General features: G+C 67.3%; 54 protein-coding genes, 4 tRNA genes, 3 pseudogenes and 1 other annotated feature (1 of these 62 only partly in view). Of the genes and pseudogenes, 37 read left to right on the top strand and 24 right to left on the bottom strand.

Going from position 1 to position 55633, the window contains the following annotated elements; all coding sequences use genetic code 11:
* The first annotated feature begins 407 nt into the window (after positions 1 to 407).
* From KS03_RS26510 to KS03_RS26445, 14 genes are all read left to right on the top strand, one after another.
* Positions 408 to 605 carry a Flp family type IVb pilin gene (locus tag KS03_RS26510; protein ID WP_015875977.1) on the top strand — a complete coding sequence of 66 codons (198 nt, stop codon included), beginning with the start codon at positions 408 to 410 and terminating at the stop codon, positions 603 to 605.
* A gap of 83 nt (positions 606 to 688) precedes the next feature.
* Positions 689 to 1189: an A24 family peptidase gene (locus tag KS03_RS26505; protein WP_015875976.1), complete on the top strand. Its 501-nt coding sequence runs from the start codon at positions 689 to 691 to the stop codon at positions 1187 to 1189.
* Positions 1186 to 1656: a TadE/TadG family type IV pilus assembly protein gene (locus KS03_RS26500; RefSeq protein ID WP_015875975.1), complete on the top strand. Its 471-nt coding sequence runs from the start codon at positions 1186 to 1188 to the stop codon at positions 1654 to 1656. Before KS03_RS26505 ends, KS03_RS26500 begins: the two co-directional genes overlap by 4 nt.
* A 172-nt stretch (positions 1657 to 1828) precedes the next feature.
* Entirely contained in the window at positions 1829 to 2755 is a 927-nt protein-coding gene (cpaB, locus tag KS03_RS26495; RefSeq protein WP_015875974.1) for a Flp pilus assembly protein CpaB, read from the top strand.
* A gap of 71 nt (positions 2756 to 2826) precedes the next feature.
* The gene (locus KS03_RS26490; RefSeq protein ID WP_015875973.1) at positions 2827 to 4257 is read left to right on the top strand and encodes a type II and III secretion system protein family protein; all 1431 of its coding nucleotides are present in this window, start codon (positions 2827 to 2829) and stop codon (positions 4255 to 4257) included.
* A 75-nt stretch (positions 4258 to 4332) separates the two neighbouring features.
* Entirely contained in the window at positions 4333 to 5580 is a 1248-nt protein-coding gene (locus KS03_RS26485) for a fimbrial protein (protein WP_015875972.1), read from the top strand.
* Positions 5581 to 5583: 3 nt separating this feature from the next.
* Entirely contained in the window at positions 5584 to 6930 is a 1347-nt protein-coding gene (locus KS03_RS26480) for a TadA family conjugal transfer-associated ATPase (protein ID WP_015875971.1), read from the top strand.
* Positions 6923 to 7939 carry a type II secretion system F family protein gene (locus KS03_RS26475; RefSeq protein WP_015875970.1) on the top strand — a complete coding sequence of 339 codons (1017 nt, stop codon included), beginning with the start codon at positions 6923 to 6925 and terminating at the stop codon, positions 7937 to 7939. The genes KS03_RS26480 and KS03_RS26475 overlap by 8 nt, the downstream gene beginning before the upstream one ends.
* Before the next feature lie 9 nt (positions 7940 to 7948).
* The gene (locus KS03_RS26470; RefSeq protein WP_015875969.1) at positions 7949 to 8941 is read left to right on the top strand and encodes a type II secretion system F family protein; all 993 of its coding nucleotides are present in this window, start codon (positions 7949 to 7951) and stop codon (positions 8939 to 8941) included.
* 34 nt (positions 8942 to 8975) lie between these two features.
* Entirely contained in the window at positions 8976 to 9830 is an 855-nt protein-coding gene (locus tag KS03_RS26465) for a tetratricopeptide repeat protein (RefSeq protein ID WP_015875968.1), read from the top strand.
* Between the two features lie 20 nt (positions 9831 to 9850).
* The gene (locus KS03_RS29035; protein WP_015875967.1) at positions 9851 to 10357 is read left to right on the top strand and encodes a DUF3613 domain-containing protein; all 507 of its coding nucleotides are present in this window, start codon (positions 9851 to 9853) and stop codon (positions 10355 to 10357) included.
* A gap of 14 nt (positions 10358 to 10371) precedes the next feature.
* The gene (locus tag KS03_RS26455; protein ID WP_015875966.1) at positions 10372 to 12234 is read left to right on the top strand and encodes a TadG family pilus assembly protein; all 1863 of its coding nucleotides are present in this window, start codon (positions 10372 to 10374) and stop codon (positions 12232 to 12234) included.
* Positions 12235 to 12253: 19 nt separating this feature from the next.
* Positions 12254 to 13645 (top strand): sigma 54-interacting transcriptional regulator, encoded by a 1392-nt coding sequence (locus KS03_RS26450; RefSeq protein WP_015875965.1) that lies wholly within the window; start codon positions 12254 to 12256, stop codon positions 13643 to 13645.
* A gap of 53 nt (positions 13646 to 13698) precedes the next feature.
* Positions 13699 to 14418, top strand: a complete 720-nt coding sequence (locus KS03_RS26445) for a DUF2968 domain-containing protein (protein WP_015875964.1) — start codon at positions 13699 to 13701, stop codon at positions 14416 to 14418.
* Positions 14419 to 14586: 168 nt separating this feature from the next.
* Here KS03_RS26445 and hfq read toward each other — a convergent pair whose 3' ends face one another.
* The 5 genes from hfq to KS03_RS26420 all read right to left on the bottom strand — a co-directional run bounded on the left by hfq (position 14587) and on the right by KS03_RS26420 (position 20602).
* On the bottom strand, positions 14587 to 15141 hold the full coding sequence (hfq, locus tag KS03_RS26440) for an RNA chaperone Hfq (RefSeq protein WP_015875963.1): 555 nt from the start codon (positions 15139 to 15141) through the stop codon (positions 14587 to 14589).
* Between the two features lie 326 nt (positions 15142 to 15467).
* Complete coding sequence (locus KS03_RS26435) at positions 15468 to 16400, bottom strand: DUF1571 domain-containing protein (protein WP_230674394.1); 933 nt, start codon at positions 16398 to 16400, stop codon at positions 15468 to 15470.
* Between the two features lie 32 nt (positions 16401 to 16432).
* Positions 16433 to 18187, bottom strand: coding sequence for an AMP-binding protein (locus KS03_RS26430; RefSeq protein ID WP_015875961.1), 1755 nt, complete (start codon positions 18185 to 18187; stop codon positions 16433 to 16435).
* A gap of 181 nt (positions 18188 to 18368) precedes the next feature.
* Complete coding sequence (locus KS03_RS26425; protein ID WP_015875960.1) at positions 18369 to 19166, bottom strand: TetR/AcrR family transcriptional regulator; 798 nt, start codon at positions 19164 to 19166, stop codon at positions 18369 to 18371.
* Positions 19167 to 19375: 209 nt separating this feature from the next.
* Complete coding sequence (locus tag KS03_RS26420; RefSeq protein WP_015875959.1) at positions 19376 to 20602, bottom strand: MFS transporter; 1227 nt, start codon at positions 20600 to 20602, stop codon at positions 19376 to 19378.
* 358 nt (positions 20603 to 20960) lie between these two features.
* On the opposite strand from KS03_RS26420, the gene KS03_RS26415 reads away from it, so the two are divergent.
* Entirely contained in the window at positions 20961 to 21587 is a 627-nt protein-coding gene (locus tag KS03_RS26415; RefSeq protein WP_015875958.1) for a ParB-like protein, read from the top strand.
* Position 21588: 1 nt separating this feature from the next.
* Complete coding sequence (locus KS03_RS26410) at positions 21589 to 23310, top strand: SulP family inorganic anion transporter (protein ID WP_015875957.1); 1722 nt, start codon at positions 21589 to 21591, stop codon at positions 23308 to 23310.
* A gap of 114 nt (positions 23311 to 23424) precedes the next feature.
* Here the strand turns inward: KS03_RS26410 and KS03_RS26405 are convergent.
* Positions 23425 to 23511: transfer RNA gene (locus KS03_RS26405), tRNA-Leu, on the bottom strand.
* 152 nt (positions 23512 to 23663) lie between these two features.
* Positions 23664 to 23750 (bottom strand) — tRNA-Leu (locus KS03_RS26400).
* 398 nt (positions 23751 to 24148) lie between these two features.
* Here KS03_RS26400 and KS03_RS26395 point away from each other — a divergent pair.
* Positions 24149 to 25204 carry an NAD(P)H-dependent flavin oxidoreductase gene (locus KS03_RS26395; protein ID WP_015875956.1) on the top strand — a complete coding sequence of 352 codons (1056 nt, stop codon included), beginning with the start codon at positions 24149 to 24151 and terminating at the stop codon, positions 25202 to 25204.
* A gap of 134 nt (positions 25205 to 25338) precedes the next feature.
* Here KS03_RS26395 and KS03_RS26390 read toward each other — a convergent pair.
* Positions 25339 to 25425 (bottom strand) — tRNA-Leu (locus KS03_RS26390).
* 215 nt (positions 25426 to 25640) lie between these two features.
* Here KS03_RS26390 and rnr point away from each other — a divergent pair.
* The 6 genes from rnr (at position 25641) to KS03_RS26360 (ending at position 33110) form a co-directional block, all read left to right on the top strand.
* Positions 25641 to 28106 carry a ribonuclease R gene (gene rnr / locus KS03_RS26385; RefSeq protein WP_015875955.1) on the top strand — a complete coding sequence of 822 codons (2466 nt, stop codon included), beginning with the start codon at positions 25641 to 25643 and terminating at the stop codon, positions 28104 to 28106.
* A gap of 155 nt (positions 28107 to 28261) precedes the next feature.
* Positions 28262 to 29014 carry a 23S rRNA (guanosine(2251)-2'-O)-methyltransferase RlmB gene (rlmB, locus tag KS03_RS26380; RefSeq protein WP_015875954.1) on the top strand — a complete coding sequence of 251 codons (753 nt, stop codon included), beginning with the start codon at positions 28262 to 28264 and terminating at the stop codon, positions 29012 to 29014.
* Between the two features lie 61 nt (positions 29015 to 29075).
* Positions 29076 to 29999, top strand: coding sequence for an N-acetylmuramoyl-L-alanine amidase (locus tag KS03_RS26375; protein WP_015875953.1), 924 nt, complete (start codon positions 29076 to 29078; stop codon positions 29997 to 29999).
* Positions 30000 to 30215: 216 nt separating this feature from the next.
* Entirely contained in the window at positions 30216 to 30911 is a 696-nt protein-coding gene (gene rpiA, locus KS03_RS26370) for a ribose-5-phosphate isomerase RpiA (RefSeq protein ID WP_015875952.1), read from the top strand.
* Positions 30912 to 31246: 335 nt separating this feature from the next.
* Positions 31247 to 31984 carry a FadR/GntR family transcriptional regulator gene (locus KS03_RS26365; protein WP_015875951.1) on the top strand — a complete coding sequence of 246 codons (738 nt, stop codon included), beginning with the start codon at positions 31247 to 31249 and terminating at the stop codon, positions 31982 to 31984.
* Positions 31985 to 32108: 124 nt separating this feature from the next.
* The gene (locus KS03_RS26360; protein WP_015875950.1) at positions 32109 to 33110 is read left to right on the top strand and encodes a Gfo/Idh/MocA family protein; all 1002 of its coding nucleotides are present in this window, start codon (positions 32109 to 32111) and stop codon (positions 33108 to 33110) included.
* A gap of 99 nt (positions 33111 to 33209) precedes the next feature.
* Here KS03_RS26360 and KS03_RS26355 read toward each other — a convergent pair whose 3' ends face one another.
* From KS03_RS26355 to KS03_RS26330, 6 genes are all read right to left on the bottom strand, one after another.
* Positions 33210 to 33869, bottom strand: a complete 660-nt coding sequence (locus KS03_RS26355) for an amino acid ABC transporter permease (protein WP_015875949.1) — start codon at positions 33867 to 33869, stop codon at positions 33210 to 33212.
* A 114-nt stretch (positions 33870 to 33983) separates the two neighbouring features.
* Positions 33984 to 34778, bottom strand: coding sequence for a cystine ABC transporter substrate-binding protein (locus tag KS03_RS26350; RefSeq protein ID WP_015875948.1), 795 nt, complete (start codon positions 34776 to 34778; stop codon positions 33984 to 33986).
* Positions 34779 to 34885: 107 nt separating this feature from the next.
* Complete coding sequence (locus tag KS03_RS26345; protein WP_015875947.1) at positions 34886 to 35914, bottom strand: quinone-dependent dihydroorotate dehydrogenase; 1029 nt, start codon at positions 35912 to 35914, stop codon at positions 34886 to 34888.
* 75 nt (positions 35915 to 35989) lie between these two features.
* The gene (locus KS03_RS26340) at positions 35990 to 36829 is read right to left on the bottom strand and encodes an arginyltransferase (RefSeq protein WP_015875946.1); all 840 of its coding nucleotides are present in this window, start codon (positions 36827 to 36829) and stop codon (positions 35990 to 35992) included.
* A 425-nt stretch (positions 36830 to 37254) separates the two neighbouring features.
* Positions 37255 to 37998: a leucyl/phenylalanyl-tRNA--protein transferase gene (gene aat, locus KS03_RS26335; protein ID WP_015875945.1), complete on the bottom strand. Its 744-nt coding sequence runs from the start codon at positions 37996 to 37998 to the stop codon at positions 37255 to 37257.
* Between the two features lie 14 nt (positions 37999 to 38012).
* Positions 38013 to 38558 carry an NUDIX hydrolase gene (locus KS03_RS26330; RefSeq protein WP_015875944.1) on the bottom strand — a complete coding sequence of 182 codons (546 nt, stop codon included), beginning with the start codon at positions 38556 to 38558 and terminating at the stop codon, positions 38013 to 38015.
* 313 nt (positions 38559 to 38871) lie between these two features.
* Here KS03_RS26330 and KS03_RS26325 point away from each other — a divergent pair, with 313 nt between their 5' ends.
* Complete coding sequence (locus KS03_RS26325; RefSeq protein ID WP_234038086.1) at positions 38872 to 39303, top strand: STM2901 family protein; 432 nt, start codon at positions 38872 to 38874, stop codon at positions 39301 to 39303.
* A complete protein-coding gene (locus tag KS03_RS30565) occupies positions 39303 to 39644 on the top strand; it encodes a DUF1493 family protein (RefSeq protein ID WP_015875942.1) in 342 nt (113 codons plus the stop codon). The genes KS03_RS26325 and KS03_RS30565 overlap by 1 nt, the downstream gene beginning before the upstream one ends.
* Positions 39645 to 40654: 1010 nt before the next feature.
* On the opposite strand, the gene KS03_RS31790 is transcribed toward KS03_RS30565, so the two are convergent.
* The 5 genes from KS03_RS31790 to KS03_RS26305 form a co-directional block, all read right to left on the bottom strand.
* Positions 40655 to 41029: a hypothetical protein gene (locus KS03_RS31790; protein ID WP_015875941.1), complete on the bottom strand. Its 375-nt coding sequence runs from the start codon at positions 41027 to 41029 to the stop codon at positions 40655 to 40657.
* A gap of 158 nt (positions 41030 to 41187) precedes the next feature.
* Positions 41188 to 41430 carry a site-specific integrase gene (locus KS03_RS26320; protein ID WP_127913948.1) on the bottom strand — a complete coding sequence of 81 codons (243 nt, stop codon included), beginning with the start codon at positions 41428 to 41430 and terminating at the stop codon, positions 41188 to 41190.
* Positions 41431 to 41448: 18 nt separating this feature from the next.
* Positions 41449 to 42189 carry a hypothetical protein gene (locus tag KS03_RS31785; protein ID WP_127913949.1) on the bottom strand — a complete coding sequence of 247 codons (741 nt, stop codon included), beginning with the start codon at positions 42187 to 42189 and terminating at the stop codon, positions 41449 to 41451.
* Positions 42186 to 42620 (bottom strand): hypothetical protein, encoded by a 435-nt coding sequence (locus KS03_RS26310; RefSeq protein ID WP_127913950.1) that lies wholly within the window; start codon positions 42618 to 42620, stop codon positions 42186 to 42188. The genes KS03_RS31785 and KS03_RS26310 overlap by 4 nt, the downstream gene beginning before the upstream one ends.
* An 80-nt stretch (positions 42621 to 42700) precedes the next feature.
* Positions 42701 to 42777: transfer RNA gene (locus KS03_RS26305), tRNA-Met, on the bottom strand.
* 170 nt (positions 42778 to 42947) lie between these two features.
* On the opposite strand from KS03_RS26305, the gene KS03_RS26300 reads away from it, so the two are divergent.
* Both KS03_RS26300 and KS03_RS26295 read left to right on the top strand, forming a co-directional pair.
* Entirely contained in the window at positions 42948 to 43439 is a 492-nt protein-coding gene (locus KS03_RS26300) for a heme-binding protein (protein WP_015875940.1), read from the top strand.
* 2 nt (positions 43440 to 43441) lie between these two features.
* Positions 43442 to 43774 carry a DMT family transporter gene (locus tag KS03_RS26295; protein ID WP_371821562.1) on the top strand — a complete coding sequence of 111 codons (333 nt, stop codon included), beginning with the start codon at positions 43442 to 43444 and terminating at the stop codon, positions 43772 to 43774.
* Positions 43775 to 43839: 65 nt separating this feature from the next.
* Here KS03_RS26295 and KS03_RS26290 read toward each other — a convergent pair whose 3' ends face one another.
* On the bottom strand, positions 43840 to 44268 hold the full coding sequence (locus KS03_RS26290; RefSeq protein WP_017433726.1) for a hypothetical protein: 429 nt from the start codon (positions 44266 to 44268) through the stop codon (positions 43840 to 43842).
* A 363-nt stretch (positions 44269 to 44631) separates the two neighbouring features.
* Between KS03_RS26290 and ssuD the strand changes: the two genes are divergently transcribed.
* From ssuD to KS03_RS26260, 6 genes are all read left to right on the top strand, one after another.
* Complete coding sequence (gene ssuD / locus KS03_RS26285) at positions 44632 to 45792, top strand: FMNH2-dependent alkanesulfonate monooxygenase (protein ID WP_015875937.1); 1161 nt, start codon at positions 44632 to 44634, stop codon at positions 45790 to 45792.
* A gap of 14 nt (positions 45793 to 45806) precedes the next feature.
* On the top strand, positions 45807 to 46643 hold the full coding sequence (ssuC, locus tag KS03_RS26280; protein WP_015875936.1) for an aliphatic sulfonate ABC transporter permease SsuC: 837 nt from the start codon (positions 45807 to 45809) through the stop codon (positions 46641 to 46643).
* Positions 46640 to 47611: an ATP-binding cassette domain-containing protein gene (locus KS03_RS26275; protein ID WP_015875935.1), complete on the top strand. Its 972-nt coding sequence runs from the start codon at positions 46640 to 46642 to the stop codon at positions 47609 to 47611. The genes ssuC and KS03_RS26275 overlap by 4 nt, the downstream gene beginning before the upstream one ends.
* 43 nt (positions 47612 to 47654) lie before the next feature.
* Complete coding sequence (locus tag KS03_RS26270; protein ID WP_013697841.1) at positions 47655 to 47870, top strand: TOBE domain-containing protein; 216 nt, start codon at positions 47655 to 47657, stop codon at positions 47868 to 47870.
* Positions 47871 to 47998: 128 nt separating this feature from the next.
* Positions 47999 to 48196 (top strand): hypothetical protein, encoded by a 198-nt coding sequence (locus KS03_RS26265; RefSeq protein WP_015875934.1) that lies wholly within the window; start codon positions 47999 to 48001, stop codon positions 48194 to 48196.
* A 35-nt stretch (positions 48197 to 48231) separates the two neighbouring features.
* Positions 48232 to 48486: a hypothetical protein gene (locus KS03_RS26260; RefSeq protein WP_015875933.1), complete on the top strand. Its 255-nt coding sequence runs from the start codon at positions 48232 to 48234 to the stop codon at positions 48484 to 48486.
* Positions 48487 to 48655: 169 nt separating this feature from the next.
* Here KS03_RS26260 and KS03_RS30560 read toward each other — a convergent pair.
* Positions 48656 to 49041, bottom strand: a pseudogene (locus KS03_RS30560) (transposase); the annotation flags it as partial.
* A gap of 494 nt (positions 49042 to 49535) precedes the next feature.
* Between KS03_RS30560 and KS03_RS26245 the strand changes: the two are divergent.
* A protein-coding gene (locus tag KS03_RS26245; RefSeq protein ID WP_088499463.1) for an IS3 family transposase occupies positions 49536 to 50707 on the top strand; the annotation gives its coding sequence in 2 pieces (ribosomal slippage) (positions 49536 to 49827 and positions 49827 to 50707; 1173 coding nt in all).
* Positions 49817 to 49933, top strand: a sequence feature (AL1L pseudoknot). (Overlaps the previous gene by 117 nt.)
* A 134-nt stretch (positions 50708 to 50841) precedes the next feature.
* Here KS03_RS26245 and KS03_RS26240 read toward each other — a convergent pair.
* Positions 50842 to 51761 (bottom strand): annotated as a pseudogene (locus KS03_RS26240) (IS3-like element IS1417 family transposase); the annotation flags it as partial.
* Positions 51762 to 51850: 89 nt separating this feature from the next.
* Here KS03_RS26240 and tnpA point away from each other — a divergent pair.
* Positions 51851 to 52327: an IS66-like element accessory protein TnpA gene (tnpA, locus tag KS03_RS26235; RefSeq protein WP_012734051.1), complete on the top strand. Its 477-nt coding sequence runs from the start codon at positions 51851 to 51853 to the stop codon at positions 52325 to 52327.
* A gap of 55 nt (positions 52328 to 52382) precedes the next feature.
* Here tnpA and KS03_RS26230 read toward each other — a convergent pair whose 3' ends face one another.
* Positions 52383 to 53429: an IS481 family transposase gene (locus KS03_RS26230; RefSeq protein WP_015877383.1), complete on the bottom strand. Its 1047-nt coding sequence runs from the start codon at positions 53427 to 53429 to the stop codon at positions 52383 to 52385.
* Positions 53430 to 53503: 74 nt separating this feature from the next.
* Here KS03_RS26230 and tnpB point away from each other — a divergent pair, with 74 nt between their 5' ends.
* Complete coding sequence (tnpB, locus tag KS03_RS26225) at positions 53504 to 53875, top strand: IS66 family insertion sequence element accessory protein TnpB (RefSeq protein WP_127913951.1); 372 nt, start codon at positions 53504 to 53506, stop codon at positions 53873 to 53875.
* Between the two features lie 31 nt (positions 53876 to 53906).
* On the top strand, positions 53907 to 55463 hold the full coding sequence (gene tnpC / locus KS03_RS26220; protein WP_012732752.1) for an IS66 family transposase: 1557 nt from the start codon (positions 53907 to 53909) through the stop codon (positions 55461 to 55463).
* Positions 55464 to 55486: 23 nt separating this feature from the next.
* Here tnpC and KS03_RS26215 read toward each other — a convergent pair.
* Positions 55487 to 55633: pseudogene (locus KS03_RS26215) on the bottom strand (transposase); its annotated part runs 147 nt beyond the window's last position; the annotation flags it as partial.

The raw sequence follows: 55633 nt of genomic DNA, 5'->3' as shown, positions 1-55633 counted from the left end.
CGCGTAACGTGAGGTGCGGGCAAACGATTCACTCGAACGATTGTTTCACCGAGGATTAGGCGGGTTGATCTAACCTATCGTAAGCCCTTATGGGGGTTCCATCGAAAGCTAGTAAAAATGTGGTCGTGAGAGCAACTGTCGGCCGAGAAATCCATAAAAAAGTTGAAAAGAAAAGGCGTTCGGCTTTAAGATTTGTAGGAACGCGTTCCCGGTGCATCACGATCGAGACGTGAAGGTGCCTGTTGAAACAATTGGAAGATTGTTAAACGACATCGAAAAGGTGAAGGGCTCGTGGAAAAACGAGCTATAAAGAAGTGATCGGATCCGGACGTCGAAGCCGGTGACGGTTGGACGGTCAAACATGCCAAGTGCATCAGGCCCACGAAACTCAAGGCACGAGGATTAACATGAACGCACTCATCAATCGCTTCCTCAAGGAAGAAGACGGGGTTACCGCTGTCGAATACGGTCTCATCGCGGGCCTGATGGCAGTGGCACTCGTCGCGGCCGTCGGCGTCCTGTCGGGCGGCATTTCCAACGCATTCAGCTATATCGCCGGCAAGCTCACCGGGCTTGGCGCCGCCACCGGCGGCTCGAGCAGCTAACCCGATCCTGCTGTTCCGCATGCGGATGCGCGGGTCGCCGGTTCGGCGCCCGCATTTGCCGTGCCCGCCTTTCGAGAATCGGAATGATTCTGATTTTGAGCGTCGCGGTATTCCTGGCGTGGGTCACGATGGTTGCGGCTGGTGATATTCGTTATCGGCGTATTCCCAATTCTTTGGTAGTGGCCGGTTTGATCTGCGGAATGGTATCGACCATTAGCCGCTACAACCCGTTTGGCATAACACCGGTCGAGGCGGTAATCGGGGCCGTGATCGGATTCGTCGGATTGTTTCCGTTTTTCGCATGCCGCCTGATGGGGGCTGCAGATGTGAAGGTATTTACTGTGCTCGGGTTGTGGTGCGGATTTCAGGGTTTGTTCTGGTGCTGGATTGCCGCGAGTCTGGCGGCGTTGATTCACGTGCTCGGCATGATGTACTGGACCCGTACGCCGATCGGGGCATTGTGGCAGCGCGGGTCGCCGACATTGGCGCTCGGTGCGCGTCGCGGTTCGCCTTATGCGGCGTTTCTCGTCATAGCGGCGGCCGCGTGGTTGATATATCTGATCGTTACGGGGAATTTGCGATGAGGCCGCTACTTCACGCACCGCTGCGCCGCAGTCAGCGCGGCTCGATGTCGGTCGAATTCGCCCTGATCCTGCCGGCGTTCTTCATGGTGCTTTACGCGGTCATTACCTACGGGCTGATCTTCGCCGCGCAACAGAACCTGACGCTCGCCGCCACCGAGGGCGCGCGCGCCGCGCTGAACTACCAGATCAGCCCGACGCCGCAGGCGGCCCTGACCGCGCGCGCTGCGGCGGCCTGCACGGCCGCGACCCACCTGACCGGCTGGCTGACCGGCGTGAGTTGCGCGTCGACGCCGGCCGGCACCTGCAGCTACGACTCGTCGATGTATTGCATCAAGGTCACGCTCACCTATCCCTACAGCAGCAGCCCGCTGATCGCCCCGCTGCCGCTTGTCGGCATGCTGCTGCCGGTGCCGGATTCGCTGACGGGGACGGCCATGGTACAGATCAGTCCCGTCAACATCATCTAGGAGGCCCGGTTGGCGTCACGGCGCGCCGTGACCCGGCGGCGTGCGAACCAGCAGGGGCGGCGTCGGCAAAGGCATTGACAGCAGCGGCAGCGGGCGCAACCGGACTGGCCGGATACCAGCGGGGCAGGCGCGCAACGCCCGATTTCATGAATCGCAGGTTCGCAGAACAACCATGGCCAACAATCTGACGAAGGTCCTCGCGGTGGCGCTGATCGCGATCGCAGTTTTGCTCGGCGCCTATGCCTGGATGCTGGGCAGCCGGCCGTCGTCCGTGCCGCGCGTGCAGGGCAGCCAGCCGGCGCAGGCGAAGCTGGTGCCGGTGGTGGTGGCCGTGCAGCCGCTGAAGGCGGGGCTGCCGATCGCGGCCAGCAGCCTGAGGGTCCAGCAGGCTGCGGCGCGGCCCGATGGCGCCTTCGTCGACCCGGTGCAGATCATCGGCCGGGTGCCGAGCGCCGACATTCCGGAGCAGGCCGCGGTGGTCGAGAGCTCGCTGTCCTCGGGCATGGCCGACCTGGTCAAGCCGGGCGAGCGCGCCGTCGCGATCAAGGTGGACGAGAACAACGCGGTCGGCAACCACATGCGCCCCGGCAACTTCGTCGACGTGTTCGTCAACCTCAAACGCGACGCTGCGGGCGGCCTGCCCGGCACCAATTCGAGCGGGCCGGAGATTCCGAAGACGCAGGCCAAGCTGCTGCTCTCGAAGATCCGGGTACTGGCGTTCGGCGACGCCACCACCGCGCGCGACCCGTCCGGCGGCGCCGCGGGCGGGGTGCGCACTGCCGTGCTGGCGGTGCCGACCGCGCAGATCGACGCGCTGACGCTGGCCGAGGCGAGCGGCAACCTGACGCTCGCACTGCGCAGTCCGCGCGACGAGGACGTGGCGACGCAGACCGTCGCGATGCGCGTGGGCACGGCGGCCGATCCGTCGGCGCGCGCGGCGCAAGGCTTGTCGCTTGCCGAGCTGTCGCGCGGCGTGGCGGACGCGCCGGCCGCCGCCGCGCCGCGCCGGATGGCGCCGGCGCGCGTGATGACGCGCGCCGCGGACGGCGGCAGCATTGAAGTGATACGGGGTGGGCGCGCCGAATCGGTGGCCTATTGAAACGAGCCGAGCACGGCAGCAGGCAGTCTTGCAACCGATACGGAGAGGTCCGGCTGCGGATCTCCGACACAATGAAAAAGAAACTGATTGCATTGGCCATGGCAATGAGCGCAGTGATGGCGTCGGCCGTGGCAAACGCAGCCGGCCTGGACGCGGGCGTCGATCTGGCGGTCGGCGCGCAGCGGCAGATCGCGACCGGGCGCAGCCTGCAGCGGGTGGCGATCGGCGATCCCGCGGTGGCCGACGTGCTGGTCGTCAAGGGCAATGGCGGCGGCGTGCTGCTGATCGGCAAGAGTGCCGGGACCACGAACGTGATGCTCTGGGAGCGAGGCCGTAGCGAACCGGATGTCTATCCGGTGCATGTGACGAGCGGCGCGGCCAAGGCGCTGCTCGGCCCCGACACGCCGCGCGTGGACACGTATGGCGACACCACTGTGATCGCTGGCTCGGCAACCACGCTGGAGGCGCACCAGCGCGCGGTGGACGTGGCCAATGCGGCGGCCGCGGCACGCGCGGCCGCGCAGGCCGGCGGCGGCGGCGCGGCCGCTGCGGCGGGCGTGGGCGGCAAGACGGCAGGCGCGGGCGGCATGGGCGGTGCGGGCGGCGCTGCGCCGTCGGTGGTCGATGCCTCGACCATCAGCGGCCGCAACGTGGTGCAGGTCGACGTGCGGGTGGTGGAGTTCAGCCGCTCGGCCGTCAAGCAGGCCGGCCTGAATTTCTTCAAGAGCAGCAACGGTTTTGCGTTCGGCTCGTTTGCGCCCAGCTCGCTGAGCTCGCTCGGTTCGAGCGCGACCTCGGGGCTGGCGGTGACGGCCGCGCAGCCGATCGCCTCGGCGTTCAACCTGGTGGTGGGTTCGGCCTCGCGCGGCATCAGCAGCAACCTGTCGATTCTCGAGCAGAACAACCTCGCGCGGATCCTCGCGCAGCCGACGCTGGTCGCCCTGTCCGGGCAAAGCGCGAACTTCCTGGCCGGCGGCGAGATCCCGGTGCCGGTGCCGCAGGCGCTCGGCACCGTCTCGATCGAATGGAAGCCCTACGGCATCGGCCTGACGGTCGCGCCCACCGTGCTCGGCCCGAACCGCATCGCGCTGAAGGTCGCGCCCGAGGCGAGCCAGCTCGATTTCGTCAACGCCATCACGATCAACGGCGTGACGGTGCCGGCGCTCACCACGCGCCGCGCCGACACCACGGTCGAGCTCGGCGACGGCGAGAGCTACGTGATCGGCGGGCTGGTCGATCGCGAGACCACGTCGAATCTGAGCAAGGTGCCGTTTCTCGGCGATCTGCCGATCATCGGCGCGTTTTTCAAGAGTCTGAGCTACCAGCAGAACGACAAGGAACTCGTGATCATCGTGACACCGCATCTGGTGTCGCCGATCGCGGCCGGTACCACGCTGCCCGCGGCGCCGGGCGAACTGTCCGAGCAGCGCGACGGACCGGTCTGGCGTTCGTTCCTCGGCGGCATGCTGGTGCCGGATGCGGCCCCGGGGTTCTCGAAATGAGCGCGCCGGCGCAACCGAGCGTGCACGGGCGGCCCTGGCCGGCCCGTGCACGCGGCACAACGGGGAATGTTCAACATGAACGCGAGAACTCAATCATTGGCTGAGCCCGCCGTCACCGATCATTTCATCTGCGCCTCGCCGCGTGTCGAACGCGTGCGCTGGCTTGCGCAGACGCTCGTCGCGAGCGGCGCGGTCGAGGCCTCGCCGCTCGATCCGGCGGTGCTGGTGCAGCGTGTCGGCGGCCTCAATCCGACGCTGGTGTTCATCGATTTCGCCGGCGAGCAGGCGGGCGCGAGCGCGGCGGTGTCGGCGCTGCGCACTGCCTACCCGGGCCTGCCGGTGGTCGCGCTGGGCACGCTCGCCGAGCCCGAGAGCGCGCTCTCGGCGCTGCGCGCGGGGGTGCGTGACTTCGTCGATTTCTCCGCGCCGGCCGAGGAGGCGCTGCGCATCACGCGCGGCCTGCTCGACAACCTCGGCGAGCCCACCAGCCGCCACGGCAAGGTGCTCGCGCTGCTCGGCGCGCGCGCCGGGATGGGCGTGAGCACGCTCGCCGCCAATCTCTCGGTGCTGCTGCAGCGCAAGGTGGCCGCGCAAAGCCGCCGCACCGCGCTGGTCGATCTCGGCCTGCCGGCCGGCGACAGCGCGCTGTTCCTCAACACGCGCTGCGAGCTGCACTTCGTCGAGGCGGTGCGCAACCTGCGCCGCTTCGACCGTACCTTCGTGAACACCGCGTTCGCGCATCACGCGAGCGGCGTGGCGCTGACCACGCTGCCGCCGAACCTGGCCGACCTGCGCGAAGTGTCGGCGGCGGCCTGCGCGGGCCTCTTCAACCGGCTGCGCGCGTTCGTCGACCAGCAGATCGTCGACCTGGGCGGCTTCACGAACCGCGAATTCATCGCGCAGATCGTGGCGCTCGGCGACGAGACCTGGCTGGTCTGCGATCAGGGCGTGGCCTCGGTGGTCTCGGCCGTGGAATTGCTCGACGAACTGCGCGAGAAGGGCGTGAGCCTCGCGCGCGTGCGGCTCGTGGTCAACCAGTACGACGCGGCGCTCGGCCTGCTGCCCGCCCAGATCGCCGAGCGGCTCGAGCTGCCGCTCGTGGCGACGCTGCCGGCGCGGCGCGTGCCGATCGGCCATGCGGCCAACCAGGGCCGCCTGATCGTCGAGGCGGCCGAGCGCGACCCCTACGTGAAGGCGCTCGATGCGCTGGTCGAACGGCTCACGGCCGCTGCGGCGCCCGAGCCGGCGCCGCCGGTGCCGGCCGCCGGCAGCGGCCTGTCGGCGCTCAAGCGGTTCATCCATTCCACCACGAAGCGATCGTAAGCGATGGCACACGACGACATCCAATTCGCCGACGGCGCAGCGCCGTTCTCGCACTCGCAGCAGTTCCACGACATCAAGGACGCTGCGCACGAGCATCTGCTGAACCGCATCGAGGAACTCGGCTCGGAGTTCGGGCGCTGGTCGCGGCAGGCGATCAACCAGTTCGTCGATCTCGAGGTCGACAGCTTCGTGCGGCTGCGCCGGATTCCGCTCAACGAGAGCGAGGTGCGCGAGATCGCCGAGGCGCTGACCAAGGAGCTGGCCGGCTTCGGGCCGATCGAGGACCTGCTCGGCGATCCGCTGGTGGAGGACATCCTGATCAACGGCTACAACGACATCTACGTGTCGCGCCGCGGGATCCTCGCCAAGCTGCCGATCCGCTTCACCGACAACGCGCACCTGCTGCGCATCGTGCGGCGGATCCTGGCGCCGGTCGGGCGCCGGCTCGACGAATCGAACCCGATGGTCGACGCGCGGCTGCCAGACGGCGGGCGCGTGAACGTGGTGATCGAGCCGCTCTCGCTCGACGGGCCGGTGGTGTCGATCCGCAAGTTCCGCAAGGATCCGCTGAAGCCGTCGGACCTGCTCGAGAACGGCACCTACAACGACGAGATCAACACGCTGCTGAAGGCCGCCGTCGCGGCGCGCTGCAACATCCTGGTGTCGGGCGGCACGAGCTCGGGCAAGACCTCGCTGCTCAATGCGCTGGCGTTTCACGTGCCCGAGAACGAGCGCGTGGTGACCATCGAGGACACCGCCGAGCTGTCGCTGAACCATCCGCACGTGGTGCGGCTCGAAAGCCGCCCGGGCGGCTTCGACGGCACCGGCGTGGTGACCATTCGCGACCTGCTGCGCAACACGCTGCGGATGCGCCCGGACCGCATCATCGTCGGCGAAGTGCGCGGCGGCGAGGTGCTCGAGATGCTGCAGGCGATGAACACCGGCCACGACGGCTCGATGGGCACCATCCACGCGAGCTCGCCGCGCGAATGCCTGTATCGCCTGGAGATGCTGGCCGGCTTCGCCGGCTTCCAGGGTACCGAATCGAGCCTGCGCCGCCAGATCTCGAACGCGATCGACTTCATCGTGCAGATCGGACGGCTGTCCAACGGGCGCCGCCGGATCCTGTCGATCACCGAGGTGACCGGCATGTCCGACAACATCGTCGCGACCCAGGAGCTCTATCGCTACGACGCGCGCGTGACGCCCGAGGGCGAGGAGATCGATCACTGGGAAGCGCTCGGCATCCACCCGCATTCGCCCAAGCTCGCGCGGTTTCGCAATGAGCTGATCGGCAGCCTGGGCGGCGGCATGGACGGCTTCGGCTGCGGCGAGGGCTTCAATGTCTAGCGGCGTGCTGTGGGCGCTGTCGTTCGCGCTGCTGCTGGCCGCGGCCGGCGTGATGCTGTGGCGCGGCAGCCAGTTGCGCGAGCAGAGCGCCCATACGCGGCGCTTCTTCGACAGTCGCCTGGAGGCGGGCGCGAAGGGGGCCGTGCCGGCGGGCGCGGCAGGCGGCGCGGGTCGCACAGCCGCGCGCCAGGCGGCGCCGGCGGCGGGGCAGCCGGCCAGGCCGGCGAGCCGGCCGGCGGCGCCCGCGAAGGGGCTGGCGGCGTGGCGCGCCAAGGCCGAGGCGCGCTGGCTCGGCATCAGCGATCGCGCCGGCCTCGACGAGGTGCGGGGCTTGCTCTACGTGCTGGCGGGGCTGGTGTTGCTGGCCATGCTGGTGGCCGGCGCGCGCGGCGGCGGGGTGGCGGCCGGCGCGGCCCTGCTCGGCGGCGTGGCGCTCGCCTGCCTGTGGGTGCTGCGGCGGATCTCGGCGCGGCGCCTGAAGATCGTCCAGCAGCTGCCGTCGTTCCTCGACGGCGTGGTACGGCTGGTGACGCTCGGCAACAGCGTGCCGGCCGCGTTCCAGGGCGCGCTCGGCACCACCGAGATGCCGCTGCGCCGCTGCCTCGACCAGGTATCGAGAATGCTGCGCACCGGCGTGGAGATCGATCGCGCGATGCTGCACATCGCCAAGGAATACCGCGTTCGCGAGTTCGAGCTGGTGGGATCGGTGCTGCGCCTGTCGGTCAAGTACGGCGGCCGTGCCGACGTGATGCTGGAGCGCATGGCGACCTTCATGCGCGACCTCGAGCAGGCCGAGCGCGAACTGCACGCGATGTCGGCGGAGACGCGCCTGTCGGCCTGGGTGCTCGGCCTGCTGCCGGTCGCGGTCGGCAGCTTCGTGGTATCGACCAATCCGCAGTATTTCACGGCGATGTGGATGAACGAATCCGGCCGCCTGGTGCTGTACGTGGCCTTCGGCCTGCAGATGCTCGGCGGCTATCTGCTGTACCGGATGGCTCGGCTCAGGTAGGGAGGCGCAATGGAGGCACATCAACTGGGCGCGCTGGCGCTGGCGTTGGGGGCGATCGGCGTGCTGCTGCTGGCCGGCCTGGCGATCGTGCGCGCCATGCTCCTGCAGCGCAGCGAACGCGCGCTCGCGAGCGCGCTCGACCAGCGGCTGGCGGCGAGCCGCGCCGCTGCCGCGCGCGCCGGACAGGCCCAGGCCGCCGAGCTCAAGCCGGCCGAGGCCCGGCCGGCCGGCTTCGCGGCGTGGCGCGCGCAGGCCGAGCGGATCGGCATGCGCTGGCTCGATACCGGCCTCGGCAAGCAGTTGGTGGCCGACGAGGACCGCAAGCTGCTCGAGCAGTGCGGCTACGTGGAGGCGCGCTCGCGCGGGCTGTTCCTGGTGGTGCGCCTGGCCTGCGCGATCGGGCTGCCGCTCGCGATCCTGCCGTTCCTCACCCACGGCGGGCCGGGCAAATGGCTGTTCGGGCTGTTCCTCGCGCTCGCGGCCGGCTTCATGCTCCCGAAGGTCTACGTGCGCCGCCGTGCAGCGGCACGCCGCGAGAGCGTGGCCGACGAGATGCCGCTGTTCGTCGACATGCTGCGCCTGCTGCAAGGCGTCGGCCTGTCGCTCGACCAGAGCATGCAGGTGATCACGCACGACTTCACGAGCATGCTGCCGGTGCTGTCGTGGGAGCTGGGCGTGGCGCAGCGGCAGTTCGCGGCGGGGCGCACGCGCGAGCAGTCGCTCGCGCGCCTGACCACCAGCTTCGACAACGAGGACCTGCGTGCGATCGTGCGGCTGCTGATCCAGGTGGACAAGCACGGCGGCGCGGTACAGGAGCCGCTGCGGCTGTTCGGCGACCGGCTGCGCGAAGGGCGCCGCGCCACGCTGCGCGAGCGGATCGGCCGGCTGACGGTGAAGATGACGGGCGTGATGATCGTGACACTGCTGCCGGCGCTGCTGATCGTGACGGCCGGCCCGGGCATCATGACCGTGGTGGTCGCGCTGGCGAACATGAAGCGCTGATGGCGGGCGATGCGATGAAGAGGAGCGCGGCGGGATGAAACGATCGAAGGGACGCACCATGCTGGCCGGCCTGCTCGTCGCCGGGCTGGCGAGCGGCTGCTCGCTGTTCAAGGATTCGAACTACGGGGTCGGCGCGCAGGCCGAGCGGGCCGCGATGATCCAGGCCGCGGCGGACAAGGTCGATCCGCCCGATACGCCGGGCATGTACCTGGGCCTGATCGACCGCATGCAGCAGCAGGGGCTGTACTACGCCTCGCTCGCGCATATCGACGAGTACGAGAAGCAGTACGGCGCCTCCGCCGACACCCGGCTGCTGCGCGCCGACGCGCTGCGTGCCACCTCGCAGCTCGACGCGAGCGAGCAGGCCTACACGCAGCTGCTGAACACGCCGCTGGCGGCGCGCGGCTATCGCGGCCTCGGCCTGATCGCGGGCGCGCGCGGCGACTTCGCGCGTGCCGCGAAGCTGTTGGAGCAGGCCACGCTGCTCGCGCCGACCGACGCCGCGGCGCTCTCCGATCTCGCCTATGCACGCATGCGCGCTGGCGACCCCGGCGGCGCGCGCGTGCCGCTGATGAAGGCCGCCGAGCTCGATCACCGCAACCCGCGCATCATGAGCAACCTCGCCCTGTTCCTGATGGCGAGCGGCCATCCGGAGAACGCGCAGGGCCTGATGGACCAGCAGCACATGACGCCTCGGGTGCGTGCCGAGATTCGCGACGACGCGGCCCGTGTCACGGCCGCGCAGCGCGCTCGGCAGCTTACCGTGGTGCCGCCGGGGCCGGGCGACGCGGCGGGGCCGTCCGGCGCGCGCGCGGGCGGCGCGCCGATCGCGAGCAACGAGGGCTTCGACCTGGCCGCACCGCTGCTGCAGCGCTTCTCGCAAAAATGATTTACCACACGGAGCCGACGATGCGATATTCCCAATCCTGGCGGCCGCGCGCGCGTGCATGGCATACCGCGTGGGTTGCGCTGGCGGCCCTGGCCGGCGCGGCGCCCGCCGCCTTCGCCCAGCCGGCCGCGGATCCGGCGCCGATGCGGTTGCAGCAGCAGTTGCAGCCGATCTCGGGCGCGCAACTGCAGGCATCGGCCGAGGCGTCGCCCGCCGCGCCGCAGGCGCGGGCCGCCGACGTGCCGCAGCCGGCGGCCGTGGCGCTGCCGCAGGCACAGCCGCAGCCGCCGCAGGTCAGCCATCGTGTCTCGGAGGTCGGCCCGGCGACCGCGGCCTGGTTCGACCTGCAGCGCAGCAATCGCGCGGCCGCTCCCGAGGCGCACCCGTTCGAGGGGGCGGCGGCATCGTCCGCCTACCAGCGCTATCTGCAATCGTTCGGCAAGCCGATCCCGACCTGGTTCACGTCGGTCCAGCGTTCGTCGGGCGGTGGTTCGTCGTCCGGCGCAGGCGAGCTGCCGTCGCAATAATCGTCGAGGCGATCATGAAACCCGTCCAGACACGCCGCCCGCACCGGCCGATCCGTGCCGCCTTGCTCGTCGGGCGGCGCCGCGAGCGCGGCGCGTTCGCGATGATGACGATCATCTTCATGACGGTCATGATCGCCGTGCTCGGCATGCTCGATATCGGCAACGTGTTCTTTCAGCGCCGCGATCTGCAGCGCATCGCCGACATGGCGGCGCTGGCCGGCGTGCAGCGGCTCGATGCCACCTGCAGCCAGGCGCCCGTCAGCGCGAGCCGCAGCGCGGCCAGCAACGGCCTGAACACCGGCGCCGGCGACACCATCTCGGTCGGCTGCGGCCGCTGGGACCCGACCGCCAACCCCGCGCCGAGCTATTACGTGCCGGTCGCGAACCCGGGCGCGTCGAGCCCGGCCGTGCAGCTGAACGCGGTGCAGGTGGCGGTGTCGCGCCAGGTGCCGTATTTCTTCCTCGGGCCGTCCCGCACCGTGTATGCGATGTCGACCTCGCGCGCGACCGCGATCGACGTGTTCTCGGTGGGGGCCACGCTCGCACAGCTGGGCGGCAACAGCTGCGCCGGCGCGCCGCCTTCGTCGAGCGCGAACCCGGGGCTCGTCAACGGGCTGCTCGGCGCGCTGCTCGGCGCCAAGTCGGGCCTGAACCTGACGCTCGCGTCGTATCAGGCGCTGGCCTGCACCAGTATCAAGCTCGGCGATCTCGCGGCGGCGGTCCAGGCGGGCACGATGCAACAGCTGCTGGCCGCGAACCTGTCGCTGGGCCGGTTCCTGAACGTGGTGGCGAACGCGGCGAGTCAGACCAACGTGGTCAACGCGAACCTGCAGGCGGCCGTCGGCGCGCTGCAGACACTCGGCTCGGTCAACCAGAACTCCACCAATGTCAATGTCGGCGGCCCCGGCGGCGTGCTCAACGTGGCGCTGGCGGACATGCAGTCGGCCGCCGACGCCCAGGTCAACCTGCTCGATCTGGTGATGGTGGCCGCCGAGATCGCCAACTCCAGCAGCGCCGTGATGCTCGACGTGCCGGCGCTTGCGCTCGGCGGCTTGACCGGCACGCAGCTGCAGGTGCAGATCATCAGTCCGCCGTCGATCGCCGTCGGCGAGGGCGGCAAGGACGCCAGCGGCAACTGGCGCACCCAGGCCTCGACAGCCGCGGCCGGCATCTACCTGCTGGTCGATCTCGGCACGCAGACGCTGCCGATCGTCGGCCCGCTGCTGCAACTGCTCGGCGCCAACGTCGACGTCACGCTGCCGATCTACATCCAGGTCGGCACCGGCACCGCGGTGCTCGAATCGACCCAGTGCGCGCAGACCCCGCAGGCGAGCACGGCGACCATCACGGCGACGCCCGGCATCGCCAATCTCTGCATCGGCACGCCGCCGCTGAACAAGGGCATGCTGAACCTGTCGTCGCAGTACAGCTGCACGAATCCCGCGCAGATCGTCAATGCCAAGCTGAGCCTGCTGAACCTGCTCGGCCTCGTGCAACTGACGGTGTCGCTCTCGAACGTGTCGGTGAAGGTGCAGGGCGCACCGGCCACCCATGTGTTCAGCGGCGTGTCGGGGCTCGACTCGAATTATTGGACGGTCAATTCGAATGCACTCGGCTCGGCGACGGCCGGCGCGCTCGCGCAGCTGTCGAACGCCACCATCACGCCGAGCCTGGGTCTGCTGGGAGGCGCCATGTTCAGCGTGGGAGGCAATTTCGTGCCCACGCTGCTCGGCATCCTGACGTCCGCGCTGAGCCCGCTGCTGAACTCGCTCGACGCCGTCGTCGTGCCGCTGCTGAACCTGCTCGGCGTGCAGGTCGGGGCGGCCACCGTCCACCAGATCTCGCTGAATTGCGGGGTCGCGCAGACCGTCTACTGAATGCTCTGACTGGTATCCGATGAGAAATACACCTGCAATCGAGGGACTCGACCTGTATGTCTGGGAGGGCAAGGCGGACATCGTCGACCGCGTCGCGCGCTGCATGGCCAGCTTCGACGTCGAGGTGATCCGTGCCGACAACGTCGTGCTGTCGCCCGAGCGGGCCGCCGCGCGGCCGTCGCTCGCGATCATCAGCATCAGCATGATCGAGAGCGGCGCGGCCTTCCTGTCGGAATGGCAGGCCAACATCGGCATGCCGGTGGTGTGGGTCGGCGCCGCCCGCGGCGGCGCCGACGCCGCCTCGTATCCGCCCGAGTACTCGCATATCCTGCCGCTGGACTTCACCTGCGCGGAGCTGCGCGCGCTGGTGACGAAGCTGGTCGCGCAACTGCGCGCGCACGCCGCGCAGGCCTCGGCGCCGGCCATGCTGGTGGCGCATTCCGAGCCGATGCAGGCGCTGCTGCAGGAGGTGGACACGTTCGCCGACTGCGATACCAACGTGCTGCTGCACGGTGAGACCGGCGTGGGCAAGGAGCGCATCGCGCAACTGCTGCACGAGAAGCACTCGCGCTACCGGCATGGCGAATTCGTGCCGGTCAACTGCGGCGCGATTCCCGACGGCCTGTTCGAGTCGCTGTTCTTCGGCCACGCGAAGGGGTCGTTCACGGGCGCGGTGGTCGCCCACAAGGGCTACTTCGAGCAGGCGGCCGGCGGCACGCTGTTCCTCGACGAGGTCGGCGACCTGCCGCTCTACCAGCAGGTGAAGCTGCTGCGCGTGCTGGAGGACGGCACGGTGCTGCGGGTCGGCGCGAGCGCCCCCATCAAGGTCGATTTCCGGCTCGTCGCCGCCAGCAACAAGAAGCTGCCGCAACTCGTGAAGGAGGGTACGTTCCGCGCCGATCTCTACTATCGGCTCGCGGTGATCGAGCTTGGCATCCCCTCGCTGGAGGAACGCGGCGCCGTCGACAAGATCGCGCTGTTCAAGTCGTTCGTCGCCGAGGTGGTGGGCGAGGACCGGATCGGCACGCTGCCGGACCTGCCGTACTGGCTCGCCGACGCGGTGGCCGACACCTACTTTCCCGGCAACGTGCGCGAGCTGCGCAACCTGGCCGAGCGGGTCGGCGTGACGGTGCGCCAGACCGGGGCCTGGGACGCGGCGCGGCTGCAGCGGCTGATCTCGCATGCGCGCGCCGTGCAGCCGGTGCCGGTCGAGAGCGCCGCCGAAGTGTACGTCGACCGCAGCAAGTGGGACATGACCGAGCGCAATCGCGTGATCGCGGCACTTGACGCGAACGGTTGGCGCCGCCAGGATACCGCGCAGCATCTTGGCATCAGCCGCAAGGTATTGTGGGAGAAGATGCGCAAGTATCAGATTTTCGACGAGGAACCCGAGGCGCGCGAAAGTGAGTGATAATGGCTGAATTGTGGTCAGAAATACAACTAAATCTGTGCAGGAATCTCTACATGAGTCATAAACGGCTTTTGGGGCGCGCATTTGTTGCAGGATGGGTGGTGGTGGGGGGGCTGCAGCTTGCATCGGCCCAGGGTCTGGCCGGCAGCGACGCCGCCGCGGCGCCCGGTGCCGCCACCGGCGGCGTGGTGAATGCGGCGCCGGCCGCCGCCAGCGCGCTGCCGCCGACGACGCCCGCCGCCCAGGCGCCGGCGGGCGCCGCGACGCAGAGCACGATCGATGAACTGCAGCAGCTGATCCAGTCCCATGCGCTGACCGAGATGCGCACCGCCTATAACGGCAGCTATGGCGCGAGCCTGCTGTTCAACGTCCAGAGCGCGACCTATTACGTGGCCCTGTTCCAGCAGAAGGCGTTCTGGCGCGTGGTCAAGACCACCAGCGAGGCGCGTGCCGAAGCGGTGTTCCACGACTTCTCGAAGCAGGCCGAGTCGCTGGCCAGCTCGGAATTGCAGGCGACGCGGCTCGAGGCCCAGAAGGCACAGACGGACCGGCAGATCGCCGTGGTGCAGGAGCGCGCGAACCGCCTGCAGGCCGACCTGCAGGTCGCGCGCGAGCAGCAGGCCGCCGTCAACGACCGCCAGAAGGCCACCCGTGCCGAAGCGGCGGCGCTGCAGGCCCAGCGCGACGCGCTGCAGGCCCAGCTGCGCCAGTTGCAGATGCAGGTCCAGTCGCTGCAGCGTCAGGCCGACGCCGGGCTGCCGGGCACCCGCTGAGGGCGGCGCGCGGCATGGCATGCGCCGCCTCGGGCGGACGCCATGCCGGCCGGGCGGACGGAAACGCGGATGTGAAGACGGCCGCAGAGGATGCGACCGATTGCAGCAGAGATAGGAAGCGAAACCCGAAGCGAAACGGGCAAGCCTGGCGGCTTGCCCGTTTCGCGTTTACTCGTTGCTGCCGCCGGTGGGGCCGAGCGGGCGCCGGCGGCGCGTGACGATCACCGGGCTGTTGCCGGTGCGCTCGGGCGGCGTCGAGACGCCTTCGTGCGATTCGCGCGGCGCGGGATAGTCGCGCGAGCCGCCGTATTCGCGTGGGGCGCTGTATTCACGCGGCTCGCGAGGTTCACGCGGCGTGTAGCCTTCGCTGCGGCCCTCGCGGCCTTCGCCGCGCGATTCGCGCTGGCCGCCGTGCGATCCGTAGGGGTTGTGGCCGCCGCCTTCGCGCGGCGGCCGGCCGCCGTGACCGCCGCCGCCCGTGCGCGGGCCGCCGCGGCCGCCGGGCCGCGAGCCGCCCATGTCGAGCTGGATGGTGGAAATCGCGCGTTTGTAGATGCCTTGCAAACCGACCGGCGTGCGCAGCATCACCAGGTACTGATCGAACGACTCGATACAGCCCGTCAGGCGGATGCCGTTGACGAGGTAGATTTCGACGCGCTTGCGTTCCTTGCGAGCGGCGTTGATGAAGTCGTTTTGCGGATGGGATTCTGCAGGATTGGCCATTGAGAAGCGGCTTGAGCCGGCGTCAGATGAGGGTTTTGCATGGTTGCGCGCCGCGCCGTCTGCGGAGCGCTTGTGCGGGATTCTACCCTGTTCATATGAGATGCGTGCGGGCAGGTTTGTGTCCAAGCGTTACCCGCCGGGGCGGTCGGCGCGCCGGCCGCGATCGGCCGAACCGCCCGGGCGGGCCGGTGGAAGGCGGATGTGACCCGAGAAAACGCGGCTGGTGCGGCGGGGCGCGACCGAATTAGTCATTTTGTCGCGCCATTGAGCTGGCGCACACCGGTTGCCGGCCGCGTGCCGGCCCGTGCGCGCCGCGCGAATCAAACTCAATAGTGGTAGTCGGGGTTCTTCGGGTCGAACGCGGTGTCGTCGAAGCTTTTCGGCGTGATCGTCTCGAACACGATCCGCTCGAAGATCCTGCCGTCGTTGCCGTAGGATTCGACCGTCCGGAAATAGGGATGGCGCAAATCGAGCCCGAGTGTTTCCTTTTTCGCATAGAACTGCGGGCGGCCGGTCGGGGTTTCGTAGGTCAGCGCCACCACGCGCACCCCGTCGATGGTCTTCGCCTCGACATGGGTCGGCTTGCTGACGCCGGCCACCGCATATTTCTTGCCTTCGCTCAGGTATTGGGCCGCCACGAATTCGGTGCCGAGGTCGCGGATCGTATGGTTCGACTGGGCGCGCGCGAGACTGCCGTCGATCGCGGTCCACAGCGGGAACTTGCCGAGCAGGCCGCCCAGGTGGCCATACATCTCGTCCTTGCGCCGGGTTTCGTCGTAGATCGTCTCCTGGCCCGCGTGCGGGCCGCCCGGCAGCCACTTCGCGTAGATCCGCAGCGGCTCGCGCGTCATCTTCACGAGCATGCGGTCGGGCTTGCCGGCCCAACTGTCGCCGATCCGCTCCTGGCGCGTCATCGTGAACTCATACGCCGGATAGCCGTTCGGACCGGCCGCGATGTAGGCCGGCACCGTCATCGGGTCGAGCGCGCTGAACAGGGCGGTGAGCGTGGCGTCGTCGAGCTTTTCGAGCGTGCCGTCGCGCGCGGCCGTCCTGAGCCAGGCGGCCTGCTGCGCCACGTCCTGCTGGACGACGCGCGCGAGCTCGGGCGGCAGCGCGGCAGCGGGCGCGCTCGCCGTGTCCGCGGCGGTCTGGGCGCGCGCCGCGGGGGCGAACGCGGCCGGCGCCACCACGCTCGCGGCGGCGATCGTCAACGGCAGCGCGAGGCGGCGCAACGGACGTGGCATGAAGCTGGAACGCATGCATCTCTCCTCAAGGTGTCGGGAACGCCGGATCACGGCTGTGCCGGCTGCTCGAGTTTCGCGAGTTCCTCGTCGCGCAGCGCGCGGCGCAGGATTTTGCCGACGTTGGTTTGCGGCAGCGCCTCGCGAAACTCCACTGCCTTCGGCATCTTGTAGCCCGTCAGGTTCTTGCGGCAGTGCGCGAGTACCTCGTCCACCGTGAGCGCCGGGTCGCGCCGCACCACGAAGGCCTTGATCCGCTCGCCGTGCGCCGCGTCGGGCACGCCGATCGCGGCGGCTTCGCTGATGCCGGGGTGCATCACCAGCACCTCCTCGATTTCGTTCGGATACACGTTGAAACCGGACACCAGGATCATGTCCTTCTTGCGATCGATGAGGCGCACGAAGCCGCGCTCGTCCATCACGCCGATATCGCCGGTGGCCAGCCAGCCGTCGCGGTCGAGCACCTTGGCGGTTTCGTCGGGGCGCTGCCAGTAGCCGAGCATCACCTGCGGGCCGCGCACGCAGAGCTCGCCGGGCTCGCCGATCGCGGCCCAGGTGCCGTCCTCGCGCCGAAAACGCACCACGGTGGACGGCGCCGGCAGGCCGATCGAGCCGCTGAAGTCATGCATGTCGTCGAGGTCGACCGGATTCATCGTGACGATCGGCGAGCATTCGGTGAGCCCGTAGCCTTCCACCACCGGCCGGCCGGTGACCGCCTTGAAGCGCTCCGCGACGGCGCGCTGCATGGCCATGCCACCCGCCATGGCCAGCTTCAGCTTCGAGAAGTCGCGGGCGCGGAATTCGGCGTTGTCGAGGAACGCGTTGTAGAGCGTGTTGATGCCGGTGATGCCGGTGAAGGTTTCGTGCCTGAGCACCTTCATCATCATCTTCGTGTCGCGCGGGTTCGCGATCAGGATGTTGCGCCCGCCCAGGCCCATGAAGATCAGCGCGTTCACGGTCAGCGAGTAGATGTGATAGAGCGGCAGCGGCGTGAGCACGGTCTCGATCTCGTCCGACATCTGGTCGGCGATCCAGGCCTTGGCCTGCAGCAGGTTCGCGATCAGGTTGCCGTGCGTGAGCATCGCGCCCTTCGCCACGCCGGTGGTGCCGCCCGTGTATTGCAGGAACGCCAGATCGGCGCGCGTGAGCGTGACGGGCGTGGCACGCGAGCGGGCGCCCGCTGCCAGCGCCGCGCGCAGCCGCACCGCCTGCGGCAGCTGATAGGGCGGCACGAGCTTCTTCACATGCTTGAGCACGAAGTTGACGAGCCGGCCCTTCGCGTTGAAGCCCTCGCCGAGCAGGTCGCCGAGCGCGGTCACCACCACGTTGCGCACCGTGGTTCCGGGCAAGGCCTCCTCGAGCGTGCGCGCGAAGTTCTCGAACACGACGATGGTCTGCGCGCCGCTGTCCTTCAACTGATGCGCGAGTTCGCGCGCGGTGTAGAGCGGATTGACGTTGACCACCACCGCGCCGGCCTTCAGCGTGCCGAACAGCGCGACCGGATACTGGAACGAGTTCGGCAGCATGATCGCGACGCGATCGCCGGGCTTCACGCCGAGCGTGTGCTGCAGGTAGGCCGCGAACGCCTCGGCCTTGCGCGCGAGCGAGGCGTAGCTCAGGTTCGAGCCGGCGCTGACGTAGGCGACGCGTTCGGCGAAGCGCGTCGTGCATTCGTCGAAGTACTCGACGAGCGAGGCATAGCGCGTGATGTCGATCTCGTGCGGGACGCCGCGCGGATAGGAGGAAAACCAGATGCCGTCGGTATTCGGCACCGGCGTGCCGAGCGAAGCAGCGGAGGCGTTCATCGCTTGTCTCCAGAGTCGTGATGTCGGCGCGTCCAAGGGCCGGCGCCGCCGCCGCGCGCGGCGCCCGGTATGTCCGGAGCGTGGCGCGTGCCGTTCTTGGGTTGGGCTGGCGAGCGCGTCTGCGGTGCCCGCGGGCACTGGTGCTGCCGATTCCGTGCGTGAGCCGTGCGCGGGCCGCGCGTCAAGACGCGTGCCGCGCATGCAGCCGCGTGCCGGCCGACGCGCCGAACGGTCCCGACGGCAGCTCGCCGCCATTCGGCGGCGCGATGCTGCCGCGCTGCGCATCGTCGAGCACGGCCGCGAAGATCGACATCTGCGCCGTGTCCGGCATCGGTGCCTTCAGCGCGGCCACGATCAGCGAGGACAGGCGCGCGATCAGCTGTACGTCGTTCATGGTGCGGCCCTGCGAGAAATCGTCGAGCAGGCTGTCGGTCTCGGCACCCGCGAGCGCGCCCGACAGCGCGCCGATCGCATAGTGCAGGCGCCAGCCCAGCTCGGCGCGCGGCAACAGCGGCAGCGCGCGCTGGAACGCATCGAAGAAGCGGCCGGCCACGCTCGCGTAATGCGCGGCCAGAAAGCCGCGCACGAAGGTGGAGGGGTCGGTGTAGGCGCGGCCGATCAGGCGCAGGAACGCGCGGCCGCCGCGCTGCGGATCGCGCGAGGCCTGCAGCGCCGGGATGAACATCGCGCCGAGCACGTGCTCGCAGGTGATGGCTTCGCCGAGCTGGGCCTCGAAGCGGTCGAGGATGCGCAGCCGCTCGTCGTTGAGCTGGTCGAGGCGACGCGACAGCATCGCGTGGATCAGCGCCTCCTTGCTGCCGAAGTGGTAATTGACCGCCGCGAGATTCACCGCGGCGCGTGATGTGATCTGCCGCATCGACATCGCTTCGAAACCATGTTCGACGAACAGGTCTTCCGCTGCGTCGAGAATGCGCGCCTTCGTGCCGCCGGTTTGCCGGCTGGCTTGCCGAACCGCCATGTCGCCTCCATGATCACTGTTTCGGTTATCGAACGAGCGATTCAAATCGGTAATTGAAACAAGCGTTTTTATTAAGATAAAAAGGCGCGGGGGCGGGCGGCAAGTGTTGTTTGTGGGCGGATTCCTCTAGAGGCGATGTGCGTTGCAGCATCGTTTCACGCGAAGCACGGCCTGGCGCGCTTCGCGCGATGATGCGCTGCGTGGCCGGCTCAGCCGGCCGAGGAGACCCGCGCGGCGCTCTGCGTCATGTCGATGCCGCGCCGTTCGCGGCTGAACAGGATCAGCGAGGCGATCACCACCGCCACCACGCCAGCCACCAGCGCGAGCGCGTAGCTGTAGTCGTTGCCGTTGCCGTTGCTGGAGGCCAGTCGCGCCTGCATCACCGCATTGCCCGAGGCGATCAGATTGCCGAGCTGGTAGACGAAGCCGGGGAAGGTGGCGCGAATCTCGTCCGGCGAGATCTCGTTCAAGTGGACCGGGATAACGCCCCAGGCGCCCTGCACCGAGATCTGCATCAGGAACGCGCCGGCCGCGAGCGCCACGGTGCCGCTCGAGAACGCCCAGAGCGGCAGCACCGGCAGGGCGATCAGCGCGGCGATGAAGATGGCGCGGCGCCGGCCGATCTTCTCGGAAAGCGAGCCGAACGCGAGGCCGCCGACGATCGCGCCGATGTTCAGCACGATCGTGATCCACGACACGGTATGCGGATCGAAGTGATGCTGTTCGCGCAGGAAGGTCGGATACAGATCCTGCGTGCCGTGCGAGAAGAAGTTGAACGCGGTCATCAGCACCACCGCGTAGATCGACAGCTTCCAGTTATGCCGCAGCGTGGCCACGAGGCTCGGGCGCGGCCGCTTCTCCATCTGCTTCCAGGCCGGCGATTCAGGCACGTGCGAGCGCACGTAAAGCACCAGCAGCGCGGGCAGCACGCCGATCATGAACATGCCGCGCCAGCCGATGTACTGATAGAACAGGCCGAACACGATCGAGGCGAGCAGATAACCGCTCGGATAGCCGGCCTGCAGCAGCCCGGAGACGATGCCGCGCGATTTGGGCGGCACCGTTTCCATCGTCAGCGCGGAGCCCACGCCCCATTCGCCGCCCATCGCGATGCCGAACAGCGCGCGCATCACGAACAGCGCGGTGAGGTTCGGCGCGAAGCCCGAGGCGAGTTCGAGCAGCGAGTAGAGGGCGATGTTGACCATCAGCGTGGGGCGGCGGCCGAAGCGGTCGGCGAGCCGGCCGAAGATCAGGGCACCGACCGGCCGCATGGCCAGCGTCAGGCTGATCGCGAAGGTGACCGTCGAGATCTTGGTATTGAATTCCGCCGCGATGTCTTTCAACACGAATACCATCAGAAAGAAATCGAATGCGTCGAGGGTCCAGCCCAAATAGGCGGCGATCGTCACGTTTCTCTGTTCCCGGGTCCAGCTCATGGCGGAGGTCTCCTTGGTGGGGGGGCGTCGCGGGCGGCGAGGGCCGCCCGGCGGGGCGCGCGGCGGATCGAGTGTACGCCGCGGAATGGTTTGCGCGTCTGCTTTGCGTTCAGTGATCGGGATTAATCCCTAGATAAAAGCCGGCATTGAACCGCAATATGCTGAGATTGCATTCGATTTGAAAGAAATGTATCGATATCGAATGAATCGATTTTTGATTATGTAAATCATTCGAAGGCCGGACAACGAGGGCGAGGCCGTGCCGAGCCTGCGCACGCCGGCGGCGTCGCTGCGCTGCGGCTCGCACGACGCGGGCGCGCTGGGGTATCGTGGCGAATCCTTTTCACCGGAGCACACCATGGCGCTCGGCCGCGACGTCCACCTGATTCCCGCCCGTCTCGAAAGCTTGCGACCGACGCAGATGAGCGTCGGCTATCGCGAGGTAAAGGCCAAGCGCAAGCATTGGAAGTCGCTCGGCAAGCAGGCGCGCCGCGACGAGATCGAGCTGCACTGGTTTCCGGCCGTGACCGGCCCCGGCAACGCGCTGTTCATCGTCGATCACCATCATCTCGGGCTGGCGCTGCTCGAGGAGGAGGTGAGCGAGGTGAAGGTGATGCTGCTGAAGGATCTGTCCTGGCTCGACGAGACGATCTTCTGGCGCATGATGGAGCACAACCAGTGGGTACATCCGTTCGGGCCGGACGGCGCGCGCCACGCTTACGACCGCCTGCCCGTCCGGCTGACCGGGCTGAGCGACGACCCGTATCGCAGCCTGGCGGGCGAGCTGCGCACCGCGGGCGGCTACGCGAAGGATGCCACGCCGTTCAGCGAATTCCTGTGGGCCGACTACCTGCGCACGAAGATCCCGCTCGCCACGGTGCGCAAGCATTTCTCGAAGGCGCTCGACGCGGCGCTCGCCCATGCGCATGCGCCCGACGCACGCTATCTGCCTGGCTGGTCCGGCGTGTTCGAGCCGAGGCCCTGAGATGCGCCAGTCGCGCCATGCCGTGATCCGGCCGACGTCGACGCGGGCGGTGTCCGAGGCGATGCCGCACGATGCCGCTCATGTTTCGCCGCGCGCCGCGCCCGACCCGACGCGCGGCGCGCGGCGCTGGCGCGACGCGCTGGCCGGCCTGTCGATCGCCGGGCTGCTGATTCCCGAGGCGGTCGCCTATGCCGGGCTCGCGAACCTGCCGCCGCAGGCCGGCCTGATCGCGCTGCTGGTCGGGCTGGTGGTCTACGCGGCGCTCGGCAGCAGCCGCTTCGCGATCGTCTCGTCGACCTCGTCGTCGGCCGCCGTGCTGGCCGCCACCGTGCTGTCCGAGACCGGCACCAGCGCGGCCGAGCAGCTTGCGCTCGCGGCCGCGCTGGTGGCCGCCACCGGCCTGCTGTTCGTGATCGCGGGCGCCGCGCGGCTCGGCGGCATCTCGGACTTCATCGCGCGGCCCGTGCTGCGCGGCTTCACGTTCGGGCTCGCGCTGACGATCGTGATCAAGCAGTTGCCGAAGATCCTCGTGGTCCCCGTGCATCACAGCGATACGCCGCAGGTGGCGCTGGACCTCGTGCGCGGCCTGCCGCACGCCAACCTCGCCAGCCTCGCGCTCGGCGCCGCGGCGCTCGCGATCCTGTTCGCGCTCGGCCGGCGCTCGCGCGTGCCGGCCACGCTGATCGTGATCGTGCTCGGCATCGCGGCCGGTTATGGGATCGACTGGGCAGCTCATGGCATCGCCGTGGTCGGGCATATCGACCTGCAGCATCTCTCGTTCGGGCTGCCGTCGCTCGATCGCGCCGGCTGGACGCAGACCGTGGAGCTCGGCTTCGCGCTGATGCTGATCCTGTATGCCGAATCGTATGGCTCGATCCGCAATTTCGCGCTGAAGCACGGCGACGCGATCGCGCCGAATCGCGATCTGGTCGCGCTCGGCTGCGCGAACCTGGTATCGGGTCTGCTGCATGGCATGCCCGTGGGCGCCGGTTATTCGGCGAGCTCGGCCAACGAGGCGGCCGGCGCGCAGAGCCGGCTCGCGGGCGCGTGCGCGGCCGTGGTGATCGGGTTGATCGTCTGGCTGCTGCTGCCGCAGCTCGCGCGCACGCCGGAGCCGGTGCTCGCCGCGATCGTGATCTTCGCGGTCAGCCACTCGCTGCATCCGGCCGTGTTCCGGCCGTATTGGCTCTGGCACCGCGACCGGCTGCTGGCGCTCGCCGCGATTCTCGCGGTGCTCGTGCTCGGCGTGCTGAACGGCCTGCTCGCGGCGATCGCGGCGAGCCTGCTGCTGACCGTGCGCAAGCTGTCCGAGCCGAAGCTCAGCGAGTTGGGCCGGCTGCGCGACAGCCGCGATTTCGTCGACGTGCGCAATCATGCCGATGCGACGCCGGTGCCGGGCATGCTGATCGTCCGACCCGAGGGGCAGCTGTTCTTCGCGAACGCGGAGCGCGTGCTGGGGCGGGTTCGGCAACTGGGGCGCGCGGTCAGGGGGCTGCGGACGGTGGTGCTGAGCCTCGAGGAATCGCCGGATCTCGATGGCACCGCGATCGAGGCGCTGATCACGTTCGCCGCCGAATGCGAGGCGCGCGGCTGGCGGCTGGCGCTGGTGCGCTTGAAGCCGGAAGTGCTCGAGGTGCTGCGGCGAGCCAGTGGCGGGGGGCTCGGTGAGGACGCGCTCTCGGAGTTGAGCGTCGATGATGCGGTGGGGCGGCTGGCAGGGTGAGGCCTGACTTGACGCGTCGCTTCACGAAGCCTCGTGCCCGCCCATGGCTCAGGCATGCTGCTTTCCGGGCAGCAATGAAAAAGGCCGGCGTTTAGCCGGCCTTTCTTAAACTTGTGGTGCCCAGGAGAGGACTCGAACCTCCACGATGTTGCCACCGCTAGGACCTGAACCTAGTGCGTCTACCAATTCCGCCACCTGGGCACAAGCTGCATCAAGCAAGACCGAGATTATAAAGCGCTCCACGAACCTGTCAATGCTTTTTCGGGCCAAATCGATGTCCGTTGCCGGCCGCACGGCATGAGATCGTGCGGAAATGAAAAAGGCCGGCGTTGAGCCGGCCTTTCTTAAACTTGTGGTGCCCAGGAGAGGACTCGAACCTCCACGGTGTTGCCACCGCTAGGACCTGAACCTAGTGCGTCTACCAATTCCGCCACCTGGGCACAACCAGCTTAACAAGCAAGAAAGTGATTATAGCGTACCGGATCGATGTGTCAACGCTTTTCGATGGGCGCGGCGGCGCTTCCGCTTCGCCGTTCTTGCCTGAGACCACGGCCGGGCCGCGTCAGGCACATGCCGCAGATGATCGGCGGCGATTCGCGACGGCAGGACTTCGCGCGCCGGCCGCCGAATTCACCGCCAGGCTCCGCGCTCACGGGCCTGCGAGCCGGCGCGCGAAGCGCGGCGTGCGCGTGAGCGCGATCGTCCCCGGTAGATCCGCGATAGCGCACCGTCCGGCGCCGTCCGGCGGCCGGCTACGGTACGATGGCGCGTGAAGGCCATCATGCGCCCCGCGCTGGCCGGGCGCCACTCACTGCATCATTCGCTGGAGCATGCACGCATGGGCAACTGGCACGACACGCGTATCCTCGATCTGTTCGGCATCGAGTTGCCGATCATCCAGGCCCCGATGGCGGGCGCGACCACGGCCGCGATGGTGATCGCGGCGAGCGAGGCGGGCGGCCTCGGCTCGCTGCCGGCCGCGCTGCTGTCGGTCGAGCAGATGAAGGCCGCGCTCGACCAGATTCGCGGCGCGACACGCAAGCCGATCAACGTCAATTTCTTCTCGCATACCGACCCGGCGCCCGACCCCGCCGCGCAGATGGCGTGGCGCGCGGCGCTCGCGCGCTATTACGTCGAACTCGGGCTCGATCCTGCCGAGCCCGTGCCCTCGTCGAGCCGCGCGCCGTTCAGCGACGCCTATTGCGAGATCGTCGAGGCGTACCGGCCGGAAGTGGTCAGCTTCCACTTCGGCCTGCCCGAGACGCGGCTCGTCGAGCGCGTGAAGCGCGCCGGCGCGCGCGTGATCTCGTCGGCGACGACGGTTGCGGAGGCGCGCTGGCTGGCCGAGCGCGGCGTGGACGCGATCATCGCGATGGGCTATGAGGCGGGCGGCCATCGCGGCAATTTCCTGTCGGACGACATGTCGACCCAGGTCGGCACCATCGCGCTGGTGCCGCAGATCGTCGATGCGGTGCCGGTGCCGGTGATCGCCGCGGGCGGCATCGCCGACCCGCGCGGTGTGCAGGCCGCGTTCGCGCTCGGCGCCTCGGCCGTGCAGATCGGCACGGCCTACCTGCTGACGCCCGAGGCGAAGATCAGCGCGTTCCATCGCGAGGCGCTGCGCACGGCCGGCGAGGACCAGACGGCGCTGACCAATTTGTTTACGGGCCGCCCGGCGCGCGGCATCACGAACCGGCTGATGCGCGAGATCGGGCCGATCTCGGCGGCGGCGCCGGTGTTTCCGACCGCGGGCGGCGCGCTCGTGCCGCTGCGCACCGTCACCGAGAAGGCCGGCCGGGCCGACTTCAGCAACATGTGGGCGGGGCAGGCGGCGCGGCTCGCGCGCGAGATGTCGACGGCGGCGCTGACGCGGTATCTGGTGGGGGCGGGATGAACGGTTGGGCTGCTTGCTGTCCGTTGCTCGCCGTCCCGCGTTTCGCGAGCGGCGTCCCGGCAAGCGGCGCGGGCTCCGTGCCTGCCGGGCAGCAATGAGAAAGGCCGGCGTTGAGCCGGCCTTTCTTAAACTTGTGGTGCCCAGGAGAGGACTCGAACCTCCACGATGTTGCCACCGCTAGGACCTGAACCTAGTGCGTCTACCAATTCCGCCACCTGGGCACAAGCTGCATCAAGCAAGACCGCAATCATAGCAGCGCGAATAATTGTGTCAATATCTTTTTGCATCGGCGCCGGGATCGGTCCGCTTGCCCGCCTCGTGCCCCGTTTCTCGGTTTTCGGCGCGGCGTCGGGTGATAGAATGACCCGCAACCTGGCGTCCGATCGTTCGAACCGGACAGGTAGTCCACGCAACGAGAACAACCATCGACAAGCCCTTGAGCAAGTATCCGTATCCCATCCCGAGCCGCGAAGAAATCCTCGGCGTGCTGCGCACGAGCGACGCCCCGCTGGCGGCGAACGACATAGCCGAAGCACTGTCGATCAAGCGCCAGGAGCGCGAGGGCTTCTTCCGGCGCGTCGCCGCGATGGAGCGCGACGGCCAGATCCGGCTCGACAAGCGCGGGCACTATCAACTGACTCATCCGTCGAACTTCGTGGCCGGACGCGTGCAGGGCCATCGCGACGGCTATGGATTCCTGATCCGCGACGACGGCCAGGACGACCTGTTCCTGCCGAGCGGCGAGATGCAGAAGGTCATGCACAACGATCGCGTGCTCGCACGGATCGTCGGCTACGACCGCCGCGGCCGCCCGGAAGGACATGTGGTCGAGGTCACCGACCGCGCCAACAAGCGCGTGATCGGCCGCCTGCTCAACGAGAACGGTGCGCTGATCTGCGCCCCCGAGGACAAGCGGATCGGCCACGACATCCTGATCACCCAGAATCCGAAGAAGGCCAAGGTCGGCCAGGTCGTGGTGGTCGAGCTGACCGAGTTTCCGAGCCGCCATTCGCAGCCGCTCGGCCGTGTCGAGGAAGTGCTCGGCGACATCGACGATCCGGGCATGGAGATCGAGATCGCGGTACGCAAGTACGGTGTACCGCACGAGTTCAGCCCGGCCGCGCTGGCCGCCTCGGCCGCGCTGCCGGACAAGGTGCGTCCGGTCGACCTGCGCTACCGCGTCGATCTGCGCGACGTGCCGCTCGTCACGATCGACGGCGAGGACGCGCGCGACTTCGACGACGCGGTCTACTGCGAACCGATGAAGGTCGGCCGTGGCGACGGCTTCCGGCTGATCGTCGCGATCGCCGACGTCTCGCACTACGTGAAGCCGGGCGAGGCGCTCGACGTCGACGCGCTCGAGCGCAGCACATCGGTCTACTTTCCGCGCCGCGTGATCCCGATGCTGCCCGAGAAGCTGTCGAACGGGCTCTGCTCGCTGAACCCGCAGGTGGACCGCTGCGTGCTGGTCTGCGACATGGTGGTGACCGCGCGCGGCGAAGTGAAGGCCTATCAGTTCTATCCGGCCGTGATCCACTCGGCGGCGCGCCTGACCTATACCGAGGTCGCGGCCGTGCTGGGCAACACCAAGGGGCCGGAGGCCGCGCGCCGTGCCGACCTGCTGCCTCATCTGCAGGACCTCTACGGCGTCTACAAGGCACTGTTCGCGGCGCGTCAGAAGCGCGGCGCGATCGATTTCGATACCACCGAGACCTACATCGTCTGCAACGCGCAGGGCAAGATCGAGCAGATCCTGCCGCGCCAGCGCAACGACGCGCACAAGCTGATCGAGGAATGCATGCTGGCCGCCAACGTCTGCGCGGCCGACTTCATGAAGCGCCACAAGCAGTCGGGCCTGTACCGCGTTCACGCCGGTCCGACGGCCGAGAAGCTCGAGAACCTGCGCTCGTTCCTGCGCGGCATGGGGCTCACGCTCGGCGGCGGCGAGAAGCCTCACGCCAGCGACTACGCGGCGCTGATGGCGAAGATCCGCGAGCGGCCCGACGCACAGATGCTGCAGCCGATGCTGCTGCGCTCGATGCAGCAAGCCGTCTACAGCCCCGACAACATCGGCCACTTCGGTCTGGCCTACGATGCCTACGCGCACTTCACGAGCCCGATCCGCCGCTATCCCGATCTGCTCACGCACCGCGCGATCTACGCGATCCTGTCCGGCCACCGGTACACGCCGAAGGCGCCCGACGGCGTGACGCTGAACACGGCGCTCTCGCCGCGGGCCCGCGCGATGCAGAAGGAAGACGGCGAAGCACGCGGCCGCGCGCGTTCGAACGACGCGATCTGGGAAGAGCTCGGCCTGCACTGCTCGGCCAACGAGCGCCGCGCCGACGAAGCCTCGCGCGACGTCGAGGCCTGGCTCAAGTGCTATTTCATGCGCGACAAGCTCGGCGAGGAATACGGCGGGATGGTCAACGGCGTGACGCCGTTCGGGATCTTCGTGCAGCTCGACACGCTGTTCATCGAGGGGCTCGTGCACGTCACCGAACTCGGCTCCGACTATTTCCAGTACGACGAGATCAAGAACGAACTGCGCGGCGAGCGTACCGGTATCCGCTACCGGCTGTCGGACCGCGTGCGCGTGCAGGTCGGCCGCGTCGATCTCGACGCGCGCAAGATCGACTTCCGGCTGGTGCGCGACACGCCCGTGAAGGCGCCGCGCGGAGCGGTCCCGGCGCCCGCGGAACGCGGCGCGGCGCGCGTGCGTGCGATGCCGGGCGTGACGAGCGAGGACGAGCCGGCGGTGGGGCGCCGCAAGGCGGCCGTCGGCAGCACCGGCGCGCCCGCCGCCAAGGATGCGCGCGCCGCGCATCCGGCCGCCAGGAAGAAGGGCGGCACGGCGGCCAAGTCGCCGGCCAAAAAGGCGCGTCCGCGCAAGAAATATTGACGCCGCGGCCGGCGCCGCCGTGCGCCGGCCCGGGCGGTCGATGAATCGAAGACGCCGCGTTGTCCGGCTGCGAGGCCGGCAACGCGGCGCTTCCGTTTGCAATGCTCGCGAGGCGCGCCGGCCGCGCCCCGCGTCAAGACGAAGGTTGCTCAGTCATGTCACGTTTGAAGGTTCTCTACGGTTTTCACGCGGTCACCGCCCGCTTGCGGCACGATGCGTCGACGGTCGCCGAGGTGTTGTACGACCAGACCCGGCGCGATCGCCGCATGACGGATTTCCTGCAGACCGCGAAGGAAGCCGGCGTGCGCCTGATCGCCGCCGACGAAACGCGCTTGTGGGGTCTCGCGCACACCGAGCGCCATCAGGGCGTGGTGGCGCGCGTCGAGGATCTGCCGCTCGCGCAGAACCTGGCGGAACTGCTCGACGGCATTCAGGGCCCGGCACTGCTGCTGGTGCTCGACGGCGTCACCGATCCGCACAATCTCGGCGCCTGCTTGCGCGTGGCCGACGCGGCCGGCGCGCACGCGATCATCGCGCCGCGCGACCGCGCCGTCGGCCTCAACGCGACGGCCGCCAAGGTCGCGAGCGGCGCGGCCGACACCGTGCCCTACATCACGGTGACGAATCTCGCGCGCGCGCTGCGCGAGCTGAAGGACGCGGGCGTCTGGGTGATCGGCACGGCCGACGACGCGCCGGCGAGCCTCTACGAGACCAAGCTCGACGGCCCGGTGGCGCTGGTGATGGGCGCCGAGGGCGAGGGCATGCGCCGCCTCACGCGCGATACCTGCGACGACGTGATGAACCTGCCGATGGCCGGCAGCGTCGAGAGCCTGAACGTGTCGGTGGCGAGCGGCGTGTGCCTGTACGAAGCCGTGCGCCAGCGGCGCGTGGCGGCCGCCGCGAAGTAAGCCGCAGGAGGCCGTGTTGATGAAAACGAGGCGCTGGCCGATCGCACGCCGGCCGGAGAGGATGACGGCGGGTAGCGCCGGCCGGCGCGGCGGTGTGCACGGTGCGCGCGTGCTGGCCGCGGCCTGCATCGCGGCGCTGCTGAGCGCCTGCAGCGCGCCCACGCTCGTCGATCGCGGCAGCTATCTCGCCGATACGGGCCATCCGGCGCGCGGCGCCGATTCGCGCGTGCGCTTTCTCGTGCTGCACTACACCGAGTCGGACGACCAGCGCGCGCGGTTCGTGCTGACCCACGACGAGGTCAGCGCCCATTACCTGGTTCCGAGCCATCCGTCCTACCGCGACGGCAAGCCCGTCGTGCTGCAACTGGTGCCGGAAAGCGAGCGTGCCTGGCACGCGGGCGTCAGCGACTGGCAGGGTACGACCGAGCTCAACGCGGCATCGATCGGCATCGAGATCGTCAATGCCGGCCCGCTCGACGCGCCGGCGAACCGGACCTGGCAGGCCTATCCGCCCGATCAGGTCGAGGCGGTGGTGAAGCTCGCGCAGGACATCGTCGCGCGCTACCGGATACCGCCGACGCGCGTGGTCGCGCACAGCGACATCGCTCCCCAGCGCAAGATCGATCCCGGTCCGGCCTTCCCTTGGCAGGCGCTCGCGCGCGCCGGCGTCGGCGCCTGGCCCGACGACGCCACCGTGGCCGCGCGGCTGGCGGGGCGCGCGCCCGGCGACCCGGCCGAGGTGCGCGGGCTGCAGCTGAAGCTCGCGCGCTACGGCTACGACGTGGCGACCGACGGCGTGCTCGACGCGCGCACGCGGCGCGTGTTCGCGGCGTTCCAGATGCATTTCCGGCCGGCCGACTACTCGGGCAATCCGGACGCGCAGACCGACGCGATCGCGCAGGCCCTGCTCGACAAGTATTTCCCCGATGCGGGCGTGCCGATCACGGCGCCGGCCGCCGCGGCCGGCCACGGCACGACGCCGTAGTTTCCCCGCGTTTCCGCTCGTTTCCGGTGCCGCCGCACGGCCGGGCGGCGGCGGATCCCCGTGGCCGTCCCGCTTGCCATCGGGCGCTCCGCGCGTCCGGTCCCTGCGGCGAGCCGAGTGTCGCGCCGGCGCCGCGCGCGCGACGAAAATCGACGCCGTGCCGGACGAGTCCGGTAAACTCGCCGCTTTCGCAATCAGCGCATTTCCCCTCTTTTCATGACTCAAGACGAACTCAAGCGCCTCGTCGGCCAGGCGGCCGCCGATTATGTGCTGGCGAACGTGCCGGAAGGCTCGGTGATCGGCGTCGGCACCGGATCCACCGCGAACTGCTTCATCGACGCGCTGGCCGCGATCAAGACGCGCTATCGCGGCGCGGTGTCGAGCTCGATCGCCACCACGCAGCGTCTGGCATCGCACGGCATCCGCGTGTTCGATCTCAACCAGATCGACGGCCTGCAGGTCTACGTGGACGGCGCCGACGAGATCGATGCGAGCGGCGCGATGATCAAGGGCGGCGGCGGGGCGCTCACGCGCGAGAAGATCGTGGCCTCGGTATCGGCCACCTTCGTCTGCATTGCCGACGCGAGCAAGCGCGTCGCGACACTCGGCGCGTTTCCGCTGCCGGTGGAAGTGGTGCCGATGGCGCGCACCGCGATCGGCCGCCGGCTGACCGCGCTGGGCGGCGTGCCGGTGCTGCGCGTCACGGGCGACGGCACGCCTTACCTGACCGATAACGGCAACGAGATCCTCGACGTGAAGGGGCTTGCCATCACCGATCCGCGCGGGTTGGAGGCCACGGTCAACGGCTGGCCCGGCGTCGTCACGGTCGGCCTGTTCGCCCAGCGCGGCGCCGATCTGTGCCTGCTCGGCGGCCCCGCCGGCGTGGAGACGATCGATTATCGCGGCGTTTAAGCGAGAGTTTAAAAACCATTGCGACGCGATTTGCGATCTTGCGGCAGCGCGTCCCGAGGCATCCTCGGCCGCAAACGTTTTGCGATGCCGACAATTCACCCGACGGTTTTTCCGAGCCCGTCGGGCTTTTTTTTTGCTATAGGATATCTAAACGAAATCCTAAGAGGGATTACCCTGTCAGGTGTTTACTAGATAGCATTGCGATCGCGAACTCAGCAATGTATCGAACATACGAAGAATAGTGTCGCGTACATTTCCAATAAAACGAGAGAAAGGGGGCCAGGCCTAACTGCGGGGCAGTACGCCAGCACAGATAAGTAACGGGGAGTTCTCGTATGGAACAGACAAAAGACAGGTCGCTCGTCAGCAAGGTAATGGACGGGCTCGTCACGGGGATCGTGGAAGACAAGTACGGCGGCATCCTGCCGCCTCAGGACGTGCTGTCGAGGGATTTCGACGTCAGCCGGACGGTGATGCGCGAAGCCCTGTCGATGTTGCTCGCGCGTGACATGCTCGATGTGCGTCCGAAAGTGGGCACGCGCGTCAGACCGATGCGCGACTGGCGCATGATCGACGAGGACGTGGTGAACTGGCGCTTCCGTGCGAAACCGGACCCGCAGTTCATGCGCGACGTGCTCGAATTCCGCATGCTGATCGAACCGCGCGCGACGGGGCAGGCCGCCGAGCGCGCGAACGCGGCGGAGATCGCCGGTATTCGTGAAGCCTTCGAGGCATTCCGCATGCTCGAGCCGGGCGAGGCGAACTACGACGCCGCCGACGAGCGTTTGCATGCGCGCATCGTTCAGGCGAGCGGCAACCAGTTCTACCAGCAGATGAGCGCGATCGTCTGCGGCGCGCTGCGGCTGGTGCGCGCGCAGGCGGCCAACCGTGAAGGCAACCACGAGCGGCTGGTGGGCCTGCACGAGCGCATCGTCGTGGCGATCGAGCAGCGCGACGCGCCCGCGGCGGAGGCGGCCGCGCGCGAACTGATCGACCTGACGACCGAGGTGCCGCGTCAGGCACCGGCGCAAGCGCATGCGGGCGCCGTGGGCGCCGTGGGCGTCGCGGGCTGAGGCGGGCTGCAGTCGCCGCGACGCTGCACGCGCTAGCCGGCGGGACATCGACCCGCGCCGGCCGTTATCATGACGGCCGGCCGCCGGCTTGGCCGGCGCGGTTTCCCGCCCCACTTCGATCCCGATGACCCTTCCTTCCTCCCAGCCGATCCGTTTCGGCATCGTCGGCGCCGGCGCGATCGCGCGCCGCTTCGCGCAATCGCTGGGCCACGTGCCGGATGCCGTGCTCGCGCAGGTCTGGGCGCGCCGCCCGGAGGCCGCCGCCGCGTTCTGCGCCGAGCTAGGCGGCACGCCCGCAGCGAGCTTCGAGGCGCTGTGCGCATCCGATCTGGATGCGATCTACATCGCCACCCTGAACGACAGCCACGCCCGTTATGCGATCGCCGCGCTCGCGGCCGGCAAGGCCGTGCTCTGCGAGAAGCCGGCCACCGTCAATGCGCGCGAACTCGAGGCCGTGCTGGCCGCCGCCGCGGCGGCCCGGAGGCTGTTCATGGAGGCCATGAAGCCGCCGTTCTATCCGCTCTACCGGCGCCTGCGCGAGCATCTGGCGCGCGACCCGATCGGCGCGGTCCGGCTGGTGCGGGCGGGCGGTGCGTTCTCGACGGTGCCGGCCGATCATCCGAGCTTCAGCGCCGCGGCGGCGGGCGGCGCGCTGCTCGACATCGGCATCTACGAGCTGTTTCTCGCCGTCGACTGGCTCGGCGAGGCGCACGAGGTGCAGACGCTCGGCCGGGTCGGCGCGAGCGGCGTGGACGTGTTCGCCAGCCTGAACAGCCGTCACGCCGAAGGCGGCATTGCGCAGCTGTTCTGCGGGCTCGACGTGATGGGGCGCGGCGACGCGCTGCTCGGCGCGGCGGGCGGGACCGTGACGATCCACGAGAACTGGTGGAATCCGGCCAAGGCGACGATCCGTTACGCGGACGGCCGCGTCGTCGAGCTGGACGCGCCGTTTTCGGGCGGCGGCCTCAACTACGAGACCGAGCATTTCTGCGCGCTGCTGCGCGAAGGGCGGCTCGAGAGTCCGGTGATGACGCACGCGCATTCGCGCCACATGATCGCGCTGTGCGATGCGGCGCGCGCGGCGCTCGGCGTGAGGTTCGCGGCGGACGACGCGAGCGCGGGCTGAGGGCCGGACGCCCAGCGCGACGCGCTCGGGCATCGCCGGAGGGCGCGTGGGCCTCGCGTCGGCGCGCGGGCCCGGCCCGCAGCCGGGCGCCGGCCGGCCTCAGTACCGCCCCGGCAGCGCGAGCCGGCGCTCGCACCAGCGCTGCACCCACTCGAGGATCTGGCACAGCACCCAGTACACGGCCGCGGCCGCCAGATAGAGCGGCAGCGGCTGGTAGGTCGAGGCGATGATCTCCTGGGCGCTGCGCAGCAGTTCCGTGACGGTGATCACCGAGACCAGCGAGGTGTCCTTGATCAGGCTGATGAGGCTGTTCGACAGGCTCGGCACGGCGATGCGCAGCGCCTGCGGGCCGATCACGTAGCGCAGCGTCTGGCTCCACGACAGGCCGAGGCTGTACGAGGCGAGCCACTGGCCGCTCTCGATGCCGTTGATCGCGCCGCGCATGCTTTCGGACATGTAGGCCGCGACGTTCGCCGACAGCGCGATCACGCCGGCCGGCGTCGGGTCGAGCGAGATGCCCAGGCTCGGCAGGCCGTAATAGATGACGAAGATCTGCACCAGCAGCGGCGTGCCGCGCATCAGGCTCACGTAGACGCGTGCGATGGCATTGAGCACGCGGCTGTGGGCGATGCCCATCAGCGCGAGCACGACGGCGGCGATGAGGCCGAACACCATCGACAGGACGGCGAACTTGACGGTCAATACCGCGCCCTGCGCAAGCACAGGCAGCGAATCGACGAGCAGGGAAGTGATCGACATGTGGGGCGGGTGAGGCAGGCGCGAAAAGCGCCATCATAAACCGACGATACAAAGCGAAGGGCGGCACCGTCGCCGGTGCCGCCCTGCAAGCGCGTGCTTGGCGCGCGGCGTGACTTACTTGATCGGCTTGGACACGTCGATGCCGAACCACTTGTCCGAGATCTTCGCGAACGTGCCGTCGGCCTCGAGCTGGGTCATCGCGTCGTCGATCGCCTTGGCGAACTTCGGGTTGCCCTTCTTGAACGGGATCGCCGAGGGTTCGCCGGCCTGCAGCGTCGCGCCGGTGCGCAGCGGCAGCTGCGAGTTCTTCAGCAGGTAGGCGAGCATCAGGCGGTCGTTGAGCGCCGCGTCGAGGCGCCCGGCCGCGAGGTCGCGCAGATATTCGGGCGCGCCCGGATAGGTCTTCACGTCGATGCCCGGCACCGACTTGGCCATGTCCATGTAGTTGGTGCCGAGGCCCACGCCGAGCTTCTTGCCCTTGAGGTCGTCGAGCGACTTGAACTGGCGCGGATCGTCCTTGCGCTGGATCAGCTGCGCGGCCGAGTAGGTGTAGGCCGGCGAGAAGTCGAGCACTTCCTTGCGCTTGTCGGTTACGCCCACCTGGTTGACGATCACGTCGAACTTGCCGGCCTGCAGGCCGGCGATGATGCCGCTCCATTCGGTCGTGACGAATTCTGGCTTCACGCCGAGCTTGGCGGCCACGGCCTTGGCGATATCGACGTCGTAGCCGACCAGGTCGCCCTGCGGCGACTTCGAGTTGAACGGCGGGAACGTGCCTTCGAGGCCGATGCGCAGCGTGCCGCGCTGTTTGACCTGATCGAGCAGATCGGCCGCGTGCGCGGTGGCGGCGACGAGCGACGCGCCGATCAGGCCGGCGCCGAGGAGCTTCTTCAGCAACGCAATCTTCATTCTGTTCCCTGTAATGCCCGCAGCGGGCGTTGACGATAGCCGCGCATCATAGCGAAGCGGCGGGACACGCCTAACTATCGTTTGCTCATTTCCATATAACCGCGGCATCAGCCGCGCGCGATGGCGCGCACGCAATCGGCGACGAGCGGCGGCCCGCGATAGATGAAGCCCGTGTACAGCTGCACCAGCGACGCGCCCGCGGCGAGTTTCGCCCGCGCGTCATCGCCCGAAAAAATACCGCCCACCCCGATGATCGGCACCGCGCCGCCCAGTTCGGCGTGCAGCTTGCGGATCACCTGGTTGGACGCGTCGAGCACCGGCCGCCCCGACAGGCCGCCCGCTTCCTCGGCGTGCGGCAGGCCCTGCACGGCCGCGCGCGAGAGCGTGGTGTTGGTGGCGATCACGGCCTCGATGCGATGGCGCAGCAGCAGCGCGGCGATTTCCTTGATCTGTTCGTCGTCGAGGTCGGGCGCGATCTTCAGCGCGAGCGGCACCAGCTTGCCGTGCAGGTCGGCCAGGCGCGCCTGCTTGTCCTTCAGCGCGGCGAGCAGCGCGTCGAGCTCGTTCGAACCCTGAAGCTGTCGCAGGTTCTTCGTGTTCGGCGACGAGATGTTGATCGTCACGTAGCTCGCAAACGGATAGACGCGTTCGAGGCAATAGAGGTAATCGTCGGCCGCGCGCTCGATCGGCGTGTCGGCGTTCTTGCCGATGTTCAGGCCCAGCACGCCACGATAGCGCGCGGCCTGCACGTTCTTCACGAACTGCTCGACGCCGTGGTTGTTGAAGCCCATCCGGTTGATCACCGCCTCGGCCTGCGGCAGGCGGAAGATGCGCGGACGCGGGTTGCCCGGCTGTGGGCGCGGCGTGACCGTGCCGACTTCGATGAAGCCGAAGCCGAGCGCGGCGAGCCCGTCGATGCAGGCGCCGTCCTTGTCGAGCCCGGCCGCGAGCCCGACCGGGTTGCGGAACGTGAGGCCCATCACCGTGCGCGGCGCGTCCGGCACGCTCGGCGCGAGCAGCCCCGCCACGCCGGCGCGGCCGGCGGCGCCGAGCAGGCGCAGCGTCAGGTGGTGGGCGTCTTCCGCGTCCATCCGGAACAGGGACGCGCGGGCAAGCGGATAAAGGGAACTGAACACGAAGGGAAGGGCGGCGCCGAAAATTGATAACCCGGTATTTTAACCGAACGGCGGCCGGACCCGGCCGCCGCAGCGTCAGCGCGTGCCGCCGTGGCCGGCCGGCAGCGGCGCGCGCCCGAGCGCCGCATCGACGGGCGGCAGGCCCACGGCGCCCGGGTCGAGCGGCTTCCAGCGGCCGTCGACGAGCCCCTCGAGCGGCCGGAAATTCGCCTTGTACGCCATCTTCGGGCTTTCGCGGATCCAGTAGCCGAGATAGACGTAGGGCAGGCGCAGGCTGCGTGCCTGCTCGATCTGCCAGAGGATGTTGTAGGTGCCGTAGCTGGCGTGCCCGTGTCCGGGTTCGAAGAACGTATAGACCGACGAGAGGCCATCGCCGAGGATGTCGATCATGCTGATCATGCGCAGCGTGCCGCGCGTGGTCGCGCCTTGCTCGCCCGGCACGGGCTCGCGGAACTCCACTAGCCGCGAATTGATCCGGCTTTGCAGCAGGAACTGCTCGTACTGGTCACGGCTGTCGCGATCCATGCCGCCGCCTGCGTGCCGGGCGGACTGATAGCGCATGTAGAGCGCGTAGTGCTCCTCGTCGTAATGCAGCGGCGACACCGTGGCCAGCAGCGCGCGATGGCGGTTCCACATCTTGCGCTGGGTGCGGCCCGGCGTGAATGCGTCCACCGGCACGCGCACCGGGATGCAGGCGCGGCAGCCGTCGCAGTAGGGGCGGTAGGTGAACACGCCCGAGCGGCGAAAGCCGGCCTTGACGAGCTCGGTGTAGATGTCGGAATTGATCAGATGGCTCGGCGTCGCCACCTGCGAGCGCGCGACGCGGCCGTCGAGATAACTGCATGGGTAGGGCGCGGTGGCATAGAACTGCAATGCCGAAAGCGGTGAAAGCGGCAGCTCAGTGGGATGAGTCATGGGCAGCTCTCGAAGCGGACTGGCGCGTCAGCGGGCCCGGCGCGCGGCGCCGCGGCCCGTCGCGCGCCGTGCCGGACCCGAACGGATGCCGCAGGCCGGCCCGGTGCGACGGCGCGCTGCGCGGGCGCCATGGGCGGCGGGTGCGGCGGTCGGCGTGGCGGGCGACGCGAACTGGCGGCGGATCGTCGGGGTGGGCATCGGATAACGGGTCGAATGGTGCCGGCCTGGCGGGAGCCGGCCGGTCGGATGACGGTAAAGGTAACATGAAAATTATCGTGCCGAGACGTCTTCGCGGGGTTCCCGCGTGCCGCCCGGAAGCGGCGCGGGGCGGCCGATTCGGCGCGATTTTGTGATGGCCGCCGGGTGCCTAGCCGGGCCGCCGGCCGCGCTGGGGCGGCTCCGGTCCGGCCTGGCGCGCGCCGGCCTCAGCCGGCCTCGGCCGCGCCGGTCAGGCGCACGAGCACCTGCTTGTCGAAGCGCCAGGGAATGCCGGGCTCGCCGGTGGCGGCGCGCACGTGAGCGACGAAGCGACGGCGGTCGATTTCGCGGCCGCCGAGCGAGGCGAGGTGGCTGGTGTTCTGCTGGCAGTCGATCATCTCGACGCCGTGCTCGAGCAGATGGGCGACGAGCGCGGCGAGCGCGATCTTGGAGGCGTCGGTGGCATGCGCGAACATCGATTCGCCGAAGAACATCCGGCCGAATGCGACACCGTAGAGTCCGCCGACGCGCTTGCCGTCGAACCAGGTCTCGACGCTGTGCGCGTTGCCGGCGCGGTGCAGCGCCGTGTAGGCGGCGACGATCTCGTCGGTGATCCAGGTGCCGCGCTGGCCCGGCCGCGGTGCCTGCGCGCAGGCACGCATCACGGCGGCGAAGTCGGCGTCGACGCGGACTTCCCAGCGCGCGTCGCGCATTACGCGGCGCAGCGTCTTGCGGAACGTGGTCGAGACGCGAAACTCGGCCGGCACCAGGATCATGCGCGGGTCGGGGCTCCACCAGAGCACGGGCTGGCCGTCGGAGTACCACGGAAAGATGCCGCGATGGTAGGCGTCGGCCACGCGCGCCGGGTGCAGTTCGGCGCTCGCGGCGAGCAGGCCCGGCGCGCCGCTCGCGGGGCCGAGCGCGCGCTCGACGGATGGGAACGGAGCGTCGGGGGCGAGCCAGGGGACCATGCCGGTGCCGCGTGTCAGCCGTTGCGCAGCGAGCGGAAGATATCGCCGGTATGCACGCCGAACGAGCCGGCTTCGCGATCGGCGAAGAACAGGCGCAGCGTCTGGCTGACGGTGGGGAACGCGATCTCGTCCCAGGGGATCTCGGCTTCGTCGAACAGCCTCACCTCCAGGCTTTCCTCGCCCGCCGAATAGGCTGGATCGGTCAGGCGCGCCAGATAGAACAGATGGACCTGGTGCACGTGCGGCACGTTGAGCAGCGTGAACAGATTCTGCACCTCGACCTGCGCGCCCGCCTCCTCGAGCGTTTCGCGCGCGGCGGCCTCCGAGGTGGTCTCGCCCATTTCCATGAAACCCGCGGGCAGCGTCCAGTAGCCGTAGCGCGGTTCGATCGCGCGCCGGCACAGCAGCACCTGGTCGCCCCATACCGGCACGGTGCCGACCACGTTGCGCGGATTCTGGTAGTGGATCGTGCCGCATTGGTCGCAGACGAAGCGTTCGCGGTTGTCGCCGATCGGGATTCGCGTAACGACTTCGTGGCCGCAGACTGAGCAGAATTTCATGGGAATGGGGAGCGAAAGGGTGATGCGAGTGTATCACCGCAACCGGAAACGACCTCATTCGAGCCTGGCGGATCGGACGCCGGATGAGGCATACTTCGCGACGCTGCCTGCGATCCAATCGGCAGCATGATTGCCTCGGTCGTTCCACTTAAAAATCTCAGAACACTGTCCGAACGAGTGAGGCCACCTCTGTTTCGGGCCTGCGAATCCGTGGGCTACTTACCCAGCATGGCAGGTTCTGGTGGGTCCGCAACCCGCCTGGCAGGCGCCGTGCGCCTGCTAGAATGGTTGACCGTGTTTTCGTATGAATAAAATGACAAACGCCTACAACTATTTGGGGCACCCGGACCTCACACCGGCCGAGTTGTTTTTCTTCATCGCAGCGCAGGAAACCTGCGAGCAGGTCGGAATCGATGACATCGAAGGCGTGATCCTGATTCTGTCCGGCTGGCCGCTCTTGCCGACGCGCGGGAAGTTCGCCGGCGCTACCAAGGGCACGTCCGTCGCGTCGGTCATGGCGCGTTCGGTTTTCCGGTTCCAGTTCAAGCGTCGAGTTTTGCCAACGCTAACCCTTGAAAGCATCAAATCGTTTCGGGTCATCCTTACCCGGAAGTTGAGCGTCTTCGTCGGGCGCGCTGTCCCAGGGCTCGGATGGGTGTTGCTTGCACGTGACGCGTTCATCATCGTGCGGAACACCGTTGCCAAATACAACGGGATGGTCAGGCCTGAGGATCGGGTGCTCTGATGGCAGACGTATCTTGGGAAGCAATCGAGGCGTTTGTCCGGGCCGAGGTCGGGCTGGGTCCGTCGAAACCATTGACCCGTGATACACGGTTATGGGAAGACCTGGGCATGACCGGTGACGACGCCAACGATTTCATGGGGTGTTTTTTCGAAAGGTTTCAGATCGATCCCGGTGATTTCGATTTTCATCGCTACTTTCTGATGGAAGGTGAAGGCGGCCTGTATTCCCTGTTCCGGCGCTGGGTTTTGCGAAAACCCAAAACTCGACGAGAGCCAATAACACTTGGCATGCTCCATCTTGCGGCCCTTGACCGGAAATGGAGTTCTTTTGCCCGGTTGTGAGCGAGCAATCAAGCAGGTTCCCTGCAAAACGCAAGCCCCAGACGTGCCACGGCCCCCTGTTTGACAGGGGGCCGTGGTCTGCTACCTTGGGGTGGCGGTTCCGCGAGGTTGTCGCCTCGGGAACTGGATTGAGTAGTGTGCGCTACAACAACCCAAACTTTGGCCCAATGAACCCAGCATAGCGATCCGAAGCCCCAGGTCAAGTTCCGCCGCCGACCTGATCCAGCCTCGACGCCCGCAGCGCAGAGCCGCCGGAGATCTGAGCAAGGACGTGTCAGGGTAACCAGCCCCTGGTGTCTGGGAGCGGTACCGGCCTCGCTCATCATTGGACCAGCGACCCCGGCAGCAGACGATCTTGAACCGCGCGACCCTCGCGCGATCCGGCCCGCAGTGCTTCGTCCCGCGAGGGTTCCGGGTATGGCTCAATCTGGTCCGGATCGTGTGCCCCGACGGCTCGGCATGGCAATGGGTGAGACGCGATGAGCGGGGAAGCGCCTGGCGACGGCCAGGACACGGTGCACAGCGTCAACGGAGAGGTGCCGCCGAAAGGCGGTGGACAGACCTGGTACCGGGGGCGTGCGAGCCTTGAACTGTCCGTAGTGAGTAGCGCAACGATCTCACTCCCGGCAATGGCACCGTTCAGCAGCATCGAACGGGACGGCCGAAGCCTGGGTCAGCCCTTCCATGCATGTCGCATATTTTGCGGCAAGCAGGGAAGAGGCTTTCCCGGACTACTTCGGCTGGGGCGGTAGCCCCGGGCGGGCCCGGGAAAGACGAACCAGGGGCGGGGGAATGGCAAAACCGTACCACTCTCCGGATTCGGCCACCTTCAGAGGGTACCGGCCGGAGGCAAACCCGACGGGCATCTGGCCTCCATGATCAGGCACAGAATAACCCTTCCCGATCTCATCCACGCGCGCGCCAGCGCGCATCAAGCCAGAGTCGGAAAAACGGGCGCGCGCCAGTTCTTGCGCCACGCCCGGGCATGTGTAATAACGGTGCGAAATTCGTTAAGCCTTAAAATACCAGTAGGCGTGAACTTTTTTCAGCTCTTCGATCCAGCACTTCATAATGTCGGAAGTATCACGGCCAAGTTGGTTTGCTAGATCAAAAAAGCCGGGCCCGGGTTGCATATCTCCATGTTTGTGAACAACGATGACACTCAACATGCCCCGGCCAGCAGCGTCTTCATCCTCCGATATTTCCCTAAGCAACTGGAAGAGGCGTTGATCGTGAGCGCCAAGTCGCACGGACCTTATTTGTGCAACAAGGTCGGAATAGGGAATCGAACCGCGCATTTTAGCGCGAGCGGCCAAGATGTTTTTGGCTTCATGTTTGGCGTTATCCCACTCAGATTGGGTAAATCCATAATCATTTAAAAGCATTTTACTTAATCCTTTCGATATGGAGTGGCGCAAATTCTACAATATCTAATATTGCCTCTAACGCACTTTGCGACCTAACTGCGGGGGCTGACGGGCGTCACTTCACGTCGTCCACCGGCAGCGCTCGCCTTCCCACCGTCGGGCAGCCAGGAAGCCTGTCAACCGGCCGTCGTATGCCAGAGCGTCCAGGTCGATCGGCCAGCGCAGCGCTCCACCACGGCCTTCAAATCCGGCAGGTCACGGACGTACCCCAGGTGCGTGTCCGCGTCCGTTCGATCCTTGTGGCACGTGATCTTGAACGTCTGCGCCGTGTTGGTACCGCCGTTCGCCAGCGCCGTGATCACGTTGACGCGGAACGAGTGGAACGACTTCCGAGCGTCCAAAATACCTAGGTTCGTCAAGGGCTCCCGAGAAAACGCTCACTCAACCGCTTGGCATACGCCCCGTTGATCAAGCGGCGGTGAGGGTAGAGCCGTTCCTGGCCGGCCGCTCGCACCTCGTCGACGTAGCGCAGGAAACCCAGCCGGACGAGTGAATCGCACACCGGCACGTTGCGGATGCCCGCCACGGTCTTGCTCGCCGGGATGCTGATGCAATGCACGCCGTCCTCCGTTTGCTTGACGTCGGCGACCTTCATCGCCGTGGCCTCGCTGATCCGCATACCCGTGAACAGGGCCACCAGAGGTGGCAAACCACAGATCGGGCGCATCCGCCCACGCCGTGAACGCCAGCGGCTTGAAGATCGCCCGCAGATCGTCTAGGGTGAACGGCTGGTACGGGTCGGCCTGCTTGATCCGTTCCGTCTTCGACAGCACGAACAGGCCGGCCACGGGGTTCTCATGCGACGCGGTGTAGTGCCCGTTTGCCAGGGCGTATTTGAACAGGTCGTGCGGGGTCAACAGCTTGTTGTCCACCGTTTTTCCCGTCTGGCCGTCGGCCAGCAGCGCCGCCTTGAAGCCCACGAGCACAGATTTCACCAGCGCGTTGATCCGAACGTCGCCAGGGGCAACACGGCGTCGGAAGTCTTCGAGGTGGAGGCGCTTGGCGGTGACCGTGCGCGGGGCGTTCTGCAAAGTCCGCTCGGTCAGCCACATCTCCACGACCTGCGACAGCATCGGGCCGGCCTGGGCGGCCTGCGCCTCCTGCTGCCGCTCGCTCATGGCCTCGTCGATCGCCGCCCGCAGGATCGCTTCCGCGTCGTCGGCGATTCCAGCAGATGGGGCGGCAGGTTGCGCACCAGTTCGAGCGTTTCGCGCAGCGCCTGGGCGTCCTCTGGCGTACCGTTCGTTTTGAAGATCCCACGACGCAGATCGATCTCGAAGCGCTGATAGGCATCTGGATCGAGCGGGGGACGTTTTGGGGAGTTGGGATCGACGCTCATGCGGTTCTGGTGCTGGCGAGCCAGGTAGAGGTTGCGTTCCATCGCAAAGATCGAGGCCTCGCGCGGATCCTTGGTGCGCAGGCTGCGCCAGCGGTTGCGCTCACGCCAGTAGAAAACGCCGTGGCGGGACACGTAGAGCCGAGGAAACCCGGTACGAGCATACGCCGCGCCCGGAGCAGGCGGGTTGGGTTGCGGGTGCGTGAGGGCCACGGGTGTAGCTCCATGTGTAGCACCGCCCGGATAGCAAAAAGCCCCGATTTCGTCGTGAAATCAGGGCTTCGCTTGAAACTTGGTTGCGGGGGTAGGATTTGAACCTACGACCTTCGGGTTATGAGCCCGACGAGCTGCCAGACTGCTCCACCCCGCGTCCGTTAGAAGAGTTAAATTATAGGGTGTACCCGGACGGTGCGCAAGCGTTTTATTCGATCCGGCCAGGAGCGTCGGGCGAGGCACCGCTGGGCTAGAATCTTCCCGCCGCGGGCGCCCGCGGCTCGAACCCCGGCTTTGTGGGCCGCTTCATCCGCTTCGACGATCTTCATGGACCTCGCTCACGATCTGCCGTCGATCCTCGCTCAGGCATATCCGCCCGTGTTCCCGCGCGTCGATACCGGCCGCGCCCGGGCGCTCGGCCTGCGGTCGCGCGAGGTGGCGGTGGCGCGCGGCCACGCCGTGGCGATCGACCTCGGCATCTTTGGCCCGCCGCGCTTCCTTGCGGCGCTCGCCGGCCAGAGGCCGGACGAGCTCGCCCGGATCGGGCGCAGGCGCAACACGGTCGCGCATTGTCGGCGCAGCTCGTATGCGATCGGCCTGCGCCTCGAGCGGGCCGGCTCCAGGCGCGCCGCGAGGCAGGCGCTGCCGGCCGCCGGGCACGGCGGCGCGTTTTGCCCCGCCGTCGCGGGCGGGGGCGGCGCCGTCACGGTATCGCGCCTGCCGCAGCGCGCCGCTCGCGAGCCGATGGCGGAAGCGCTCAGCGGGCAACCCGGTCGTGCCTGCGCGGCACTCGTGCTTGCCGGGGAGCCCGCACGATGAAGCTGCCCGCCTATGCCTGGCTCGCGATCGCGATCGTTGCCGAGGTGATCGGCACGTCCGCGCTGCGCGCGTCCGAAGGATTCACGCGGCTGATGCCAACCCTGATCGTGGTGGTCGGCTATGGCATCGCGTTCTACGGCTTGTCGCTGACCTTGAAGAGCCTGCCGGTCGGGATCGTCTACGCGATCTGGTCGGGTGCCGGCATCGTGCTGATTACGCTGGTGGCGATCGTGCTGTATCGGCAAGTGCCGGACTGGCCGGCCGTGATCGGGCTCGGCCTGATCATCGCGGGCGTCGCCGTGCTCAATCTGTTCTCGAAGATGCAGGCGCACTGAGTCGTGACGGTGCGCCGTTGCAGGCGCGCGGCCGATTCGCCCCGCAAGCGGCCCGGGCGCCGTCCTCAGTCGTCGTAATCGTCGTCGGACATGAACGCGCGCATGAACACGAGCGCGCCCCAGCCCCAGACCGCGTTCGCGGCGAAGCCCACCGCGAGCGGCGAGAGCATGTTGCCGGCCGGCCAGATGCCGCGCAGCGGATCGATCACGAACACGCGCGCGGCCGTCGGCACCAGGCCGCCGAACACCAGCGCCTGCACCCACGGTGCGCGCCGCTCGGGTGCCACGCGCAGCAGCCATGCCATGAGGATCGCCCAGCATGCGCTGACGAGCGCGTTGACGATGAATTCCGGCATGCCGAGCGGCGCGAACGGCGCGACCGAGAAGCCGGCCGTCTCGATCAGCCCCGCCGCGTGCAGCAGCGCGAGTGTCGCTTCGCGGAAGAACAGGGCGGCGAGGAAGCCGGACAGGAACGGCAGGATGACTTTCTGCATCGGAAAGAGCGTGATGGGCGCGGCAATCGGCCGATTTCACGGGCGGGTCGGTTCGGGATCGCCATTATAGGGGCGCGCGCCGCGGTTCGATCGTCCGTCGCGATATTCGCTGCAGCAGCGCGCAAATCACGAAAGCGGAAAACCTAAGTTGAAAAAAATCGTTCCTAAACGATGCCCCCCTCCCTAGACTGATTTCCCAGAGACGGCCTTGCCGTCCCCCGCGCGATCGCGAGCTCGCCCGCCGCGCGGACCGATCCGGCGAGCCCCATTCCCGGCAGACGTTTCTCGTTCGATGCGCCCCCGTGCGCGTCGGGGGAATCGCTTTGCCCGAATTTCGCAAGAACAGTCAGGCAGGAGCAGCAGATGAATGTGTTCTGGTTTATTCCGACGCACGGCGACAGCCGCTACCTCGGCACCTCCGACGGCGCGCGCGCGGCCGATTATGATTATTTCCGGCAGGTCGCGGTGGCCGCCGACACGCTCGGCTACGAAGGCGTGCTGCTGCCCACCGGCCGTTCCTGCGAGGATGCCTGGGTGGTGGCCTCGAGCCTGATTCCCGCCACCAGGCGGCTGAAGTTCCTGGTCGCGGTGCGGCCGGGGCTGTCGTCGCCGGGCCTGGCGGCACGCATGGCCGCGACTTTCGACCGGCTCTCGCAAGGGCGCCTGCTGATCAACGTCGTGACGGGTGGCGACGCGACCGAACTCGAAGGCGACGGCGTGTTCGTCGATCACGACACGCGCTATGCAATCACCGACGAATTCCTGCACATCTGGCGCGAGCTGCTGGCGAAATCGCACGACGGCGCCAGCATCGATTTCGACGGCAGGCACCTGCAATCGAAAGGCGGCAAGCTGCTCTATCCGCCGGTTCAGCATCCTCATCCGCCGCTCTGGTTCGGCGGCTCGTCGCCGGCCGCGCATGCGATCGCGGCCGACCATATCGACACCTATCTGACCTGGGGCGAGCCGCCCGAGGCGGTCGCCAGGAAGATCGCCGACATTCGCGCGCGCGCCGAGGCACGAGGCCGCCAGATCAAGTTCGGCATTCGCCTGCACGTGATCGTGCGCGAGACGGAAGAGGAGGCGTGGGCCGATGCGGACCGCCTGATCAGCCGGCTCGATGACGCGACGATCAAGCGCGCCCAGGAGTCGTTCGCGAAGATGGACTCGGAGGGGCAGCGCCGCATGGCCGCGCTGCACGGCGGCAAGCGCGGCTCGCGCCAGGAGCTCGAAGTCTATCCGAACCTGTGGGCGGGCGTGGGGCTCGTGCGCGGCGGCGCCGGCACCGCGCTCGTGGGTAGCGCCAGGCAGGTGGCCGAACGGATGCGCGAATACGCGTCGCTCGGCGTCGAGACCTTCATCCTGTCCGGTTATCCGCATCTCGAGGAATCGTATCGCTTCGCCGAACTGGTGTTCCCGCTGATCAACAAGGGCGAGGGCAGCCGGCGCCGGACCGGCCCGCTGTCGGGGCCGTTCGGCGAGGTGATCGGCAATCACTACGTGCCGCAGGCGAGCCAGAGCTGAGCGGAGGCGCGACGATGACAATTCCGACACTCCAGAGCGCGCGGGGCGCTCGCCGCGGCGTGGCGGGCGGCGCCCTGCGGCGCGCCTGGCGCGCGATCGCGCCGTGGCTCGTGCCGATCGCGCTGGTGGCAGCCTGGGAGCTGGCCGCGCGCACCGGCGCGCTGTCCACGCGCGTGCTGCCCGAGCCGCTCGCCGTGCTGCGCGCCGCGTGGTCGCTGATCGAATCGGGCGAGATGTGGGCCAACGTCAAGGTCAGCACCTGGCGCGCGCTGCTCGGCTTCGCGCTGGGCGGCGGCGTGGGCCTCGCGCTCGGCCTGGCGACCGGGCTGTCGAAGGCGGCCGAGGTCGCGCTCGATTCGACGATCCAGATGATTCGCAACATTCCCGCGCTGGCGATGATCCCGCTCGTGATCCTCTGGTTCGGGATCGACGAGAAGGCCAAGCTGTTCCTCGTCTCGCTCGGCGTGTTCTTCCCGATCTACATCAACACCTACCATGGCATTCGCTCGGTCGACGCGAACCTGATCGAGATGGCGAGGAGCTACGGCGTGAAGGGCTTGGCGCTCTATCGCGACGTGATCCTGCCCGGCGCGCTGCCGTCGATCCTGGTCGGCGTGCGCTTCGCGCTCGGCCTGACGTGGGTGATGCTGATCGTGGCGGAAACGATCTCCGCGCAGTCCGGCATCGGCTACATGACGATGAACGCGCGCGAGTTCCTGCAAACCGACGTGGTGGTGGTCGGCATCCTGCTGTACGCGATCCTCGGCAAGCTGGCCGACGTGCTCGCGAAGTGGCTCGAACGCACGACGCTGCGCTGGCACCCCGCGTATCAACCAGGGGCGAAAGCATGAGCGCGACCACGCTGATTCCGACTGGCGGCCTGATCGCGGGCGCCGATCTCGAAGCCGAACTCGCGCAGTCGCGGACCGCCGATGCGCATCGGCAGGATGCCGCCGTGCAAGAGCGCGACGCCGGCGCCCATGTGGTGCCGCTCGCGCGCCGCCGCGCTCACGGCGCGGCCGGCGGCGCAAGCCTGCGCGGCGCCGACCATTCGATCGAATTGCGCGGCGTCGGCAAGCAGTACGGCGAGCGCACCGTGCTCAGCGATTTCAACCTGTCGATCGAGCGCGGCAGCTTCGTCGCGATCGTCGGCCGCAGCGGCTGCGGCAAGTCCACGCTGCTGCGCTTGATCGCCGAACTCGAAGAACCGACGGCCGGCACGCTCGTCAAGCGCACCGAAACCGGCGTCGCGCTCGACACGCGAATCATGTACCAGGACGCGCGGCTGTTGCCGTGGAAGACGGTGCTGCAGAACGTCATGCTCGGCCTGGGCCGGCGCGCGCGCGACGACGCCCGCGCCGTGCTCGACGAGGTCGGCCTGCTCGAACGCGCCAACGACTGGCCCGCGCAACTGTCCGGCGGCCAGCGCCAGCGCGTGGCACTGGCACGCGCGCTCGTGCATCGCCCGCAGTTGCTGCTGCTCGACGAGCCGCTCGGCGCACTCGACGCGCTCACGCGCATCGAGATGCATGCGCTGATCGAGCGGCTGTGGCGCGAGCATCGCTTCACGGCGCTGCTCGTCACGCACGACGTGCAGGAAGCCGTGGCGCTCGGCGACCGCATTCTGCTGATCGAGGCGGGCAAGATCGCGCTCGATCAGCCGGTGCCGCTCGACCGGCCGCGTGCGCGCGCTTCGGCCTCTTTCGCCGCGCTCGAGGACCGTGTGCTGCGCCGCGTGCTCAAGGGCGGGCCGGTGCTCGACGCGCCCGACGCGTTCGAACCCGCCGCGCCCGCCACCCGTATCCGCTGGGCGGTATGACGCCGCCTGGCCCGTCTGACTGAACTTTTCGGAGCGAATTCCCGTGAGCATCATCGCCATCAACGTACGCAACCAGTTCAAGGGCAAGGTCAAGGAAATCATCCGCGGGCCGGTGGTGTCCGAAGTCGACGTGGACACGCCGTTCGGCATCGTCACCTCGGTCATCACGACACGCTCCGTGGACGAACTGGAACTGAAGGTCGGCGCCGAAGTGGTGGCGCTCGTGAAATCGACCGAGGTGTCGATCGCGCGGCTCTGAGCCCGCGGCGGATGGCTTGCGCCGCCGCTCCTGGGGCGGCCGCGCGGCCTTCTTGCCCGATGCGCGTCCTGTCTGCATTTTCATTTTGGAATGCTAGGATCGAAGCTCCCTCTTGACGGAGACGATCCATGTTTCCCGTACTCAGTCCCGACGCGATCGACGCGCTGAAATGGCTCGACCGGTTCGGCGGCCTTCGCCCCCTGCCTGCGCAGTTCGCGCCCCTTGTCGACGGTTTGCTCAATGACGGTTATGTTTACCCAAGCGGCGCCGGGCTCGTCGACCTGACCGACGACGGGCGGGCGTATTTGTCGGAACAATTCGACTGATCGGCAACGATCGGACGCGACTCGGGAGGACGAATATGGAAACCACAGGGCGTGATCTCGGCGATTTCGTCGAGCTGTACAAGGGCTACCGGCTCGAAGTGCGCACGGAGCAGGTCTGGATCGGCGAGAAGGCGCACTACCGTGTGCTGCAGGGTGACGCCGAGCTGATCGGCTGGCGGCTCGTGCATGTGGACGGCGTCTGGCTCAGCGAGCGGCGCGTCGTCGATCAGGTACTGGCACTGGCGCGCGCGGCCGTCGATCGCGAGTTGGGCGGCGCGCGGGCGGCTTGACGCTGCATAGGCGAGCCGGGGTCCGCTGGCGGACCCCGGTGTTGTCGCCAGCCTGGCAGGCGAGGCTCGCGCCGCGAGCGGACGAGCGATCCGGGCCGCTGGAACAGTCGGGCTAGTGAAGCTGAGCAGATCGGCCTGAGCGCGCTGCCGGTCTTTCTCGATCTTGTCGTGTCTCCGAACAGGCAGCGTCGACCGCCTCGGTTGGTCCCTTCAGGGCGTCGACCGCGGCGGTCGGGATGATTCGGCAGCCGCGCACCTTCGGTTCGTTGAATATCCTGCGCCAGAACCTGGCGCCCTTGGTCTGCTCGTCCAGAGGCCCGGTACGTCGCGCCAGCCGTCGGCGGCCTGGATGCCCAAGGCCCAAGACACGGCCTGGTTGCGGACCACGCCGTCATCGCGAATCTTGATCCGCAGCGCGTCGAAAAACACCGCCGGATACATTGGCTAGAGCGAACGGCTCTGCCAGATCAACGCCTCGGCCACCACCTCGTCGGTGACCGAGCCGATGAAGTCGAGTGACACTTCGGTGCCGTCGCGCATACTCATGCCACGCGCTTACCTCGCGAGGACGCGAATGGCGTCATCGACCCCTCCACCAGCGGGTCCAGCAATTCCTCGGGCAGTTCAGGCCGCGGCCCGACGCTTTTGCGCGCAGTCTTGAGCACCAGCCGACCAGCCGCCGACAATAGCCCAACAGGCTCGTGAGACGGCCTTCGTATCCAATTGCGCTGCCCAACTGTCCCAGATATCCGTCGAACGATGCCTCCCAGCCCATTGCCTTCTCATGCAAAGCATGAGGAATCTCTCATAATGTATTGAGTTTTATGGCGTAGTGAGACGGACGGGCAGATGATATTTGCTTTTCTGCATGATGCGATGTGCTCGTATATGAACGCCGCGATTTAGCAAGCGGTTTTGGTGAGCGAAAGGGGCAGGGACGATAGATCGCCCCCCAAAATCCAGGGCGGATCGACTGTCTGGGATCGGCCAGGAGGCGCCTGAACCGCACCGAATTTTGTGGAGGCTCGGATTCTTGAGAGAATGGAGCCATGAACAAGAAGGCAACCAAGTTTTCCCCGGAAGTCCGGGAGCGCGCAGTGCGTCTGGTACGTGAGCAGCGTAGCGAACATCCGTCGATGTGGGCGGCGGTCGAATCGATTGCGCCGATGATCGGCTGTACGCCGCAGACGCTGCTGGATTGGGTCAAGCGCGAGGAGATCGATCGTGGGGAACGTGATGGCGTGAGCACGGCCGAGCGTGAACGCATCAAGGCCCTGGAGCGTGAGGTCAAGGAACTGCGCCGTACCAACGAGATTCTCAAGCTGGCGAGCGCGTTTTTCGCCCAGGCGGAGCTCGACCGCCGATTCAAGTCCTGAAAGCCTTCGTTGATCAGCATCGCGACACCTTCGGGGTCGAGCCGATCTGCAAGGTCTTGCGGATTGCCCCGTCGGGCTACCGACGCCATGCTGCGCGGCTTCGTGATCCGTCCAAACGCTGCGCTCGTGCCAAACGCGATGAGGTCCTGCAACCCGAGATCAAGCGTGTCTGGCAGGCCAACATGCAGGTCTACGGTGTGCCGAAGGTCTGGAAGCAGATGAACCGGGAGGGCATTGTGGTCGCACGCTGCACGGTCGGGCGGCTGATGAAGCTGCAGGGCTTGCGTGGCGCAGTTCGCGGCAAGCGGGTTCGCACGACGAATCCCGATACGAGCGCTGCGCGCCCGCTGGACCGGGTCAACCGGCAGTTCAAGGCTGAGCGCCCAAATCAGCTTTGGGTGTCTGACTTCACCTATGTCTCGACATGGCAGGGTTGGCTGTACGTGGCGTTCGTGATCGACGTGTTTGCCCGTCGCATCGTCGGTTGGCGCGTCAGTTCGTCGATGAGCACGGACTTCGTTCTGGATGCGCTCGAACAGGCGCTGTACGCGCGCCAACCGGGCGACGATGGGACCTTGATACACCACTCCGATAGGGGGGCTCAATACGTCAGCATTCGGTACAGCGAACGTTTGGCCGAGGCGGGTATCGAGCCGTCCGTCGGCAGCCGTGGCGACAGCTACGATAACGCGCTGGCTGAAACGATCAACGGTCTCTACAAGACTGAACTGATTCATCGGCGCGCCCCTTGGAAAACGAGGGAATCCGTCGAACTGGCAACGCTGGAATGGGTCGCCTGGTACAACCATCATCGGCTGATGTGTAGAAGTCGCGACCCGATCTGACAGTTACCCGTTCCGACGGTGCGTGACTGTCAGATCAGATTCAGGTGGCTCACTTTCTCCTTCCACACCTCCTTGCCCGCGATGAGCGTTTGCAAAGGTGGAGTTGCCCCCGTAACTCAGGACACGGCACCCACTTAGGTTGCTGAATCCGTCGAACGTCGAAACTCGCGAGGCGAGCGGTACTTCAACGCGCTATGGGGATGCTTTTCGTTGTAGTGCTCGAATGCGATGGCCAGATTCCTGGCCGCGGTCGCTGCGTCCGGCTTCGGCATGATAGCGACGTAATCGCGCTTCATGGTCTTCACGAAGCTTTCCGCCATGCCGTTGCTCTGCGGGCTGCACACCGGCGTGGTCAACGGCTTCAGGCCGAGCAGCGCCGCAAACTGACGCGTCTCCTCGGCCGTATAGCCCGAGCCGTTGTCGCTCAGCCACTCGATTTCGGACTCGGTATGCAGCACATCCCCAAACCGGCTTTCCACCGCAGCCAGCATCACGTCGCGCACGATGTCGCCGCTATGGCCGGCCGTCGTGGCCGCCCAGCTCATCGCTTCGCGGTCGCAGCAGTCGAGTGCGAACGTCACGCGCAACGGCTCGCCGTTGTCGCAGCGAAACTCGAAGCCGTCGGAACACCACCGTTGATTGCTGCGCTCCACCGCAACCTTGCCATCGTGACGGCGCTGCGGCCGAACCGGTGTCGCTCTGCGTTGCATCAGCAGGCCATGCATGCGCATTACGCGGTAAATGCGCTTGGCGTTCAGCGGTGCCTGTCCCGCTGCAATGCGCTCGCGGCGCAACGCTCCCCATACGCGTCGATAGCCGTAGCTGGGCAGCTCGCTGATCACCCGCTGAATGGCTTCGACGACTGGTGCATCGTGGGTCGCTCTGGACTGCCGTGCGTCGCGCCAAGTCGCCTCGCGTGACCTGCGTGCCGATACGTTCGAGCGCGACACGCCGAGGACTTCGCAGACCAGTTTCACTGGCTGTCCTCCGGCAACGATGGCGAGTGCGCTATCCATTTTTTTGCCCGGCCGTATTCGACAGCCTCGCGAAGAATCGTAAGCGCTCTTTGAAGGACGCCATTGCACGACGAGGCTGATTCACCGAGGCTACGTGTCCATGTTCAATGAGCGTGGACAGGTGTGCATGAACGAGCAACACGGAGGTTTGCAGAGCCGGTTGGTGGCCGATCGCAAGCGAGACGGACGGCGCAAGTACGACGAGGATGCGAAGCGCGAGTTGATACAGGCGTGTCTGAAGCCAGGGGTGTCGATCGCGCGGACGGCCATGGAGCACGACATCAATCCGAACCTCGTTCGGACGTGGATTTCCAAGTATCAGCGCGAACAAGCCGCGGGCGAGATAGCCAGCTCCGCGGCGGAGCCGTCACGAGAGGCTCGCGTCGAGTTGTCGACGGCTTCCGTGCCTGAGGAATCAGCCTTCATGCAGGTCGTCACCTCTGCGGCTGCCCCCACTCCGGCTAAATCGGCTGCGGTGTCCTCGCTGAAGGTGCACTTACCAAACGGCGTTTCCTTGGAGCTGAGCCAGGCGAACTTCGATGAACTGACGATGCTCGTCCAGATGCTCGGGAGGCTGCCGTGTTCCGGTTCGACGAAGGGCTGAAGTGTAGAAGTCGCGACCCGATCTGACAGTTACCCGTTCCGACGGTGCGTGACTGTCAGATCAGATTCAGGTGGCTCACTTTCTCCTTCCACACCTCCTTGCCCGCGATGAGCGTCTGCAAAGGCGTGCGACCACAACACATCTTACCTTGATGCGTTCGCTCGCCGTTGTAGTACATCAGCCAAGTATCGAGATCGACCTGCAGTTCCGCCAGCGTCAGATAGAGCTTGTGGCGGAACGCGACCTGATAAAACTCCTGCAGGATGGTTTTATGGAACCGCTCGCAGATGCCATTGGTCTGCGGATGTCGCGCCTTGGTTTTGGTGTGCTCGATGTCGTTCAGCGCCAGGTACAGCTGATAATCGTGCGATTCCGGCTTGCCGCAATACTCCGTGCCTCGATCGGTCAGCATGCGGATCACACCCATGCCGTGCTCCTCGAAGAACGGCAACACCCGGTCATTGAGCAGATCGGCCGCCGTGATCGGCGTCTTGGTCGTGTACAGCTTGGCCATCGCCACTTTGCTGTAGGTGTCGACGAAGGTCTGCTGGTAAATCCGGCCTACGCCCTTGATCGTGCCCACGTAGAACGTGTCCTGCGAGCCCAGATAGCCGGGATGAGCGGTTTCGATTTCGCCATGAGCCACATCGTCGTCCTGCTTTCTTTCCAGCGCGGCCACCTGGTCCTCGCTCAGCACGATGCCTTTTTCAGCGACCTGCTTCTCCAGCGCCACGAGCCTCAGCTTGAAGGACGACAACGCGTGACGCAGCCAGATCGAACGAACGCCGGATGCAGACACGAAAATGCCGCGCCGGCGTAATTCGTTGCTGACCCGAACCTGCCCGTGGGCGGGCTGCTCGATGGCATAGGCCAGCACGGCGATTTCCGTCGCTTCATCGACTCGATTCTTGGGATTCGGCTTGCGCCGATTGCTGTCGAACAGGGCATCGACGCCGCCCTCGGCCACGGCGTTCTGATAGCGGTAGAACGTATCGCGCGACAGCCCCATCACCTTGCAGGCTTTCGACACGTTGCCCAGCTCGGCGGCCAGATTCAGCAGACCGATCTTGTGGCGGATGACATTTTGGTTGAGACTACTCACGGGGTTACTCCTTGGCGCTTGCGCGCTGTTTTGATGAAGATTCGCACCTCTATCAAAACGGGTAACCCCGCCTCTTGGCAAGGCCTTACTGTCAGATCAAGTCTGAACTTCTACAGCTGAAGGTCTACCTGCATCGCGATCCGGTCGACTTCCGCATGGGCATCAACGGGCTGTCGATCCTGGTCGAACAGGCGATGCGCCTGAACTCAATGACCTCGGCGCTGTTCGTCTTCGGCAACCGCCGTCGTGATCGAGTCAAGATCCTCGGCTGGGGCGGCAACGGTTTCTGGTTACTGCTCAAGCGACTCGAAGCCGACCGCTTCGTCTGGCCGAACGGTGGCGACACGATCACGATCAGCACCGAGCAGTTGCACTGGCTGCTCGACGGCATCGACCTGGCCGTGATCCAGAAGCATCCCCAGCGATATTACGCGCGGATGAGCTGAACACCACGCAGGTGGCGTGGTCTAATTGGCCATGCCGAACAGCCCCGTCATGCCGAGTGTTGAGCAATACCAGGCACTGCTCGCCGAACGCGATGCGCTGCGCGGTGAGCTTCGGCTCGTGACGGCTCAGCGCGATCTGGCCGAAGAGAAACTGCGGGCCTACAAGCACGAACTGTTCGGCGCCTCGAGCGAGGCGCGCCATGCCGACCAGCTCGGCCTGTTCAACGAAGCCGAGGCGCTGGCGACGACTGCCGACGCGCCCGCGCGCGAGGATATGCCCGGTACATCGGTCGCGGCCCACACGCGAGGCAAGCGCGGGCGCAAACCACTCGATCCGAATCTGCCGCGCGAGGTCGTGCGGCACGAGCTGCCCGAGTCCGAACGGTTCTGCGCCCATGACGGCCAGGCCCTCGTCGAGATCGGCGTGGAAACGAGCGAACAGCTCGACGTGATTCCCGAGCAAGTGCGCGTCGTTCAGCACCAGCGGGTCAAGTACGCGTGCCCATGCTGCGATCTCGGCATCAAGGTCACGCTGGCGCCGACGCGCATCATTCCGCGCGGGCTGCTCACGGAATCCGCGCTGGCGTGGATCATCACCGGCAAGTATCAGTACGGCATGCCGCTGTATCGTCAGGCCACACTGCTGCGTCGCTTCGGCGGTGACATCTCGTCGAATACGCTGGCCGCCAGCGTGGTGCGGGTAGGTCTGGCCACGCAGCCGGTGATCAACCTGATGCGCGACGCGCTGCTCGAATCGAACTTGATCTACGGCGACGAAACCACGTTCCAGGTGCTGAAGGAACCAGGACGAAGGCCGCAGACGAAGAGTTACCTGTGGGCGCAGGTCAACGGCTCGGGGCCGTCCGTGCGGATGTTCTCCTACTCGCCCGGGCGCGGTGCTCAACATGCGCAGAAGCTGTATGCCGGTGTACAGCCCGGCACTGCGCTGATGACGGATGGCTACGAGCTCTATAACGGCATCGCCCACGATCACCAGCTCGTGCATCTCGGATGCTGGGCACACGTGCGCCGCGGCTTCATCAAGGCCGAGGAGTCGGTGCCGAAGGCGGCACGCTCACCGGATCTGCTGGCCACACGCTTCGTGGCACTGATCGGCAAGCTGTTCGCGGCCGAGGCGCGCAGCGCGAAGTGGGAGTCTGAACGTCGGCGACGGCTGCGCGCCCGGTACAGCGCCCGCGTGCTCGTCATCATCGAGCGCATGCTAATCGAGCATCTGCCGGGCGTCGTGCCGTCGAGTTTGCTCGGCAAGGCATTGCAGTACATGAACGGACAGTGGCCCAAGCTGGTCCGCTACGTCGAGAACGGCAACTGGCCGATCTCGAACAACCTGTGCGAGAACGCGATAAGGCCGTTCGTCGTCGGCCGCAAGGGCTGGCTGTTCTCTGATACGGTCGCCGGTGCGCAGGCCAGTGCCAACCTGTACTCCCTCGTCGAGACGTGCAAGGCGAACGGCATCGAGCCGTATCGCTATCTGGTCTGGCTGTTCACCAGGTTGCCGCTCGCTGCAACCGCCGACGACTACGCCGATCTCATGCCTTGGAGAATGTCTGCTGGCCTCAACCGCTGAGGGGCGTCGTTAAAAGACCGCGTACGAAGAATCTCGTTCTCCATCGTCTTCTTGCCGAGCATGCGCTGCAGCTCGCGAATCTGTTTGAGCGCGTCGGCCAGCTCCGAGGCCGGAACCACTTCCTCGCCAGCCTTGACCGCCGACAGGCTTCCATCCTGGTAAAGCTTGCG

Source organism: Burkholderia glumae LMG 2196 = ATCC 33617, from assembly GCF_000960995.1.
Classification (GTDB): Bacteria; Pseudomonadota; Gammaproteobacteria; order Burkholderiales; family Burkholderiaceae; genus Burkholderia; species Burkholderia glumae.
Note: the sequence above shows the minus strand (reverse complement) of the source record. Positions and strands in the feature narration are given on the sequence as shown.

Excerpts from the sequence above, each read along its gene's own strand:
- rlmB (WP_015875954.1), top strand. The coding sequence starts at position 28,262 with ATGTCACGTTTGAAGGTTCTCTACGGTTTTCACGCGGTCACCGCCCGC.
- KS03_RS26475 (WP_015875970.1), top strand. The coding sequence starts at position 6,923 with ATGTCTAGCGGCGTGCTGTGGGCGCTGTCGTTCGCGCTGCTGCTGGCC.
- KS03_RS26330 (WP_015875944.1), bottom strand. The coding sequence starts at position 38,558 with ATGAAATTCTGCTCAGTCTGCGGCCACGAAGTCGTTACGCGAATCCCG.
- KS03_RS26485 (WP_015875972.1), top strand. The coding sequence starts at position 4,333 with ATGAACGCGAGAACTCAATCATTGGCTGAGCCCGCCGTCACCGATCAT.
- KS03_RS26465 (WP_015875968.1), top strand. The coding sequence starts at position 8,976 with ATGAAACGATCGAAGGGACGCACCATGCTGGCCGGCCTGCTCGTCGCC.
- ssuC (WP_015875936.1), top strand. The coding sequence starts at position 45,807 with ATGACAATTCCGACACTCCAGAGCGCGCGGGGCGCTCGCCGCGGCGTG.
- KS03_RS26350 (WP_015875948.1), bottom strand. The coding sequence starts at position 34,778 with ATGAAGATTGCGTTGCTGAAGAAGCTCCTCGGCGCCGGCCTGATCGGC.
- KS03_RS26480 (WP_015875971.1), top strand. The coding sequence starts at position 5,584 with ATGGCACACGACGACATCCAATTCGCCGACGGCGCAGCGCCGTTCTCG.
- cpaB (WP_015875974.1), top strand. The coding sequence starts at position 1,829 with ATGGCCAACAATCTGACGAAGGTCCTCGCGGTGGCGCTGATCGCGATC.
- KS03_RS26275 (WP_015875935.1), top strand. The coding sequence starts at position 46,640 with ATGAGCGCGACCACGCTGATTCCGACTGGCGGCCTGATCGCGGGCGCC.
- KS03_RS29035 (WP_015875967.1), top strand. The coding sequence starts at position 9,851 with ATGCGATATTCCCAATCCTGGCGGCCGCGCGCGCGTGCATGGCATACC.
- KS03_RS26355 (WP_015875949.1), bottom strand. The coding sequence starts at position 33,869 with ATGTCGATCACTTCCCTGCTCGTCGATTCGCTGCCTGTGCTTGCGCAG.
- KS03_RS26470 (WP_015875969.1), top strand. The coding sequence starts at position 7,949 with ATGGAGGCACATCAACTGGGCGCGCTGGCGCTGGCGTTGGGGGCGATC.
- KS03_RS26395 (WP_015875956.1), top strand. The coding sequence starts at position 24,149 with ATGGGCAACTGGCACGACACGCGTATCCTCGATCTGTTCGGCATCGAG.
- KS03_RS26420 (WP_015875959.1), bottom strand. The coding sequence starts at position 20,602 with ATGAGCTGGACCCGGGAACAGAGAAACGTGACGATCGCCGCCTATTTG.
- KS03_RS26425 (WP_015875960.1), bottom strand. The coding sequence starts at position 19,166 with ATGGCGGTTCGGCAAGCCAGCCGGCAAACCGGCGGCACGAAGGCGCGC.
- KS03_RS26435 (WP_230674394.1), bottom strand. The coding sequence starts at position 16,400 with ATGCGTTCCAGCTTCATGCCACGTCCGTTGCGCCGCCTCGCGCTGCCG.
- KS03_RS26325 (WP_234038086.1), top strand. The coding sequence starts at position 38,872 with ATGACAAACGCCTACAACTATTTGGGGCACCCGGACCTCACACCGGCC.
- KS03_RS26505 (WP_015875976.1), top strand. The coding sequence starts at position 689 with ATGATTCTGATTTTGAGCGTCGCGGTATTCCTGGCGTGGGTCACGATG.
- KS03_RS26445 (WP_015875964.1), top strand. The coding sequence starts at position 13,699 with ATGAGTCATAAACGGCTTTTGGGGCGCGCATTTGTTGCAGGATGGGTG.
- KS03_RS26500 (WP_015875975.1), top strand. The coding sequence starts at position 1,186 with ATGAGGCCGCTACTTCACGCACCGCTGCGCCGCAGTCAGCGCGGCTCG.
- tnpC (WP_012732752.1), top strand. The coding sequence starts at position 53,907 with ATGCCGAACAGCCCCGTCATGCCGAGTGTTGAGCAATACCAGGCACTG.
- hfq (WP_015875963.1), bottom strand. The coding sequence starts at position 15,141 with ATGGCCAATCCTGCAGAATCCCATCCGCAAAACGACTTCATCAACGCC.
- tnpA (WP_012734051.1), top strand. The coding sequence starts at position 51,851 with ATGAACGAGCAACACGGAGGTTTGCAGAGCCGGTTGGTGGCCGATCGC.
- KS03_RS26415 (WP_015875958.1), top strand. The coding sequence starts at position 20,961 with ATGGCGCTCGGCCGCGACGTCCACCTGATTCCCGCCCGTCTCGAAAGC.
- KS03_RS26490 (WP_015875973.1), top strand. The coding sequence starts at position 2,827 with ATGAAAAAGAAACTGATTGCATTGGCCATGGCAATGAGCGCAGTGATG.
- KS03_RS26450 (WP_015875965.1), top strand. The coding sequence starts at position 12,254 with ATGAGAAATACACCTGCAATCGAGGGACTCGACCTGTATGTCTGGGAG.
- KS03_RS30565 (WP_015875942.1), top strand. The coding sequence starts at position 39,303 with ATGGCAGACGTATCTTGGGAAGCAATCGAGGCGTTTGTCCGGGCCGAG.
- KS03_RS31790 (WP_015875941.1), bottom strand. The coding sequence starts at position 41,029 with ATGCTTTTAAATGATTATGGATTTACCCAATCTGAGTGGGATAACGCC.
- KS03_RS26260 (WP_015875933.1), top strand. The coding sequence starts at position 48,232 with ATGGAAACCACAGGGCGTGATCTCGGCGATTTCGTCGAGCTGTACAAG.
- KS03_RS26340 (WP_015875946.1), bottom strand. The coding sequence starts at position 36,829 with ATGACTCATCCCACTGAGCTGCCGCTTTCACCGCTTTCGGCATTGCAG.
- KS03_RS26360 (WP_015875950.1), top strand. The coding sequence starts at position 32,109 with ATGACCCTTCCTTCCTCCCAGCCGATCCGTTTCGGCATCGTCGGCGCC.
- aat (WP_015875945.1), bottom strand. The coding sequence starts at position 37,998 with ATGGTCCCCTGGCTCGCCCCCGACGCTCCGTTCCCATCCGTCGAGCGC.
- KS03_RS26290 (WP_017433726.1), bottom strand. The coding sequence starts at position 44,268 with ATGCAGAAAGTCATCCTGCCGTTCCTGTCCGGCTTCCTCGCCGCCCTG.
- KS03_RS26455 (WP_015875966.1), top strand. The coding sequence starts at position 10,372 with ATGAAACCCGTCCAGACACGCCGCCCGCACCGGCCGATCCGTGCCGCC.
- KS03_RS31785 (WP_127913949.1), bottom strand. The coding sequence starts at position 42,189 with ATGAGCGAGCGGCAGCAGGAGGCGCAGGCCGCCCAGGCCGGCCCGATG.
- KS03_RS26365 (WP_015875951.1), top strand. The coding sequence starts at position 31,247 with ATGGAACAGACAAAAGACAGGTCGCTCGTCAGCAAGGTAATGGACGGG.
- KS03_RS26265 (WP_015875934.1), top strand. The coding sequence starts at position 47,999 with ATGTTTCCCGTACTCAGTCCCGACGCGATCGACGCGCTGAAATGGCTC.
- KS03_RS26375 (WP_015875953.1), top strand. The coding sequence starts at position 29,076 with ATGACGGCGGGTAGCGCCGGCCGGCGCGGCGGTGTGCACGGTGCGCGC.
- ssuD (WP_015875937.1), top strand. The coding sequence starts at position 44,632 with ATGAATGTGTTCTGGTTTATTCCGACGCACGGCGACAGCCGCTACCTC.
- KS03_RS26510 (WP_015875977.1), top strand. The coding sequence starts at position 408 with ATGAACGCACTCATCAATCGCTTCCTCAAGGAAGAAGACGGGGTTACC.
- KS03_RS26300 (WP_015875940.1), top strand. The coding sequence starts at position 42,948 with ATGGACCTCGCTCACGATCTGCCGTCGATCCTCGCTCAGGCATATCCG.
- KS03_RS26410 (WP_015875957.1), top strand. The coding sequence starts at position 21,589 with ATGCGCCAGTCGCGCCATGCCGTGATCCGGCCGACGTCGACGCGGGCG.
- KS03_RS26430 (WP_015875961.1), bottom strand. The coding sequence starts at position 18,187 with ATGAACGCCTCCGCTGCTTCGCTCGGCACGCCGGTGCCGAATACCGAC.
- rpiA (WP_015875952.1), top strand. The coding sequence starts at position 30,216 with ATGACTCAAGACGAACTCAAGCGCCTCGTCGGCCAGGCGGCCGCCGAT.